General features: G+C 66.2%; 39 protein-coding genes, 1 tRNA gene and 1 rRNA gene. 18 read left to right on the plus strand and 23 right to left on the minus strand.

Features of this window, described 5'->3' with window-relative positions; genetic code table 11:
* Nucleotides 1–956 (minus strand): M48 family metalloprotease (locus BM009_RS21685; RefSeq protein WP_093299664.1); only part of this gene is annotated, 956 nt, incomplete at its 3' end.
* A 249-nt stretch (nt 957–1205) separates the two neighbouring features.
* Here BM009_RS21685 and BM009_RS21690 point away from each other — a divergent pair.
* Nucleotides 1206–1811: a response regulator transcription factor gene (locus BM009_RS21690; protein ID WP_254772408.1), complete on the plus strand. Its 606-nt coding sequence runs from the start codon at nt 1206–1208 to the stop codon at nt 1809–1811.
* 47 nt (nt 1812–1858) lie between these two features.
* Here the strand turns inward: BM009_RS21690 and BM009_RS21695 are convergent, their stop codons facing one another.
* Complete coding sequence (locus BM009_RS21695) at nt 1859–2812, minus strand: AraC family transcriptional regulator (RefSeq protein WP_093299670.1); 954 nt, start codon at nt 2810–2812, stop codon at nt 1859–1861.
* 86 nt (nt 2813–2898) lie between these two features.
* Here BM009_RS21695 and BM009_RS21700 point away from each other — a divergent pair, with 86 nt between their 5' ends.
* From BM009_RS21700 to BM009_RS21720, 5 genes are all read left to right on the plus strand, one after another.
* Nucleotides 2899–3873, plus strand: coding sequence for an oxidoreductase (locus tag BM009_RS21700; RefSeq protein WP_093299673.1), 975 nt, complete (start codon nt 2899–2901; stop codon nt 3871–3873).
* Nucleotides 3874–4019: 146 nt separating this feature from the next.
* A complete protein-coding gene (locus BM009_RS21705) occupies nt 4020–4415 on the plus strand; it encodes a DUF305 domain-containing protein (RefSeq protein ID WP_254772409.1) in 396 nt (131 codons plus the stop codon).
* Nucleotides 4412–5857 carry a YncE family protein gene (locus BM009_RS21710; protein WP_093299679.1) on the plus strand — a complete coding sequence of 482 codons (1446 nt, stop codon included), beginning with the start codon at nt 4412–4414 and terminating at the stop codon, nt 5855–5857. Before BM009_RS21705 ends, BM009_RS21710 begins: the two co-directional genes overlap by 4 nt.
* Nucleotides 5858–5882: 25 nt before the next feature.
* Nucleotides 5883–6524: an ATP-binding cassette domain-containing protein gene (locus BM009_RS21715; RefSeq protein WP_254772410.1), complete on the plus strand. Its 642-nt coding sequence runs from the start codon at nt 5883–5885 to the stop codon at nt 6522–6524.
* Nucleotides 6525–6538: 14 nt separating this feature from the next.
* The gene (locus BM009_RS21720) at nt 6539–7885 is read left to right on the plus strand and encodes a hypothetical protein (protein ID WP_254772411.1); all 1347 of its coding nucleotides are present in this window, start codon (nt 6539–6541) and stop codon (nt 7883–7885) included.
* A gap of 3 nt (nt 7886–7888) precedes the next feature.
* Here BM009_RS21720 and BM009_RS21725 read toward each other — a convergent pair whose 3' ends face one another.
* Nucleotides 7889–8266 (minus strand): response regulator transcription factor, encoded by a 378-nt coding sequence (locus BM009_RS21725; protein ID WP_093299687.1) that lies wholly within the window; start codon nt 8264–8266, stop codon nt 7889–7891.
* A 358-nt stretch (nt 8267–8624) separates the two neighbouring features.
* Here BM009_RS21725 and BM009_RS21730 point away from each other — a divergent pair, with 358 nt between their 5' ends.
* A complete protein-coding gene (locus tag BM009_RS21730; protein WP_093299690.1) occupies nt 8625–9446 on the plus strand; it encodes an alpha/beta fold hydrolase in 822 nt (273 codons plus the stop codon).
* A gap of 75 nt (nt 9447–9521) precedes the next feature.
* Here the strand turns inward: BM009_RS21730 and BM009_RS21735 are convergent, their stop codons facing one another.
* The 3 genes from BM009_RS21735 to BM009_RS22440 are packed head-to-tail and all read right to left on the minus strand — an operon-like array spanning nt 9522 to nt 12241.
* Nucleotides 9522–11078 (minus strand): PAS domain-containing sensor histidine kinase, encoded by a 1557-nt coding sequence (locus BM009_RS21735; protein WP_093299693.1) that lies wholly within the window; start codon nt 11076–11078, stop codon nt 9522–9524.
* A complete protein-coding gene (locus BM009_RS21740) occupies nt 11068–12012 on the minus strand; it encodes an SMP-30/gluconolactonase/LRE family protein (RefSeq protein ID WP_217644254.1) in 945 nt (314 codons plus the stop codon). The genes BM009_RS21735 and BM009_RS21740 overlap by 11 nt, the downstream gene beginning before the upstream one ends.
* A gap of 31 nt (nt 12013–12043) precedes the next feature.
* Nucleotides 12044–12241, minus strand: a complete 198-nt coding sequence (locus tag BM009_RS22440) for a hypothetical protein (protein WP_139216714.1) — start codon at nt 12239–12241, stop codon at nt 12044–12046.
* 117 nt (nt 12242–12358) lie between these two features.
* On the opposite strand from BM009_RS22440, the gene BM009_RS21745 reads away from it, so the two are divergent.
* A complete protein-coding gene (locus tag BM009_RS21745; protein ID WP_093299696.1) occupies nt 12359–12781 on the plus strand; it encodes a GFA family protein in 423 nt (140 codons plus the stop codon).
* A gap of 40 nt (nt 12782–12821) precedes the next feature.
* Here the strand turns inward: BM009_RS21745 and BM009_RS21750 are convergent, their stop codons facing one another.
* The 3 genes from BM009_RS21750 to BM009_RS21760 all read right to left on the minus strand — a co-directional run bounded on the left by BM009_RS21750 (nt 12822) and on the right by BM009_RS21760 (nt 16506).
* The gene (locus BM009_RS21750; protein WP_217644256.1) at nt 12822–13811 is read right to left on the minus strand and encodes an alpha/beta hydrolase; all 990 of its coding nucleotides are present in this window, start codon (nt 13809–13811) and stop codon (nt 12822–12824) included.
* 119 nt (nt 13812–13930) lie between these two features.
* Nucleotides 13931–16048, minus strand: a complete 2118-nt coding sequence (locus BM009_RS21755; protein WP_093299702.1) for a xanthine dehydrogenase family protein molybdopterin-binding subunit — start codon at nt 16046–16048, stop codon at nt 13931–13933.
* Nucleotides 16045–16506, minus strand: a complete 462-nt coding sequence (locus BM009_RS21760) for a (2Fe-2S)-binding protein (RefSeq protein WP_093299704.1) — start codon at nt 16504–16506, stop codon at nt 16045–16047. Before BM009_RS21760 ends, BM009_RS21755 begins: the two co-directional genes overlap by 4 nt.
* Nucleotides 16507–16722: 216 nt before the next feature.
* On the opposite strand from BM009_RS21760, the gene BM009_RS21765 reads away from it, so the two are divergent.
* Both BM009_RS21765 and BM009_RS21770 read left to right on the plus strand, forming a co-directional pair.
* Nucleotides 16723–18057, plus strand: a complete 1335-nt coding sequence (locus tag BM009_RS21765) for a c-type cytochrome (RefSeq protein ID WP_093299707.1) — start codon at nt 16723–16725, stop codon at nt 18055–18057.
* A 67-nt stretch (nt 18058–18124) separates the two neighbouring features.
* Complete coding sequence (locus BM009_RS21770) at nt 18125–19216, plus strand: alkene reductase (RefSeq protein WP_093299709.1); 1092 nt, start codon at nt 18125–18127, stop codon at nt 19214–19216.
* A 25-nt stretch (nt 19217–19241) separates the two neighbouring features.
* Here BM009_RS21770 and BM009_RS21775 read toward each other — a convergent pair whose 3' ends face one another.
* The gene (locus BM009_RS21775) at nt 19242–20129 is read right to left on the minus strand and encodes a helix-turn-helix transcriptional regulator (RefSeq protein ID WP_093299711.1); all 888 of its coding nucleotides are present in this window, start codon (nt 20127–20129) and stop codon (nt 19242–19244) included.
* 92 nt (nt 20130–20221) lie between these two features.
* On the opposite strand from BM009_RS21775, the gene BM009_RS21780 reads away from it, so the two are divergent.
* Nucleotides 20222–21109: an AraC family transcriptional regulator gene (locus BM009_RS21780; protein WP_093299713.1), complete on the plus strand. Its 888-nt coding sequence runs from the start codon at nt 20222–20224 to the stop codon at nt 21107–21109.
* On the opposite strand, the gene BM009_RS21785 is transcribed toward BM009_RS21780, so the two are convergent.
* The 3 genes from BM009_RS21785 to BM009_RS21795 form a co-directional block, all read right to left on the minus strand.
* Entirely contained in the window at nt 21077–22699 is a 1623-nt protein-coding gene (locus BM009_RS21785; protein WP_254772413.1) for an MFS transporter, read from the minus strand. The genes BM009_RS21780 and BM009_RS21785 overlap by 33 nt on opposite strands.
* A gap of 63 nt (nt 22700–22762) precedes the next feature.
* Complete coding sequence (locus tag BM009_RS21790) at nt 22763–23500, minus strand: isochorismatase family protein (RefSeq protein WP_093299718.1); 738 nt, start codon at nt 23498–23500, stop codon at nt 22763–22765.
* A gap of 165 nt (nt 23501–23665) precedes the next feature.
* Entirely contained in the window at nt 23666–24961 is a 1296-nt protein-coding gene (locus BM009_RS21795; RefSeq protein ID WP_093299755.1) for an epoxide hydrolase family protein, read from the minus strand.
* A gap of 179 nt (nt 24962–25140) precedes the next feature.
* Between BM009_RS21795 and BM009_RS21800 the strand changes: the two genes are divergently transcribed.
* The 4 genes from BM009_RS21800 (at nt 25141) to BM009_RS21815 (ending at nt 28679) form a co-directional block, all read left to right on the plus strand.
* Nucleotides 25141–25509, plus strand: a complete 369-nt coding sequence (locus BM009_RS21800; protein WP_093299721.1) for a nuclear transport factor 2 family protein — start codon at nt 25141–25143, stop codon at nt 25507–25509.
* 109 nt (nt 25510–25618) lie between these two features.
* Nucleotides 25619–26263: a hydrolase gene (locus BM009_RS21805; RefSeq protein ID WP_093299723.1), complete on the plus strand. Its 645-nt coding sequence runs from the start codon at nt 25619–25621 to the stop codon at nt 26261–26263.
* Nucleotides 26264–26310: 47 nt separating this feature from the next.
* On the plus strand, nt 26311–27201 hold the full coding sequence (locus tag BM009_RS21810; RefSeq protein ID WP_093299726.1) for a pirin family protein: 891 nt from the start codon (nt 26311–26313) through the stop codon (nt 27199–27201).
* Nucleotides 27202–27257: 56 nt separating this feature from the next.
* A complete protein-coding gene (locus BM009_RS21815; protein ID WP_093299758.1) occupies nt 27258–28679 on the plus strand; it encodes an alginate export family protein in 1422 nt (473 codons plus the stop codon).
* 54 nt (nt 28680–28733) lie between these two features.
* Here BM009_RS21815 and BM009_RS21820 read toward each other — a convergent pair whose 3' ends face one another.
* Nucleotides 28734–29687: a zinc-binding dehydrogenase gene (locus tag BM009_RS21820; RefSeq protein ID WP_093299728.1), complete on the minus strand. Its 954-nt coding sequence runs from the start codon at nt 29685–29687 to the stop codon at nt 28734–28736.
* Nucleotides 29688–29745: 58 nt separating this feature from the next.
* Entirely contained in the window at nt 29746–30495 is a 750-nt protein-coding gene (locus BM009_RS21825) for an SDR family oxidoreductase (protein WP_093299731.1), read from the minus strand.
* Between the two features lie 103 nt (nt 30496–30598).
* On the opposite strand from BM009_RS21825, the gene BM009_RS21830 reads away from it, so the two are divergent.
* Nucleotides 30599–31189: a TetR/AcrR family transcriptional regulator gene (locus BM009_RS21830; protein WP_093299734.1), complete on the plus strand. Its 591-nt coding sequence runs from the start codon at nt 30599–30601 to the stop codon at nt 31187–31189.
* A gap of 73 nt (nt 31190–31262) precedes the next feature.
* Here BM009_RS21830 and BM009_RS21835 read toward each other — a convergent pair whose 3' ends face one another.
* Both BM009_RS21835 and BM009_RS21840 read right to left on the minus strand, forming a co-directional pair.
* On the minus strand, nt 31263–32510 hold the full coding sequence (locus BM009_RS21835) for an epoxide hydrolase family protein (protein ID WP_093299736.1): 1248 nt from the start codon (nt 32508–32510) through the stop codon (nt 31263–31265).
* 142 nt (nt 32511–32652) lie between these two features.
* Nucleotides 32653–33564, minus strand: a complete 912-nt coding sequence (locus tag BM009_RS21840; RefSeq protein WP_175488169.1) for a helix-turn-helix domain-containing protein — start codon at nt 33562–33564, stop codon at nt 32653–32655.
* A gap of 241 nt (nt 33565–33805) precedes the next feature.
* Here BM009_RS21840 and BM009_RS21845 point away from each other — a divergent pair, with 241 nt between their 5' ends.
* Nucleotides 33806–34447, plus strand: coding sequence for an NADPH-dependent F420 reductase (locus tag BM009_RS21845; protein WP_093299739.1), 642 nt, complete (start codon nt 33806–33808; stop codon nt 34445–34447).
* Nucleotides 34448–34636: 189 nt separating this feature from the next.
* Here BM009_RS21845 and BM009_RS21850 read toward each other — a convergent pair whose 3' ends face one another.
* The 3 genes from BM009_RS21850 to BM009_RS21860 all read right to left on the minus strand — a co-directional run bounded on the left by BM009_RS21850 (nt 34637) and on the right by BM009_RS21860 (nt 36488).
* The gene (locus BM009_RS21850) at nt 34637–35008 is read right to left on the minus strand and encodes a response regulator transcription factor (RefSeq protein WP_175488170.1); all 372 of its coding nucleotides are present in this window, start codon (nt 35006–35008) and stop codon (nt 34637–34639) included.
* A 269-nt stretch (nt 35009–35277) separates the two neighbouring features.
* Nucleotides 35278–35793 (minus strand): isoprenylcysteine carboxylmethyltransferase family protein, encoded by a 516-nt coding sequence (locus BM009_RS21855; protein ID WP_093299744.1) that lies wholly within the window; start codon nt 35791–35793, stop codon nt 35278–35280.
* A 44-nt stretch (nt 35794–35837) separates the two neighbouring features.
* The gene (locus BM009_RS21860; protein WP_093299746.1) at nt 35838–36488 is read right to left on the minus strand and encodes a response regulator; all 651 of its coding nucleotides are present in this window, start codon (nt 36486–36488) and stop codon (nt 35838–35840) included.
* Between the two features lie 445 nt (nt 36489–36933).
* Here BM009_RS21860 and BM009_RS21865 point away from each other — a divergent pair, with 445 nt between their 5' ends.
* Nucleotides 36934–37701 carry a sensor histidine kinase gene (locus BM009_RS21865; protein ID WP_175488171.1) on the plus strand — a complete coding sequence of 256 codons (768 nt, stop codon included), beginning with the start codon at nt 36934–36936 and terminating at the stop codon, nt 37699–37701.
* A gap of 12 nt (nt 37702–37713) precedes the next feature.
* On the opposite strand, the gene BM009_RS21870 is transcribed toward BM009_RS21865, so the two are convergent.
* The 3 genes from BM009_RS21870 to rrf all read right to left on the minus strand — a co-directional run bounded on the left by BM009_RS21870 (nt 37714) and on the right by rrf (nt 41470).
* Nucleotides 37714–40848 carry a sensor histidine kinase gene (locus BM009_RS21870; RefSeq protein ID WP_139216715.1) on the minus strand — a complete coding sequence of 1045 codons (3135 nt, stop codon included), beginning with the start codon at nt 40846–40848 and terminating at the stop codon, nt 37714–37716.
* 346 nt (nt 40849–41194) lie between these two features.
* Nucleotides 41195–41271: transfer RNA gene (locus BM009_RS21875), tRNA-Met, on the minus strand.
* An 84-nt stretch (nt 41272–41355) separates the two neighbouring features.
* A 5S ribosomal RNA gene (gene rrf / locus BM009_RS21880) occupies nt 41356–41470 on the minus strand.
* Nucleotides 41471–41550: the final 80 nt, after the last annotated feature.

A 41550-nucleotide genomic window follows, 5' to 3' on the forward strand; every position in this document is an offset into this window, starting at 1 on the left:
ATCGGCGTCGTCAGCAGCGTGAAGGTGATGAACACCAGATGCGCGAGCGGTATCGCGGCGGGATCCTGGACCAGGGGTGACTGACGATCCCGGCTCCGCGGCACGGCCCCCAGCATGCGGTCGACAAGCCACAATCCGGCCCCCGCCAACACCGCGACGACCGCGGCCAGGATCAGCAGGTGATTGTGCTTATAGTGCCCGATCTCGTGCGCGACGACGGCGCGGATCTCGCTTTGGTCCACCTCGCCCGTAAGCATTGTGTCGCTGAGCACGATGGTAGCGAAACCCGGGCCGCCGACGACGCTCGCCGTGTAGTTGTTCGACTGCTTCGAGCCATTGAACACGACGATCTTGCTCGCCGGCATGCCGGCCTCCTGGGCGACACCCTCGATCGCCCTTCGGACCGGACCGGCAGGCGCCGGCCGCGTATCGTTGAACACGCCCAGGAACAGCAAGGGCGCGACCGCGAGGGCGAGGAACGCAAGCACGGCACACACCGCGCTGGACCAGATCCACCAGCGAGGCCCCGTCCGCCGCATCAGCGCATAGATCGCGATGGCGACCAGACCACCGAGGATGGACGTGAAAATGGTCGTCGTGACATTCTGGGTCAACCATCCCGCCATATCCTGGCTCGACAGGCCGTATGAACGCTCCCGCGCCCAATCGGCATAGATCGACCATGGCAGGCGGAGGACCGCCGCACTCAGAATGAAGACCGTCACGCACGCGAACGCCGCCAGATTGGGCCGCGGCTTGTTCCGCTGAATCCGGTCTCGCAATCGGACGAGCAGTCCCGAGCGCAGGATGACGAGATCGATCGCGACCGACAGAAGCCAGCCCCACAGCAGCAGCCAGTGCGAGCCTTGCGTATAGGCGATCGCCCGCGCCTCCCGCACAGGATCGATCATGTGCAGATACTGCGCGGTTGCGGCGAGGGGATCGAACGCGTTCATCGCCGAGGCATGCCTCGTGCGGAAGGCGGCTTTAAGTATACGCGCGTATACGCGAGAAGGACCCTGCAGGATTGGATTAGGACATTGATATTGTTGATAGATTAGCAAACAGACGCCGTCCCGGACGGTCCGTCGATCCGCCGCGTGGGGCCGGTCTCATCCATCGATATAGGGGCCGTTGACGGGCTTGCGGCGGCACGTCACGCTTATCGGGTTATGGCAACAGCGCAGAACCCACCGGCGTCGGACATGCAGACCGTTTTCATCGTCGACGATGACGACGGATTGCGGGTTGGCCTGGACGCGCTGTTTCGATCGGTCGGATACCAGACACATCAGTTCCGATCTGCGGCGGAGTTCATGGAGTCCGGCCTCACGGCCAATGCCGGTTGCCTCGTCCTGGACGTCCGGCTGCCCGGCCTGAGCGGCCTCGATTTTCAGGAGAAGCTGGCGACGGCGGGGATCACCATGCCGGTGATCCTCATGACCGGGCATGGCGACATTCCGATGAGCGTTCGCGGCATGAAGGCCGGCGCCGTCGACTTCCTGGCGAAGCCCTTTCGGGAGCAGGACATGCTCGATGCCGTCGCCGCGGCGCTGGCGCGAGACGCCAGGGAGCGCGAGGGCCGCCGCCAGCAGGAGGATCTCCGACGGCGCGCAGACACGCTCAGCACCCGCGAGAAGGAAGTCACGGTGCGCGTCGCCAAGGGCAAGATGAACAAGCAGATCGCGTTCGATCTCGGTCTCAGCGAAATCACGGTGAAGATCCACCGCGGCAATGCGATGCGCAAGCTCGGTGCCAAGACGCTCGCCGATTTCATCACGATCATCAACGCGCTGAACCTCGACGGGTAGCCCGGCCGCAGCGATGGTGCTGAGCCTGCCGGCGACCCCGCACCCGATCAGGCGGGCGCCGACAGCTGGGCGATAGTGCCTTCGCGCCGCTGCCGCGCTTCGCGCTGGAAGCGGGCCGGCGTCGTACCGAAACGGCGCCGGAACGCGAAGCCGAACGCGCTTTCGGACCCATAACCGCTATCGGCTGCGATCGTCGCGACGGAGGACCTACCGGACGCGAGATGCCCGGCGGCGCGCTGGAGCCGCCAATCGGTGGCATAGGCGATCGGCGTACAGCCGACGAGCCTGGCAAAGCGGTCGGCGAAGCTGGAGCGCGACATCCCGGCCTCGCCCGCGAGCAGTTCGACGGTCCAGCCGCGCGCGGGATCGCGGTGCACGGCACGCAGCGCACGCCCGATGCGATCGTCCGCCAGCCCACGCAGCCAGCCGGGGAATGCGGTTCCGCCGGCGCCATGATAGCCGCGGATCATCAGGATCACGACCATCTGCGCCAGATGCTCCGCCAACAGCGATTGACCCGGCTCGCTCGAACCAAGCTCCTGCGCCAGCGCCTGCAGCGCCCAGCCGAGATTTCCACTATCCGCCGCGCCGGCACGCAGGATCAAGACGCGTGGCAGCTGGTCGAGCAGGAAAGAACCCATCCGCGCATCCAGCTCGATCTGCCCGCCAACCAGGAAAGTCCCTTCGCCATCCCCCGCAGTCGCGATGCCGTCGACCGCCGCATCGAAGATGCGCCGCGCGTCCACCGGCACCAGCGCCGGGTCACTCGAGAGCACATAGGATTGGCCGTCCTGGAGCAGGAAGGCATCGCCTCGATCGAGCCGTACCGGTGCTTCCAGCGCGCTGGTCTCCAGCCAGCAGCTTCCTTCGATCACCGCATTGAACTTCGGGATCTCCGGCGCCGGCAGCCGCACGGCCCAGTCTCCACCCGCGCGCAGCCGCCCCGAGACACGGCCTTTGGCGTTCGCCAGCGCCAGAACAGACGACAAGACATCGATCATGGACGATCTCTACAGTTTCTCGGACGCTTGCCCATTCCACGTCCGCACCGGCTCGCCGATATGCTGCGCAACCCCGGAGAGCAATCATGTTCAGACAAAGTCCCCTTGCATCGCCTTTCAACGCCTTTTCGACCGCCGACGAGGTCCTTCGGGACATCGATCTGACGGGGCGTACCGCCATCGTCACCGGCGGAGCTTCCGGCCTCGGGCTCCAGATGACCCGAGCGCTGGCCGCCGCCGGCGCGCAGGTGATCGTTCCCGCCCGATCGCCGGAAAAGGCGCAGGCGGCGCTTGCGGGTGTGGAGAATATCGAAATCGCCCAGATCGAGCTCATGGATCTAAGCTCGATCGATCGCTTCGCCGATGCATTTCTGGACGCGCGGCGCCCCCTGGACTGCCTGATCCATAGCGCCGGCATCATGGCCGCGCCGATTGGGCGGGACAGCCGCGGCAATGAGAGCCAGCTGGCGATCAACCATCTGGCACCCTTTCATCTGACGGACCGGCTTGGTCCCGCACTCAAAGCCGCAGGCTCCGCCCGGGTGGTTTCGCTTTCCTCGCGCGCGCACCGGCTTGCCGGTGTCGATTTCAACGATCCGAACTTCGTGGAACGCCCCTATGATCCGTGGCTTGCCTATGGCCAGTCCAAGACCGCCGATGCCCTGTTCGCCGTCGAACTGGATCGCCGCGCGCGCGCCGCTGGCGTCCGGGCCTTCTCGGTCCATCCGGGTTCGATCCTGACCGATCTCGCGCGGCATCTTTCCCCAGAGCAGGTCCGCGCGTTCGGCGCGATGGACGAAAAGGGCGAGATCCGCATCGACCCTCTCAACGACCTGAAGACCGTACAGCAGGGGGCAGCGACGGCGCTGTGGTGCGCGACCAGCCCGCTCCTGGCGGATCTCGGCGGTGTCTATTGCGAGGATTGCAACGTGGCGCCGCTGCGCGAGCCCGACGATCCGCGCAAGGACGGCGTGCGCACCTGGGCTGCCGATGCCGATCTCGCCACACGCCTCTGGGCCTTGAGCGAGAGGCTCGTCGGCCAGCCGACGACATCCTGGTGACCCGGGAACGCCCCCGCGCGTAGCATCGACATACGCGCGTATACTCAACCGCGCGGTCGCCGTGCTCTAGGTAAGTCCCCATGATAGCGAAGCAATCTGCCGCGCAGCGCGATACCGGCGCATCCACCCGAAAGCGCCTGCGCGGCGTGCTGCTGGTGGCAGCCTTGCTCTCCGCCAGCGCCGCCGGTGCGGCGGCAAACGAGGCGGCCACCGCGTTCCAGCAGGAGGTGCACGCCGCGATGGACCGCATGATGCGCGGGATGGATGCGGCGCCCACCGGCGATGTCGACAAGGATTTCGTCGCGATGATGGAGCCGCATCATCAAGGTGCAATCGACATGGCGGTTTCCGAACTTCGCTACGGACGCAACCCGCAGCTCCGGCGCATCGCGCAGGAGATTATCATCGAGCAGCAGCAGGAGATCGCCGCCATGCGCATCGCGATCGGCCGACCGCTCCCTCCATCGGCGCCCGCCCCCACCACGATCCCGCCGGACGGCGCCGCCCCCCATCCCCTGCATCACGGAGATCCCTCCCAATGATCCGTTTCCATCGCCGCCTGGCGCTCGCCTCCGCCACGCTGCTCGCGTCCGTGGCGAGCTGGGCGGCACCGGCCTCCGCGCAACAGGCGCCCTGGGCAGCCCCCGATGTGCCCGTCAGCGGCCACGACCGTGTCTACGCCGCCGAGCAATTCTCCAACACCGTCTCGGTCGTCGATCCGTCGACGAACAGGCTGCTGGGCGTGATCAAGCTCGGCGATCCGCAGCCGATGAACATGTCGCCGCTCTACAAGGGGCAGGTGCTGGTGCACGGCATGGGCTTCTCGCCCGACGGCCAGACGCTCGCGATCGTCTCGATCGGCTCCAACGCGGTCAGCTTCATCGACACGGCGACCAACACCGTCAAGCACACTACCTATGTCGGCCGCAGCCCGCACGAAGCGTTCTTCACGCCGGACGGGTCCGAGGTCTGGGTCACCGTCCGCGGCGAGGATTACGTCTCGGTGCTCGACGCCAGGACCTTCGCCGAGAAGGACCGGGTGAAGACGCCGGGCGGCCCGGGCATGACGATCTTCTCGCCCGATGGTCGGCTTGCTTATGTCTGCTCGTCGTTCAATCCCGAGCTCGCCATTTTCGAGACGAAGAGCCGCAAGCGGGTGGGCACCGTCGCCCAGCCGAGCCCCTTCTGCCCCAATATCGCGGCGACGCCCGACGGCAAGCAGGTGTGGTTCACGCTGAAGGATGTCGGCCGCACCGTCGTGATCGACGCCCGGCCGCCTTTCGCTGTCCTGAAGGTGATGGACACGGGCCCCATCACCAACCATGTCAACTTCGCGAAGACCAAGGCCGGCCTGCGCGCCTATGTGACGATCGGCGGCGAGAACAAGGTCCGCGTCTTCACCACCGACAGCTTCGAGGAGAAGGCGGTGATCCCGGTCGGCGCACTGCCCCATGGCGTCTGGCCTTCGGGCGACGGTAGCAGGATCTATGTCGGCCTGGAGAATGCCGACCAGCTGGCAGCGATCGACACCGCTACCAACAAGGTCATCGCCAATATTCCGATCGGGCAGGCGCCCCAGGCGATCGCCTATATCCCCAATGCCGCACGCGGCGGCGCGGACACCGCGACGCTGCAGCCCCTCGGCACGGCGGGCGAGACCACCAGCCTGACCTTGAAGGCGGTTGCCGATGGCAAGCCTGCGACCAGCGTGACGCTGTTCGACCAGGGGCTGACGCAGATCGTGCAGGCGGCGGCTACCGGCCTCCAGCCGAAGCACGCATATGTGCTTGCATTGTCCGACAAGGCGGACGGTTCCGGCCCCCATCAGGCGCTCGCCCGGTTCATGACCAACCCGGCCGGCGGCGCGATCGTCAACGCGACGGGGCCGATCCGGCAGATCCTCCAGGCGCCGGCCACGGCCCCCGTGCGCTATCTGGTGATCCTGGAAGAAGATGGCCGGATCGTGCAGGTTCAAGCCCGATAATGCCGACGACAGGGGGAATACCGCGTTGCCAAGCCTGACTCTGGACGCCGTTTCCAAGCGCTATGGGCGCAAGACCGTCCTCGGGCAGGTCGACTGGACCTTCGCCGCCGGCCTGACCCTGCTGGTCGGGCCGAGCGGTGCGGGCAAATCGACGCTGCTGCGCCTCATCGCCACCGCCGAGCGGCCGACGCGCGGCACCCTCCGCTGGGACGGAAACGCCCTCCCCGCCGCGCGGCGAACGCTGCGCGCCCAGCTCGGCTATGCGCCCCAGGCCGTCGACTTGCCCGAGGAGCTGACCGGGCGAGAGTTCGGCCTGCACATGGCCGCGCTGAAGGGGCTGGATCACGCTGCGAGTAACGGACAGCTAAGCTATCTGGGCGAGCGGCTGGGGCTGGCTTCGGATCTCGATGGCCGGATCTCGACCTATTCGGGCGGCATGCGGCGGCGCCTCGTGCTGGCCCAGGCCCTGCTCGGAGCGCCGCGCCTGCTCGCTCTCGACGAGCCGACGGCGGAACTCGACGCCGCCAGTATCGAGCGCGTGATGGGGCTGATCCACGAGCGTGCCCAGGCCGCCGTCGTGATCATGACGACGCATCTCGCGGAAGGCCTCGACGACGCCGCGATCACCACGCTCCATGTCGAGGGCGGTGAGGTGCGCGCGCTATGAGAGCGGCGCGGGCGGTGTTCGCGGACGAGCTGCGTCGCTACGGGCGGAGCCGCGGGTTGTGGCTCCTCCTGCTCGTCGTGCCGATCGCCGCACGGTATCTGGTGGTAGGCTCGGCCGTCCATATCGCGCTCCGGCAGCATCTTCTGTCGATGACCTGGGGCGCGGTGGGCGTCACCATCGGCGTGGTGGCATCGACCATGTTGCTACCGATCGGATTTCTCTACCTGCGATCGAACGTCACCCGCCGCCGCCCCTGGCAAGTGGAGGACGTGTCACCCACCCCGCGCATCGCCATGGTGCTCGGCCGCTTCGGCGCCGATTGCGTCGTGCTGCTCGGCGCACTGGCGGTCGCGACGCTCGCCGGGGGGATCCTGGCATGGCGCGCCCAGCAGGGGCCGGTCGATCCGGGCCGGCTCACCCTGGCGGTCTGGTTGATCGCGGGGCCGAGCCTGGTCTGCCTGGTCGCGCTCCGCCACGTGCTCAACGCGGTGCCCGCAACGCGCGGCGCGCTCGGCGACGTGCTCGCGTTCTGCTGCTGGTTCGCCATTCTGGCGATGCCCTCGACGATGGGGGCAGCCCCGTCGAGTTTCGCGGTGAACCTGCGCGATCCGGGCGGTTACATCCGCCCGATCATCGGCAGCGGCGCACTGTTCGCGACGGACTTCGCCGTCGGAGGCGGTCCGGTGCTGCCCGGTCGGGTGCCGCTGGATGTCGATGCCGGCCTGCACGCGCCGGGTTATGTCGGTGCCCGCCTCGCATGGCTGGCAATCGGGCTGGTCACCGCACTCTTCGCCGGACTGATCGACCGGCCCGCGCGCATATCGCATCGGCGCCCGCGATCCCGCGCCGCGCCGCGCTGGCTGCGTCGCACGGTAGCGGTGCCCGCCACCACCGTTCCCGCCGGACCCGAACGTTCGGCATCGGTGGCCGTGTTCCTTTCCCAATTCCGCCTGATCGGGCACGGAGTGGCCTTCCCCTTCCTGGCCATCGGTGCCGCCGCGCTCGGACTTGCTTCGGAGTATCGCCATATCGGCAGCCCCGCGGCGTTGCTGCTCCTCGTCTTCGCGCTCAGCGCGCAGGCGGGCCGGGATGAAGCGCCCGGGCTGCAGCGTCTCACCGCGACCATGCCGACCTCTCCCACGTTGCGGCGCGCGGCGTTCGTCGTGGCCGGTGCCGCCTGGGCGTTGCTGATGGCCTTGCCGCATGCAGCAATCTGGGCCTCGACAGCGTCGCTCCTTCTCGCCCTTGCGACCGGCGCGGGCGCCGCGATCATCGCCGGCCTGATCGCCACCGTCGCGCGCTCCGCCTTCGCGCCGCGGATGGTGTTGCTGGTCGCCTGGTACGCCTATTTCGCCAGCTGACGGCTACGCCTGCGAAGAAAGCGCCCGGTCGACACACCGCGCAAGATCGTCGCCGTCGAACGGCTTGCGCAGCGTGCAATAGGCGCCAGCACGATCGGCCTCTTCCCGCGCTTCGGCGGTCGTGAAGGCGGAGATCAGGATCACGGGAACGATGCTGTCGCTGCCGCGAACTTTGGAAAGCAGCTCCAGGCCGCTCATACCGCCCGGCATCTGGATATCGCTCACGACGCATTTGCTGTCCCTGGCCAGTTCCGACTCCAGGAAGCGTTCAGCGCTTTCGAACACGGCAACGCGATAGCCCAGGCTCCGCATCAATCCATCCAGGGAGGAGCGGATGCCCTCGTCGTCATCGACGATGGATATCAGCGGTTGTTGCTTCAAACTCGTCGTCCTCGAATGTCCCGGAGATCGCCGGTTCGCGAGAGATCGATCGCATGGGACCGTGCGGTCCTGGAATCATACGCGAGGCTGATCCGTGCATTACCGGAAGCAGATCAGGCGGTTGTGAAGCTTCGAGCGGGGTGACCGGAAGCAAACGCGATCCTGGACCGGTTCGGCCGGTCGGGCACGGCATGAAGCGCATCAGCCTGCGTCCGTGCCGCACAACTCAGACGCGCGTATGGTCCGCGCACCTCTTCGTCTCTGCGCTTGATACGCGGGTCGAAGCATCACCACACCGCGCAAACGCTAGAAGTTCAGGGTCGGCGGGACGCTCCCCGCCCGTTTTGCGGAGGACAGCATGAGCACGATCACGACCAAGGATGGCACCAACATCTTCTACCGGGATTGGGGCTCCGGCCAGCCGATCACCTTCTCGCACGGCTGGCCGCTGTCGAGCGACGCCTGGGACCGCCAGATGATGTTCTTCGGCAGCCGCGGCTTCCGCGTCATCGCGCATGATCGCCGCGGTCACGGGCGTTCGGACCAGACCTGGGACGGCAACAACATGGACCGATATGCCGATGATCTGGCCGAGCTCATCGAACAGCTCGACCTCAAGGACATCGTGATGATCGGGCATTCGACCGGCGGCGGCGAAGTGGCGCGCTATATCGGCCGGCACGGCACGTCGCGGGTGAAGAAGGCGGTGCTGCTGAGCGCCGTTCCCCCGATCATGCTCAAGAGCGAGTCGAACCCGGAAGGCACGCCGCGCGAGGTGTTCGATTCGATCCGCGAGGGGACGCTGACGGACCGGGCGAGCTTCTTCAAGGAGCTGTCGATGGCGTTCTACGGTTTCAACCGCGAGGGTGCCAAGCAGGCGCCGGGCCTGAAAGACACGTTCGAGCTGCAGGGCGTGATGGCCGGCGTGAAGGCCGCCTATGACTGTATCGAGCAGTTCTCGGAAACCGACTTTTCCGAAGACCTGAAGAAGATGGATGTGCCGACGCTGGTGGCGCATGGCGAGGACGACCAGATCGTGCCGATCGCCGCCGCCGCCTACAAGACGATCAAGCTGGTGCCGAACGGCGTGCTCAAGACCTATCCGGGCGGCAGCCACGGCCTTGCGCAATTGACCCCGGATGCGTTCAACCAAGACGTGCTGGACTTCATCAACAGCTAAGCCCTGGGCCGCCGGCACAGCGCCGGCGGCCTTCGGCAAAAGCCGGCCGCTACGCAGCCGGACGCTTCATGCCGCTCACTCCCGCGGGCAGGTCACCGGCAGTGTGATCTGGAAGTGTGTGCCGCCTTCGGCAGGGGACTCGGCGGCGATCGTGCCGCCATGCGCCCGCACGATCGTTCGCGCGATCGAAAGACCCATGCCCATGCCGTCCGACTTGGTCGAGTAAAAGGCCTCGAACAGCTGCTCGCCCCCGACCGTGCCGAGCCCCGGGCCGGTATCGGACACCTCGATCAGCACGCCGTGGGGCGCCGGCGACGCCTGCACCAGGATGTCGCGCCGATCCACCTCGCCCGAGGCCATCGCCTGCGCCGCATTGACGATCAGGTTGATGAGGACCTGCTGCAGCTGGACGCGGTCGCCCAGGATCTCCGGGAGGTCGGGCGCGAACCGCGTGGCCAGCGTCCCTCCGAGCGAGGACACCTGGCGCTGGGTGATCTGGACCGCATCCTCGATCATCTCGGCGATCGCCAGCGGCGCCCGGGTCTGCTCGCCGCGGATTGCCATCTTGCGGGTGCGGGCAATCACTTCGGATGCGCGCGCGCCTTCGCTGATCATGCGCCCCAGCGCGGCCAGTGCCTCATCGATATCGGGTTCGTCGCGGCGCAGCCAGCGAACCGCCGCGTTGCCATTGGCGAGGATCGCCGCCAGCGGCTGGTTCACCTCGTGCGCGATCGATGCCATCAGTTCGCCGAGCGTCGCGACGCGCGCGGCGTGCGCCAGATGCGCCTGGACGCGGGCAAGTTCCTGCTCCTTGCTGACCCTGCTGCTGATGTCGACGACGCCGACGGTGACGAGAACCTCGGCCTCGCGCTGCTTGGGAAAGGCGCAGCTGAGGAGGACGTCCACCATGGTGCCGTCCTCCCGCCGCATCACCGTCTCGGCCTCGTAGCTGTCCTCGCCGTTCAGATAGGCGATCAGATTCGCGTTCCACGCCGCGATGCCAGCATCCGGCACCCAGTCTCCGAGCGGACGCCCGACCGCCGCCGAACGATCGACCCTGAACATCTGCCCTGCCTTCGCATTGAGGCCGAGGACCGGGGTAAGCGCCAGGCAGCGTCGCACGAGCATGGGGTCCGACGCGGCCAGTGCGGCAACCTGGCTGGGGTCCGGCGAAATCTGCTCGAGCATCGCCCGCATTGCCGTGAGATCGATCTCCCAGAAGCCGACGGCGGTGCCGTCGAACACGCTGTGAAACCGGCTCTGCTCGCGCGAGAGATCGAAGACCAGGGTGTGAAAGCCTTCGAACCCGCCCGGCCCCATGCGCGGGACATAGCGAATCGCCGCCTCGCGCCAGCCGCCGAAACGGTGCGGCACCGGCGCCTGGAACGATACCTGCTCGCCGCGTGCCACGCGGTCGAGGAACGGGAGACGCTCTGTATAGGCGGCGTCGCCCAGAAACTCGCGCATGTGCAGGCCGACCAGGCTCTCTGCGGGGCGTCCATACCACGACAAATGGTGATCGTTCGCGTAGCGGCAGATGTGATCCGCATCGAAGAACGATACCAGCGCGGGGATCGCGTCGGTCGTCGCCTGGCGGATCTCGTCGCCCCAGTGCAGGGTGTCACAGGCCATGCGCACAGCCCTTTTCCGAGGTGGAGATCAGCGGCTGGTGGAGCGCGAGCCCGACATCGTCGGCGGACACGACTTCGACCGCCCCATGCTGCACTTCGGTGATGAACAACGCAGTGCCTTCACGCGCAAACGCGACATTGGTCGGGCGATCGCCATTGGTGCGGATCGACGGCATCGCCTTCCCGCTCGGGTCCAGCACCGCCACCCGTCCCTCGCCATAAACCGCGCAGTAGAGCCGCCCGGCCGCGTCGAACGCCATCCCGTCGGGCCCGGCAAAGCGATCGGGCGCCGCCTGCCGGTCGAGCCGGGCGAAGGGCGTCGCCTCTCGGCCAGGTTCCTGCCGGTAGATCACGCTGGTCAGCGTCTCGTTATAGTAGAGCGCGCCATCGCTCCCAAAGGCGACGCCGTTGGCAAACCGCAAACCGGTCGCCAGCCGGCGCGTCACGCGCCCCGCGCGTGGATCGATCTGGAAGACGCGTCCGTCATAGGGGGCATCGGCGAAGTCGGGTCGGATGACGAGACCCTGGATGAGGTCGCCGGGGATCATGCCGGAATCGGTCATGTAGAGCATGCCGTCGGGACCGAAGGCCAGATCGTTCGGGAAGAGGAACGGCCCATGCTCATCGCCGGCGATGGTTAGGAGCAGCTCGCCGGTGGGCGACAGCCGGACCAGCGAATTGCCGGTCCCGCCGGCCGCCCAGATGCATCCGTCCCCGTCGATCGCCAGCCCCGTCGGACGGCCGCCCGGCCTGGCGAACGGCATGTGCCCGCCATTGCGATCGACCCGGGTGACGCAGGCGCGCGCCTCCCCCATTTCGACCAGAAGGAGGTCGCCATTCGGCAGTATCGCCGGTCCCTCAGGCTGATCCAGACCTTTGGCCAGCACGCGATTGTCCTGAACGTCACCGACCATCGCCATCAGTGGCTCGTACATTGTGGGTTCAGTGGCCGAATAAGCGACAGGTTCACGCGTCAATCTCCGGTGGAACATTACGGAAATTAACGCGTTGCGCGTCGCCAGCCTTGAACGCATTTTCAACAATTGTTCGCATTTGCTCTGCGCGCGGCAGGACGACCCTCAGCGACGCTAAAGGCCGGCAATCGCTCAGAAAATCATCAGTCAGGTCCTGATACTGCACGAACGTGCCAATCACGACACGCATGCACGCACCAGCGGGTCGGCATTCATACGCGTGTATAATAGCTGACACTGCCACCGATCCGCACCTGCTTCTACAGTCTGGCTACGAAATTACGTACCCAGCCAAGGAGATCAGGAAATGCCATCAAAATATACGGGACAATGTGCCTGCGGTTCTGTCCGGTTCGCGTTCGATACGGACCCGACGTTTGTCGCAGACTGTTACTGCCTTGACTGCCAGAAATCTTCCGGCGGTGTGATGGCAACTTATTTCTCGGTACCGGAAGCGGACTTCACGCTGCTCAGCGGTAATCCCAACGGCTTCGGCTATGTCGCGGACACCGGCAACAAGCTGCGGCGGCGATTCTGCCCGGAATGCGGCGCGCGCGTGTACACCGATCAGCTCGAAGGCTTTCCCGGAACCATCTTCGTGATGCTCGGGGCGCTCGATCATCCGGAGCGGATCACGCCCCCGCTCATGGAGATCTTCACCAAGCGCCGGCTGGTCTGGACCAAGGCACTGGACGTGCCCCAGCATCGCGCCCGGCCCGACGCCGACTGAGCCGGTGCGGCCGGCATCCAGCCGGCCGCATCCACCCCTTTTATTTCCCGATGTGCTGGCGAATGCCCTCGCCAATCTGTTGCAGCGCCGCCTCGGTCGACGGCACGTGGCGCAAGCCGTTGAGCAGCACGAAATCGTGGATCGTGCCGTTGTAGCGCACGGCCGTCACGACCACACCGGCTTCCTTGAGCTTGCGGGCATAGGCCTCGCCCTCGTCGCGCAGCGGGTCATTCTCCGCGGTGATGACCAGCGCCGGCGGCAGGCCCTTCATCGCCTCGAGACTGGCGCGCAGCGGCGATACATAGGGGTTGTCGCGGGTCTTGGCGTCGGGCGCATAGAGGTCCCAGCCATATTTCATGAACGCGCGGGCGAGGAAGCGATCATTGGCGAACTGCTTGTAGCTTTCGGTGTCGACGCTGGCATCGGTCGCCGGAATCAGCAGCACCTGATAGGCGATCTTCGGACCCTTGCGGTCCTTGGTCATCAGCGACAGCGCCGCGGCCATGTTGCCGCCGACCGAGTTGCCGGCCACCGCGATCCGGTTGCCATCGGCGCCCAGCTCGCCGGCATGCGCCGCAACCCACTGAAGTGCCGCATAGGATTCGTCGAGCTGGGTCGGGAATTTGGCCTTGGGCAGCGGCGTATATTCGACGAAGACGCCGATCTGCCCGGAATCCACCACCATGTCGCGCAGCAGCCGCTGATGGTTGGCGAAATTGCCGACGATCCACACCCCGCCATGGATGAAGAACAGCACGCCGGGGGTGCCCGCGACATGCTCCGGCTTCATGATGAAGAGCTTTACCGACACGCCGTTCTGGCTGATCGTGCGCTCCGTAATCGTCACGCCGGACATGTCGACCGGCGTCTTGTTCTGCAGGCCGGTGATCGCGTCCTGCGGCTGAGGCTGCGGCAGTTCCCAGAGCGGCGTCGGGCTGGGATTCTTGTTCACCTCGATGAGATAGGCGCGGACGGCCGGATCGAGATGCGGGTCGGTGGCGACGTCCTGCGCGAAGGCGGGCTCGGTCATGATCATGGCTCCAACGAAAAGGGGGATAGCACGCGGTAAAAACTTCATGGGTTTGCTCCTGAATCGCCTGATCGCAGGCGCGGGTAAGTCCGACGGGTGCGCCCGACGCAGCGGGCGGATCATGCGAATTGTTCGAGGATCGGAAGCGTGCGGATGCGCTTTCCGGTGAGACGGAAAATCGCGTTGCACACGGCCGGCGCGACATTGGGCGCGCCGCCTTCCCCAACCCCTTCCATGTCGCCGGATTCCTGCACCTCGGTGTGGAAGATCGGCGCGTCGGCGAGGCGCACCATGCGGTAATCGTGGAAGTTGCTCTCCTGCACGGCGCCGCCGGCGATCGTCACCCGGCCGTACAGCGCAGCCGTCAGCCCCCAAATCGCCGCGCCTTCCAGCTGGGCGACGACGGCATCGCGATTGATCACCTTGCCCGGGTTGGACACCGTCCACAGCTGCTCGACGGCGAGCCGGCCGTCGCGGATGGCGACCTGCGCCACCTGCGCGGTAAGGCAGTCGTCGCGCTTGTGGCTGATCGCCAGGCCCATCGCGGAGCCGCCGCCCGTGCCCGGCCAGCCCGAAATCTCGACCACCCGGTTCAGCGCGGCGAGTTCGCGCGGTGCGTTCCGCAGCAGTCCGCGGCGGATCTCGACCGGGTCCGCGCCGATTTCATGGGCGACCTCGTCGACGAAGCTTTCGATCGCGAACACCGTGTGCGAGGCGCCGACTGATCGCCACATGCCAGTGGGCACATGCGTCTCGCTGCGCACCCAGCGGGTTTCCCGATTGGGGAAGCCATAGGGCGACTGGATCGCATCGGTGACGACCTCGTCATAGGTCTTCATCGCGGCGGGATACATGCGCGGCAGGATCGACGGCGTCGCCTGCTTGTGGACATAGGTTTCGATCGTGCGCCCGCGCACGCCCGCCGACAGTTCGGAGACGCCCGCCGGCCGATAAAAATCGTGGCGCACATCTTCCTCGCGCGTCCAGATCAGCTTGATCGGCCGCCCCGGAAACGCCCTGGCGATCCGTACGGTCTGCTCGACAACGTCGGTCTCCTGCCGCCGTCCGAAACCGCCGCCGGCAATCAGCGGGTGGTAGGTCACCGCCTCCTTGGGCAGGCCGAGCAGGGACGCGATCGTGTCCCGCGCCTTTTGCGGCTGCTGCGATCCCATCCAGAAATCGCATGTTCCGCCCTGCACCTTCGCCACGCAGGCCATCGGCTCCATCGTGGTGTGCGCGAGATAGGGCACGGCATAGCGCTGGGTGAAGACCTTCTCGGCATCGCGGAGCCCGGCCATGCCCTTGCCGCGCACCTCTTCGGCCACGACGCCGGGCGTCGCGAGCGCGCGGTCGAACTGCGCGCGGATCGCCGCATCGTCCGCCTTGTCGTGCGGCGTCGCGGCCCAGACGGGTTCGAGCGTTTCGAGCGCCCGCCGCGCGGTCCACCAACGATCGGCGACCACGGCGAGGCCGCCAGGCAGGTCGACCACGCCCTGGACCCCAGGCATTTTGAGCACTTCGGCGCGGCGATCCGACGCCAGCGCACCGCCGAACACCGGCGCGGTGACCACTGCGGCGCTGAGCATGCCCGGCATCCGCAGATCGATCGCAAATTGCGCGGACCCATCGACCTTTTGCGGCAGATCGAGGCGGATCATCCGCTTGGTCGCATAGCGCGGCCGGGTGTCGGTCCGCTCGATCAGGGCCTTGGGCTCGGGCAGCCGGGCAGCAATTGCCGCCAGTTCGCCATAGCGGAGGCGTTGCTCCGCCTGCGGGCCGATCACGACACCATTGTCGGTGGTCACCGCCGCGGAATCGACGTGCCAGCGCCGCGCGGCGGCCTGGAGCAGCATGGTCCGCGCGGTCGCGCCGGCCTTGGTGAAGGCCTGGTGGAACGACGAGGTGCCCGTGCTGGACCCCGTCAGCTGGGAGAAGAAGCGCGGGTTGTTATATTCCTCGCCCACCGGCGCGAGTTCGATGCGGATGCGGCTCCAGTCGGCATCCAGCGCATCGCCGACCAGCATCGCATAGGCGGTCGACGTGCCCTGCCCGATCTCGGCGACCGGCGAGGTGAGGATGATCTCGTCCGCGGGGGTGATCTGGAGGAAGTGCGTCACCAGCACGTCCGATCCTGCCTTGCCGACGGCAGGCGTGGTGAAGCTGAGCAAATAGGCGCCCGGGATCGCGGCCAGCGCCGCGCCGAGGAAGCCGCGCCGGGAGGGTGCGAGCGCGCTCATGCCGCCTTCGCCCCAGGCCGGCGGGCCTCGTCCAGTGCCGCGCGGACGCGGGGATAGGTGCCGCACCGGCAGATATTGGTCATCGCGGCGAGCATCTCGTCGTCGTTCGGATGCGGGTTGGCGGCGAGCAATGCCGCGGCGGCCATGATCATGCCCGACTGGCAATAGCCGCATTGCGGCACCTGGTGCTCCAGCCACAGCCGCTGCACCGGGTGCAGGCCCTTCGCGCCAAGTCCCTCGATGGTGGTGACATGGCGGCCCTCGACCTCGCCGACGGGGAGCATGCAGCACCGCTTCGCCTCGCCATCGACATGGACCGTGCAGGCGCCGCACTCGGTGATGCCGCAGCCATATTTCGTACCGGTGAGGCCCAGATCCTCGCGCAGCACCCAGAGCAGCGGCGTCTCCGGATCGACGTCGACGGATGCCGGCTGCCCGTTCACTTCGAAATGCACCATCTGATCGTCACCTCCGTCGCCGAGACGCGAGGCTGCGCCACCGTCCCGAAATCACGGTTCTTGTCCGGCCTTTTCGGGGGTGCTCACAATCATACGCGCACGAGCCCCACTAACCCGCGCGTATAATCGAGCGATCGCCCCGACCCGCGTAGCACCCCCGGAGCAGGGCGTTGCGTGGATCGACGCCCCAGGAAATCAGCCAGGGACAACGCCAAGATGACGACGGGCACGCGACGCAATATCTTCGTCTTCCTCGGCGCTGCGGCAGTCGTACTCGCCGTGATTGCTTGGCGAATGCTGGTCCTGCCGGCGCCGCTGGCGTTCGCGGGTGGCACGCAGGTGTCGCTATCTGCCTATCGGGGCGCATCTCCAGTCGGCGTACCGCCCGAACTGGCCGGCGCGGACGACCTGACCAAGGGCCGCTATCTCGCGTCGGCGGCCGATTGCGTAGCGTGCCACACCGCCAAGGGCGGGCAGCCCTATGCCGGCGGTCGCGCGTTCCGCCTGCCCTTCGGCACGCTCTACGCCCCCAACATCACGCCAGACCGGGAAACGGGCATCGGCTCCTGGACCGATGCGCAGTTTCTGCGTGCCATGCACCAGGGCATTTCGCGCGATGGCTCGCGGCTCTATCCGGCCTTCCCCTACGCCTCCTATGCGCTGATGAGCGATGGCGATGTGCGGCTGATCCGACGCTATCTGGCGACGGTACCGGCCGTGAAGCAGGCGAACCTGCCGAACAGCTTCACCTTCCCCTACAACCAGCGCTGGCTGATGGGATTCTGGTCGGCATTCTTCGTTCCCGGCGAGCCGTTCCGGCCGGTGGCGGAGCGCAGCGCCGTATGGAATCGCGGCGCCTATCTGGTCGAGGCTGCCGGCCATTGCGGCGAGTGCCACACCCCCCGCACGCTCGCCCAGGCAATGAACATGCGCGAGAAATTCGCCGGCGGCGTCGCGGAGGGCTGGAACGCGTACAACATCACCTCGGACGTGGCGCACGGGATCGGCGGATGGTCGCCCGAGCAGCTCGCCAGCTATATGAAGCAGGGCTATGCGAAAGGGCACGGCGTCGCGTCCGGGCCGATGGCCGAGGCGGTGGAGCGCAGCACCAGCAAGCTGACCGACAGCGACATCGCGGCGATGGTCACCTATCTGCGCTCGATCCCGGCACGCCCGTCCTCTGCGGCGGTGGCGATCGCCAAGACCGCGAGCGGACCGGCCGTTGCCGACGCGGCCCTCGGCACGCCCGGCGCGCAGATCTTCGCCAGCGCCTGCGGCGGCTGCCACGCCTGGAACGGTACCGGCGCGCTGGTCGGCGAGGCTCAGCTGGCCGGCAACCGCGCGGTCAACGATCGCACCGCCGCCAACGCCGCGCTGATGGTGCTGAACGGCATGGGCCGCCCGGACCAGCCCCGCCGCTACATGCCCAGCTTCCGCGCAAGCTATTCCGACACGGAGATCGCCGCGGTCGTGAACTACGTCACCCACCGGTACGGCGGCACACGCTCGACGCTGACCGCCGCGAAGGTCGGCGAGCTTCGCAAGGAATGACCCGGATCGCCTTTGCCGACGCCGAACCGCGTCGCCGCCAATGTTACCCCCTGTAAGGACGCCCGCCATGCCCTCCCTGTTCGACCCGCTCCAGCTCGGCGCGATCACTGCCCCCAACCGGATCTTCATGGCGCCCATGACCCGCGCGCGCGGAACGCGGGACCACGTCCCCACCGAGATCATGGTCGACTATTACCGTGCACGTGCGGACGCCGGGCTCATCCTCACCGAGGCAGTCGGCATCAGCCGCGAGGGGCTCGGCTGGCCCTATGCGACCGGGCTGTGGACACCGGAACAGATCGCCGGATGGCGCAAGATCACCGATGCCGTGCATGATGCCGGCGGCAGGATCATGGTGCAGCTCTGGCACATGGGCCGCGCGGTGCATTCGAGCTTTCTGGGCGGCCAGCCGCCGGTGTCCGCCTCGGCGACGACCGCCCCCGGCCACGCCCATACCTATGACGGCCGCCAGCCCTATGACGAAGCGGCGCCGCTGCGGCTGGACGAGATCCCGCGGATCCTCGGCGATTTCCATCATAGCGCGCGGAACGCCATCGAAGCAGGCTTTGACGGCGCGCAGATCCACGCCGCCAACGGCTATCTGATCGATCAATTCCTCCGCGACAGCGCCAACCATCGCGACGATGCCTATGGCGGCTCGATCCCGAACCGCCTCCGCCTGCTGCGCGAAGCGACGGTCGCGGTAGCGGACGCAATCGGCGCCGATCGCACCGGCGTTCGCCTCTCGCCCAATGGCGAGACGCAGGGCGTGCGCGACAGCGATCCGCTCCCGCTGTTCACCGCCGCGCTGGAGATGCTGTCAGGACTCGGCATCGGCCATGTCGAGCTGCGCGAGCCGCCGGTCCATGGATCGTTCGGCGTCGGGGAAACCGCTCCCCTCGCCGACCAGCTGCGCCCCCATTTCAACGGCCCGCTGCTGCTCAACTCGGACTTCGATGCGGCGCAGGCGCAGGCCGCACTCGACGCCGGCACCGGTGATGCGGTGACGTTCGGCCGGCCCTTCATCTCGAACCCCGATTTCGTCCATCGGGTGCGCGACGGCACGCCGCTGGCGCCGGGCGACGTGGCGACGTGGTTCACGCAGGGGAGCGAGGGCTACACCGATTATCCCGCAGCGACGGTGCAAGCGGCCGGGTAAGGCCGCCGGCAAGCCCGCGGCAAGCTTAGCGCGCCCGCCTGCGCCAGGCGCCGGGCGCGACCCCGGCCCATTTGGTGAAGGTTCTGGTAAAATGACTCTGGTCGGAAAAGCCGCTGCGTATCGCGATGTCCACCAGCGGCAGGTCCGACGCGCGCAAGAGGATCATCGCCTGCTCGACGCGGTAGCGCAGCAGCCAGGCGCTGGGCGACACGCCCGTCGCGACCTTGAACCCGCGCGAGAAGTGGCTCGGCAGCGTGCCGATCTCGCGCGCGACATCGGCCATCGACGGCGTTGCAGTCAGGTCGGCGGAGAGCAGTTCCTTGGCCCGGGCCAGCTGCCGCGGGTCGAGCCCGCCGCGCGGGTCGGGCGACAGGCGCCGCATGCCGCCATAGGCCGCCGCGACATGGGCCAGCATCGCCTGCAGCAGGTGATCGGAGACCAGCGGCGCCACCGCGTCGGGATGGTGGAGCGCGCGAAGGAAGCTGGTGGTCAGGGCAGCGAACATCGGGTCGCGGGTCTCCCAGGGGTCGGGCACCGCCAGCGTCCGGACGGGCGCTGCGCCGGCCTGCTCCGCAAGCGCCGCCAGCGCCTGGCGCGGGATGCTGACATGCAGATTGTCGAAACCGCTCTCGAAGCGGCTGTTCGCCCCGCCCGCCAGGTCGACGATCTGCAGCGTTCCCTTTGCGGTAGGCGCCACGCGCGAATAGCCGTCGTCGTTCCAGAAATCATGGGCGGGCATGTCGGCCAGTCGGTATACCAGCGCGAAGCCGTCCTCCGGCGCGGCGCCGAAAAGCGCGTCGGGATCATAGTGCTGGGAAGAGACATGGCTGACGGTTACCATCGCACCGGACAGGCTGCTCACCAGCCGCCGGGGGTGCTCCGCAAAGACATCCAGATCGGGTTGCTGCGCCATTATGCCGGTGGCCCCCTATATGTTTCATTGCTCCGCGCCGGCAGCCGTGCGGTGGCGGACCAAAACACGGCGATTAGGAGGTCGAAGGGACGATGAAGCGATCCGCCGCGGTCGATATCTACAAGGATCATGACGAAGCCCGGTCGACGACGATCGGGTCGGCGACGCTGGTCGCCAGCCACACGCGCGGCGCGACCCTGGGTCCCGATGCGGAAATCCATGCGGCGCCGCAGGAAAGCTTCTCCCTCATCTACCTGTTCGATCCGCTCCCGTCGCACGAGTTCTGGTCGGACGAGGGGCATATCAACGTACCCGATCTGCCGCGCGGCTCGATGCACATCATGGACCTGCGGCCCAGCGGCAACGCCCGCTTCCACTCGTCGTTCGACACGATGAACATCGCCATCCCGCGCAGTGCCCTCGACACACTGGCGGAGCAGATCGGCACCGGCGCGCCCAAGGATTTGCGCGTCCCCCAGGCGTGGGACTGGCGCGATCCGATCATGGACGGCATGCAGGCCGCCATCGCCCAGTCGATTGCGGCCGGGGGCGAGGTGGACAATCTGGTCTTCGACCATCTGCTCATGGCGCTGCTGACCCATGTCGCGGTGACATATGGCGAGATGCGGATGCCGTCGCCCGGCATGCGCGGGGCGCTGTCCGGCGCCCAGCTCCGGCACGCGCAGGAAGCGATTCTGGAGAGTCTCGAGAACCCCGTGGCGCTGGCAGAGATCGCCCGCCGATGCGATCTTTCGCCCAGCCATTTCTCGAGGGCATTCAGGCTGGCGACCGGCAAGACGCCCAGCGAATGGCGCATGGACCGCCGGCTCGATCGCGCACAGAAGCTGCTGCGCGGCGACGAGCATTCGATCGCGGAGATCGCCCTGCTTTCCGGCTTTGCCGACCAGAGTCACTTCACCCGGGCCTTTTCCCGACACATCGGCCAGTCACCCGCCAACTGGGCACGTCGACGCCGCTGAGAGCGGCAGGTGCGCCGCCAAGGTGCGGCCCGGCGCGATCAGGTGACGCACGCGCGGTGGATCGGCGTCGCGGTGAAATGCCGTGACTCTCGCCTGGACCGGCACATCGTCCTGGGTGCGCCGCTCGTGCTGGCGCAGATGTTCCAGCCAGCTTGCGACCAGGAAATATTCGACCATGGTGCCGGGCGCACTCGTGTCTTCGAACAAGCCCCATTGATAGGCGCCGTCGCGGCGGCGTGCACGCTCGAGCAGGCGCATCGCGTCCGCGAAGGCGCCGCGCTGCTCAGGATCGATGCGATATTCGACCGTGATCATCACCGGCCCCCGGTCCGCCGGATCGTCGAGCCGCACCACCGGCATCTGCCAGTCCAGCGATGGCTCCAGATCCATGCGGCCGGCCAGCGGGAAGATCCATGCCAGCGGCAGCGACGCAAGCAGGCCCAGCGCGGCGGCAGCGATTGCGAGCGCGGTGCCGGTATAGGATGCCAGGCTGCCCCATAGCAGCGCCCCGGCCGCCAGCGCGCCCTGGAAGAAGACGAGATAGATGGCCAGCGACCGCGCGCGGACCCAGCCCGCCGTCGCGCTCTGGGCGGCGCCGTTCAACGTCGACACGATGATGATCCACGCGGCACCCGCCACCGCCATCGCGCCGAGCGCCGGCAGCAGGCTGCGCGAAAAGGCCAGGCCGAGCATCGCCGCGCCCAGAACCGCCGCAGAGGCGGTCAGGAGCCGATCGGGCGTGATGCCCGCCAGAAGGCGCTTCATGACGAACGCCGCGGCCAGCGCGCCGATCCCCATTGCGCCGAGCAGCAGCCCATATTGGTCCGCGCGCAGCCCGAGCGTCCGCCGACCGATGAGCGGCAGCAGCGCCAGCAAGGCACTGGCGAACAGGAACAACACGAAGGTCCGGACCAGCACGGCCCTGAGCAGCGGTGCGCCGCGCACATAGCGGAGGCCGGCCAGCATGGCGCTTACGAAATGCTCCGGCGGGAGCTTCGAGGGCGTGACACGGCGGTCCCACCGGAAAAGGACCATGGCGACGCTCGCAGTGAGCATCGCGTTCGCCGCGAACACCGCCGCCGGGCCGAAGGCGGCGATCGTCAGGCCGCCCAGCGCAGGCCCGATCGTCCGCGCGATGTTCACGCCGATGCTGTTGAGCGCGATCGCGCGCGGCATGATGTCCCGATCCACCAGTTCGGGCGTGATCGCCTGGAAAGCCGGACCGCTGAGGCCCGCAGCGAAGCCGAGCGTCGCTTCGATGCAGAGCAGCGTCAGCGCGTCGGTGAGCCCGGCCCAGGTCAGCACGGCCAGAGCAGCGGCAGCACCGACGGCGAGGATCTGGGACAGGATCAGCAGCTTCCGCCGATCGACCATATCGGCGAGCGCACCGGCCGGCAGCGCGAAGACGAAGATCGGCAGCGTCGTCGCCGCCTGGATCAAGGCGACGAGAAGCGGGCTGGAGGTGAGCGACGTCATCAGCCAGCCCGAGCCCGCGTCCTGCATCCAGGTGCCGACGTTCGACGCGATGCTGGCGATCCACAACGCCCGGAATAGGGGGTTGGCCAGCGGTCCGGGCCGTTTGTCGTCCACCGTGACTGAAGCCTTTTCCGCCATTATCATACTCCAGCGGGAATTTTCGGCGGCGCGCCCGGCTTATCGCAGGTTGCGCTTCTTGAGCTCGGTCAGATACCAGATGATGATCGGCTTGGCCTTCTCGGCCTCGAGCGATCCCCAGTCGCGGAACAGTTCGGCGCTGAGGCCCAGCACCGAATTCGGGATCGAGCCGGCCTGCGTGATCCGGGCGATCGCCGCCTTGTGCGAAACGGGCGACTGGCCGCCGACCATGTCTTCGACGAACATCGTCTCATAGCCTTCCTTGATCGCGTCCACGACCGGAAACGCCAGACAGACTTCGGTGAACAGCGCGGCGAAGATCAGCCGCTTCTTGCCGGTAGCCTTCACCGCGGCGAGAAAGCCCGGATGCTCCCAGGCGTCCATCGTCCCGCGGTCAATCGCCTTCACGCCGGGCAGCTCGGCGGCGATCGCCGGGGCGGTGGGGGAGTTGACGCCGAGTTCGACGCCGACCGACGTCAGCACGATCGGGATGTTGAGCGCCTTGGCGATGCGGATCATGTAGATCGTGTTCAGCTGGATCATGTCCGCCGGCGTTTCCGATCGGATCGCCGCCAGCATTTCCGGCTGATAGTCGATGATCAGCAACGCGACCTGGTCGTGATTCCATACCGCATTCTGCTTCGATGGCGGCTGCGACCTGTGGGCTTGCGCGCCGGCCGCCGAAGCGCCTGCATGTGCGACAGCCGGTGCCGCGAGCGCAGCGCCTGCGGCCGCCATCGACAACATGGTGCGGCGGTTCATCTCGATCGTTTCCATGGCAGGCTCTCCCCAATGCGGCGCACCGCGCCCCGTTTCCCGTGGTTTTTCAGATCGTTCGGTCCGACGAAATTGCCCGCGGAGATGCCTGCGCCATACGCATGTATAAGGCTGACGGACCTGACGCGGGGACACGGGTCGATGCCACGCGCGTTCAGCGCGACCTCACGCCTTCTCGCGGATGCTCCTGAACGCGCTCCGCAATTCCGCCGTGAACAGCTGCGGTTGCTCGAATGCGGCGAAGTGGCCGCCGCGGTCTACCTCGTTCCAGTAGAACAGGTTCGGCCAGTGTTCCTGCGCCCAGGCCTTGGGCGCGCGATAGATGTCCTTCGGGAAGATCGTCGCGGCCATCGGCAGGGTGATGCGACCGCCATCATAGCTGTGGGTCGCATTCTCCCAATAGATGCGCGCGGACGAGGCCGCCGTATCGGTGAACCAGTAAAGAGAGATGTTATCCAGCATCTCGTCCATCGTCAGCGCATCCTCGGGCGCGCCGCGATTGTCCGTCCAGGCCTGGAATTTCTCGTAGATCCAGGTGGCCTGCCCGACCGGGGAGTCCGCCAGGCCATAGCCGATCGTTTGCGGCCGCGTGGCCTGTTCCTTGTAATATCCCGATTGATCGGCGACGAACCGGGCAGCGGCGGCCATCGCCGCCGCCTCGCTGTCGCTCGGCTTTTCCGGAAACTTGGCGGGGAAGACGAAGGGCCAGTTGACGTGCGCAGCCACCAGCCCTTCCGGGGGATTGCGTCCCAGCGCATGGGTCACGCCCGAGCCCCAGTCACCGCCCTGGGCGACCCATTTGCGATAGCCCAGCCGCCGCATCAGCACGCCCCAGGCAGCAGCGGTGCGATCGACATTCCAGCCGGTCTGCGTCGGCTTGTCTGACCATCCGAAGCCCGGCAGCGAGGGAATGACGACGTGAAACGCGTCTTCCGCGCGCCCGCCATGGTTCGTCGGGTCGGACAACGGCGCGATGACCTTCAGGAATTCGACGATCGAGCCCGGCCAGCCATGCGTCAGGATGATCGGCAACGCATCTTCGTGCTTCGAGCGGGCGTGGAGGAAGTGGATGCCGAGCCCGTCGATCTGCGTGCGATATTGCGGGAAGGCGTTCAGCCGCTGCTCGAAGCGGCGCCAGTCATAGCGTTCGCGCCAATGGCGTACCAGACGGGTTGCCTGCTCCAGCGGGACGCCTTGGCTCCAGCCGGGCACCGTCTCCCGATCGGGGTAGCGGGTCATGCGAAGACGCAGATGCAAATCGTCGATGGCGACCTGCGGCACCGCGACCTTGAAAGGCGTGATGTCCTCGTCCGCGGGCGGCATAGGCGCGGCTGCAAACGCATCCGGACCGTGCAGGACGGCACTCCCGAACGCGGCCGCAGCCACGCTGCCGAACGCGCCACGCAACGCGGCGCGGCGCGACGTGCCGTTCGTCGAACTTTCGATTGCAGGCTTTTCCATCTTTTCCTCCGGCGATTGCCGTTGGTGCGCGCCTTTGCCGATCCTTCCCATTCTACGCCGAGGTAAGCGGCTCATCCTCGTGTATGAGTTGAGCGTCGAAGTCGCACGGATAGGGTAGTGCGCTGCAGTAACTAGCGTCGGCAGTGCCGACGGCCCGTCATCAGAAAAGGCAAGTCACCATGTCCGAGCCGCTCGAGGTCACGCTTCTCAACGCCAGCATCGCCCGCGTCTGGAACGAGCGCGACGACGCTGTACGCCTCGCGGCCATCGCCGACATCTACCATCCGGACGCGACGATCTTCGAGCCTACGCGGCAAGTGACGGGCCACCAGGCGATTTCGGATGTCGTCGCCGGCGTGCTGCGCGACATGCCCGAAGGCTTCCGCTTCGAAGAGACCGTCCCGACGCTGGGGCATCACGGCGTCGCCCTCGCGCGGTGGCAGGGTGGCACGCCGGACAAGGTGATCGTCAGCGGCGCCGATGCCGCGAAGATCGCCGACGGCAAGCTGATCGAGCATTATTTCTTCTTCGACGCCCCGCCCGCCTGAGCGGGCGGCTCATGCCTGGGTATGACGGCAATTACCCGAGGTACAAAGGACGCCAGCCGGTTCCAATGCCAGTAAGCCTCTCATTAGAAACGTGAATGAGGATACTGCCATGGCCCGCAACGGACTTTCTTCACTGCTCCGCCCCGAGGATTCGGTCCTGGTCCTGATCGACCATCAACCGTTCCAGCTGGCGAACGTGAACAGCCACGAGCCGACGATGGTCGTCAACAATGCGGCTGGCCTCGCCAAGGCGGCGAAGGTGTTCGGCGTGCCGACCATCCTGACCAGCGTCGTCGTCGAACGCGGCGGCAAGATCTTCCCGCAGATCACCGACGTCTTTCCCGACCAGCAGGTCATCGATCGTACCCTGATCAATACCTGGGAAGACCGGGGGGTAGTCGATGCGGTGGAAGCCACCGGCCGCAAGCAGCTGATCCTTGCCGGGCTGTGGACAGAAGTGTGCGTCGCGATGCCGACCATCCAGGCGCTGGGCGAGGGCTGGGACGTGACGGTGGTGACCGACGCATCGGGCGGCGTCTCCGTAGAGGCGCACCAGGTGGGCATCCAGCGGATGATCGCGGCAGGCGCGAACGTGATGACCTGGCTCTCGGTCGCCAGCGAGTGGCAGCGTGACTGGGCGCGCACCGAGCATGTCGTCGCCCTCACCGACGTCGTGAAGCAGCACAGCGGCGGCAGCGGCATCGCCTATCTTTGGGAGCAGCAGCTCCTCAACACGCCGGTCCCGACCGCCTGACCGCCTGACCGCCATCGCCGCGCCCCTCCTATCCTGTGAGAAACACCATGCTTGAACCTTCGAACGCTCCCGAGGCCGGCGAACGGCGCGCGGTGGTCCATGTCGCCAAAGGCCGCGGCCACGGCGACATCCTGCGGCTGATGAGCCCGTCGGACCTGGGCGAGCATCTGAAGCCCTTCGTCTTCCTCGACCTCTTCGCCGGCGACATGCGCCTGATGCAGCAAGCGATGCCGATCCATCCCCATTCCGGCATCGCGACGGTGACGGTATTCACCGAGGGCGATGTCCGCTTCGACGATCCGGGCGCGGGCACGGGCACGCTTGCCTTCGGCGCAGTCGAATGGATGCGCGCAGGTGGCGGCGTCTGGCACGGCAAGGAATTGTCGGCGGGTCAGTCGCCGCGGATCCAGGGGTTCCAGCTCTGGGTCGCGCTTCCGCCGGAACTGGAGAACGGGCCGGTCGAGAGCCAGTATATCGAAGCCGCGCAGATGCCGCGCGTGGGGCCGGCGACGCTGATCCTCGGAAGCCATGCAGGTGCCACCAGCCCGGTACGCGCGCCCGAGGGGATGAACTATCTTCTCGTCCGTCTCGTAGCAGGCGAGCCCTGGTCCTACGCGCCGCCCGAGGACCATCAAGTCGGGTGGATCGCCGTGGCGAAGGGCAGCGTCGATGCCGGCCGGCCCATCCTGCCCGGAGAGATCGCGATCTTCGAGGACGGGGCGGCGCCGATCGCAGTGACCGCGGGAGCGGAAGGCGCGACGTTCGTGATCGCCTCGTCAAAGCCGCACGCGCATCCGCTGCACCTCGGCTATTATTCGGTGCACACGACCGCCGAGGCGCTTGCCCGCGGCGAGGCGCGCATCGCCGAACTGGGCGCGAAGCTGCAGCAGGCGGGCGACCGCCGGACCACCGGCGGGAACGTGCCGATCTACCGATGAAGGGATCCGCGCCCGCGTCTGCTCGCCCGATCTCCCCTGTGAATGCGCTCCATGGCATGACCACTTTGGCCGCTCAGTACCGGTGCGCGCAATCGCTCGGCGCTGCCGCGCTCGCGCTTTACGCTGCTGTTCCCGCGGCGGCGCAGACCACCGACGCGTCACGGGCACCAACGCTGACGATCGAGCGCTATGACGAGGATTGGGCCGTGCTCGCCGACCCGGCAAAGCGGACGGGACATTGGACCGAAGGGGCCAAATATATCCCGCTTGGCGACGATGACGGTGCCTATCTTACGACCGGCATCGAAGCCCGGTCGCGCTATGAAGGCTATCGGAACACCAATTGGGGGGCGTCGCCGGACCAGGGCTATGTCTGGCACCGGCTGATGCCCTATGCCGACCTGCATGTCGGCAAGGTCCGGCTTTTCGCCCAGCCGATCCTCTCGACCATCTCGGGCGCCGATGCCCCTAAACGGCCGGTCGACACGACCGGAATCGACGTCACCCAGGCGTTCGGCGAAGTCGAGATCGACGTGGCGAAGGACACGGTATTGAAGGTGGCGGCCGGGCGCCGTCTGCTCAGCCTCGGCGCCGGGCGCTTCATCGATACGCGCTACGGACCGGGCGTTCCCCTGCCCTTCGACGGCGTGCAGGCAACTGCCAACCGGGGGCGATCGCAGGTAACGCTGCTCTATCTGCGCCCGGTTTCGACGATGCCGGGGAATTTCAACGACCGCACCGAATCCGATCGCTCCGCTTGGGGCGCCTATGCGACGCGCTGGTTCGGGAGCGATCGCGCGCAGGGGGTCGACGTCTATTATCTCGGCTATCGCGATCGCCATGCCGTGTTCGACCAGGGGCTCGGGCGCGAGGTTGCGCACACCATTGGCACTCGCCTGTTCGGCGATACCGGCCGCTGGTACTGGAATGTCGAGGGCGTGCTGCAGCGGGGAAGCTTTGCCGGCATGCCGGTGCGGGCCTGGGGTGCAGGGGGAGAAGTCGGCAGGCGCTTCCCTGCCCTGCCGTGGAAGCCGGAAGTCGCGCTGCTGTCGGATGTCATCTCGGGCGACAGGAATCCGAACGACCATGTTCTCGGCACGTTCAACCCGATGTTCCCGCGCGGCAAATATTTCGGCGCGCTGACGCCGGTCGGCCCGCGCAACCTGATCCACCTGCGCCCCTCGACGACCGTGCATCCGGCGGCGAACGTGGCGCTCTCGCTGACCGGGGTCGCCTATTGGCGCGAAAGCAAAGGCGACGGCATCTACAACATCCCGGGCTTCCTGGTGCGCAGCGGCCGCGACGCCTCCGCGCGCTTCATCGGCAAGCAGCTCGAGCTCGCCATCGCCTGGCAGGCGACGCGCGAGCTCAACCTTTCCACGCAGCTCAGCACCTTCGCGCCGGGGGCCTTCATCCGCGAAACCGGCCCGGCCAAGTCGATCCGGATGCTGGGCGCTGCCGCCAACTTCCGGTTCTGACGCGCTGCGGGAGCAGGCCGCTCGACGAGGTGGTCGGTCGAGCGGCCTTCGGCTTCAGACGATCGCGACGGGGATACCCTCCAGTCGTCGCGCGGCCAGATCGGCATGCGCACGGGCGATCTCGTCAAAGGGGTATCGAACGATGGGCAGGTCCGCCAAGATGCCCGATCGGATGACGTCCCAGAGCGCTTCCGTCGCCGTCGTCACGGTCTGGCCGTTGACATATTGCGGCGTGCCGCCCCCTCGGATCACCACCCCGCGCTGCGCCAGGTCCGCCGCGCCGGCTGGCTGGCCCGATGCCTGCCCGATCGCCGCGATGGTGCCGCCGTCGCGAATGGCTGCGGCCGCAAGCCCGAACGTCGCCGCCCCGACAAAGTCGTAGACCACATCCACGCCGTCGGGCGCGATGTCCCGGATCTTGCCGGCGGCGTCCGGGTCCGTTGCGAGCAGCGCGTGCGTGGCGCCGGCGCGGACCTTGTCCAGCTTGCTCGCCGAGCCGGCGACCCCGATGACCTCGGCGCCCAATGCCTTCGCCCAGCGGGATAGGATCGAGCCGACGCTGCCCGACGCGCCGAGAACGAGAACCTTGTCTCCGGACTTGACCGAAGAAAGCGCCCGCAGGCCCATCCATGCCGTCAGTCCCTTGGCGAGAAAGGCGCCCGCCGTCTCGGTGCTGATATCGTCAGGAAGACGGACGAGCGGCGCGATGGAGGTACGCTTCTCCGTCGCATAGCCGCCCTCCGCGAAGAAATAGGCGACGCGGTCGCCGGGCGCGAAGTCCGACACGCCTTCCCCGACGGCGTCGATCACGCCAGCCGCCTCAAAGCCCGGAATGGCGGGCAGCGGCATGGGATAGAGGCCCTGACGCACCAGAGCGTCGACGGCGTTGATCCCCACCGCCTCCTGGCGGAGGCGGACCTCGCCACGGCCGGGCGCTCCCACTTGCTCGGTTTCGACGCGCAGCACCTCTGGTCCACCCGTTTCATGGATGCGGATGACTTTGGCCATGTTAACTTTTCCCTTGCCTGCAAGGATGGGCGTGGCCCACCCTTGTCCTTCGACGGTATCAGGCGATCTGGCCGCCATCGACGTTCAGCGTGGCGCCGGTGATGTAGGCGGCGTCGGGCCCGACGAGGAATGCCACGGCTCCCGCGACCTCCTCAGGTTGCCCATAACGCCCGAGCGACGTGAGCGAGCGCAGCGCATCGGCATGACCGGCATCCTCGGGGTTCATCTCGGTGTTGATGGCGCCGGGCTGCACGACGTTGACGGTGATGTTGCGCGCGCCCAGATCCCGCGACCAGCCGCGGGTATAGGCCTGTACCGCCGCCTTGGTCGCGATATAGTCGCCGACGCCCGGGAACGGGATACGGTCGGCGCCGGTCGTCCCGATCGAGACGATCCGGCCGCCATCGCTGAGCAGCGGCGCTGCCGTCCGAACTGCCGTCACCACACCCTTGACGTTGATGTCGATCTGGCGGTCGAACGCGGCGAGGTCCGCCGCTTCGTCCGCGACATGGCCGGTAATGAAGACGCCGGCCGAATTGACCAGGATGTCGAGCCGCCCGAACGTCGCATGTGCCGTCCGCACGAAGTCCTGCACCTCGACCGCCACCGCCTGGTCGGCCTTCACCGCCAGCGCCTTGCGGCCATGCGCTTCTACCTTGGCGACGATCTGGTCCGCCCGCTCCTTCGAGTTGGAATAGCTGAACGCCACATCGGCGCCGTCTCTCGCCAGTCGCTCGACGATCGCAGCACCGATGCCGCGCGATCCGCCGGTGACGACGGCGACTTTTCCTTCAAGGGGCAGGCTCATGGGAGGTTCCTTCCAGTTGTGTAGTTGTGACTACATATGTTGCGGTGGACATGGGGTGTCAAGCGCATTATGTAGATGCGACTAGATAAATGCAGAGACGCACATGACGATGGGCAGGCCCCGCAGTTTCGACACCGAGCAGGCGGTTGCCGCCGTGCTCCCGATCTTCATGGCCAAGGGCTATGAGGGCGCGACGTTCGGCGAGCTGATCGCGGCGATGGGCATCAAGCCGCCGAGCTTCTACGCCGCCTTCGGCAGCAAGGAGCAGCTGTTCCAGCGCGTGATCGATCTCTATGCGCAACGCGGCAGCGCGATCGTCGCAGAAGCGCTGGCGCGACCGACGGCGTTCGAGGCGATCGAGGCGCTCCTGCGGGATACGGCGGATGCGGACACCGATCCGTCCCGGCCCGGCGGATGCCTGTTCGTCCAGGGCGCATTGACGTGCAGCGACAAGGCGGCGGACGTCCGTGCGGATCTCGCCGGCCGGCGCCTGTCGCTCGAACCCGTTCTCCAGGCGCGGATCGAACAGGCAAAGGCCGCAGGTGACGAGAGCGTTCCCGGGGACCCGGCCAAGGTCGCCAGGTTCGTGTCGACGCTGGTCCAGGGCCTGGCGGTGCAGGCGGCGAGCGGGGCTGCCCGCGCGGCACTGCACGACGTGGTCGACGTCGCCCTGAACGGACTGCGCGCCCGATAGGCGATGGGGTACGTCCTTCTTCAAGACTGCGGTGCGATACACGAGGATGTTCCTGCAGCAGGCCTGATCATGCTCACGCAGGCGCGCGAAACCGGCGAAAGGCCGCGCGTACTTCCTGGCTGAAGATCTGCGACTGCTCGAACGCCGCGAAATGGCCGCCCTTGGCCGCCCGGTTATAGTAAAAGAGCTGGGGAAACGCCTGTTCGCACCAGCTTCTCGGCGCCTGATAGATTTCGGCCGGAAAGATGCTGACGGCGACGGGCAGGTCGATCCCGCCGAACTGGTCATAGCTCAAGCCGGGATTCTCCCAATAGATACGCCCTGACGAGGCAGAATCGTTGGTCAGCCAGTAGAACATGATGTCGTCGAGCATCTCGTCCATGGTGAGGACGCGTTCCGGCACACCGCCGCTGTCGGTCCACGCCAGGAACTTGTCGTAGATCCATGCCGCCTGCCCGATCGGGGAATCGGCGAGGGCATAGCCCAGCGTCTGCGGCCGCGTGAACATCATCGCGGCATAGGCGGAGCCGGTGGCGAAGAACTGCTCGATCTGCTGCAAGGCGATCTGTTCGTCCGGTGCCAGCCTTGCCGGCAATTGCTTCGGCTTGGCAGCCGGCATGTTCACATGGATCGCGAGCAGGCCCGGAGGGGCGATCTGCGCCATGGTCTGCGAGACGATCGATCCCCAGTCGCCGCCTTGCGCGACATAACGCGCATAGCCCAGCCGCTGCATCAGCGTCGCCCAGGCGCGGGCGATACGCCGGCGGCCCCACCCCTTCTCGACCGCCTTCCCCGAAAAGCCGAAGCCGGGCAGGCTCGGCAGCACCAGGTGGAAGGCGTCCGATGCATTGCCGCCATGGGCGGTCGGATCCGTGAGCGGGCCGATGCACTTGAGCAGTTCGACGATCGACCCGGGCCAGCCATGCGTCATGATCAGCGGCATCGCGTCCGCATGTTTCGAGCGGATATGCAGGAAATGGATATCGACTCCGTCGATCGCGGTCCTGAACTGTGAATAGCCGTTGATCTCCCGTTCGACCTTCCGCCAGTCGTAGCGATGCAGCCAATGATCGGTGAGCACGCGCATGCGCGCCAACGGCACGCCCTGGCTGAGGTCGTCCACCGGTTCCTTGTCGGGCCACCGGGCTCGCTGCAGCCGGCTTCGAAGATCGTGAAGCTCGGCTTCGGGTATGCGGATCTTGAACGGTGTGACCGCGCTCGAAGCGGCAGCCGGAAAGGCCGCATTTGCGGTTCCGGCAAGCGCCGTCAGGGCAACACCGGTGCCGATGACATCGCGCCTGGAAAAGCTCGGATCGAACATGGCGGGCTCCCTGGATCGGTGAGGAGCAACGGTACGTCCGGCCCCTTCCGCCGGCCATGAGCCGCGGGGTTTCGCTGCTCATACGTACGTATGAAGGATGCCGACGCAGCGCGCGCTTCTGCAGCGGCAGTCAACGGACCGTCTATCGCCGTTGCCGACGCCAGGCGCCGGGTGCGCTGCCAAAGGCGCGGGTGAAGCAGCGGGTGAAGTGGCTCTGATCCGCGAAACCGCAACGAAGCGCGATGTCGATGAGGCTTTCATCGCTCCTGCAGAGAAGATCCTTCGCTCGTGCCAGACGTTGCTCCATCAGCCACGCGCTCGGCGATTTGCCGGTGGCGCGCTTGAACGCCGTCGAGAAGTAACTCGGCGACAGCTGGCAAAGCTGGGCGATTTCCGACAATGGCATGTGCAGGCTCAGATCGTCCGCCAGCAGCGCCATCGCGTGCCGCAGCCGCGCGCCCGACAAGGCCCCTCGCAGCGCGGCCGGCGCCGCGTGCATGCCGCCATAGCGATGGGCGAGGTGGGAGACCAGGCTGAGCATCAAGTGCTGCGCCGCCAGGGGCTCAACGTCGTTCTTTTGGTCCAGCATGTACAAAAGGCTAGGTTCGAGCGCGGTCACGAACGGATCGAAGGTCTGCCAGGGATCGGGGACACGCAAGTCCTGGACCTGCGCCGCGCCGATCTGGTCGGCAAGCGACCGAAGCACCTCGGCCGGGATGTAGATGTTCAGCGCGTCGAACTCCGCCGCGTCATAGCGAACATTTCCGCCGGCGCGCAGATCGACAATCGTCATCGCCGCTTTCGGCGACTGGGGCAGATTGCGGAATCCGTCCTCGTTCCAGAACTCGTGGGTAAGGACCGGCTTCAACCAATAGGCGAGGCCAAAGGCATCGGCCGGCGGGGTCGACACCGTCACCGTTGCACCCAAGGCAGCGGAGGTCGAGCGGCTCGCCAGGATCGACGCATCCCCGATAGCGGTGCGAAGCCGATCCGTGGGGTCATGAAAAACATCGACCAGGGCTGCGGATGATCGCTCCGCGCACCGTTGCTCCATAGCAGTCGAGCCCCTTTGAGCCCCACATCCCATATCGCCCTCATGGCGGACCTCGCGCGCGCTGTCGGGCCAACGGCACGCGGCCCAGCAGTTATCCTCTCCCGGCCGCGTGGATACGAGCATACGCGCGTATGATCGGGGCGACGCACGGGTGACTGGCCGCGTGCCAAAGGCGGGCGCATGGACCATCGCGTCGCGGAGGCCGAACGCTTCCGGCGCACCGCTTCGAAGGAGAAGACCCATGAAGTACGCCATCATCGGATCCGGTGCGATCGGCACCGCCCTGGCGCGGCAGTTCGCCCGCATCGCGACGCCTGTCGCCATCACCAATTCGCGCGGGCCCGCAGCGGTCGAAGCGCTGGCAGCGGAGCTGGGCGCGAGCATCCTCCCGGCGGCGATCGAGGACGCAGTCAACGCCGACATGGTCATTCTCGCAACGCCGTACGAAGCAGCGTTCGACGTGCTGAAGGCGGGTGGCGACTGGACCGGCCGTATCGTCGTTGATGCTACGAACGCACTCAACTATTCGGACTTCTCGCCGCTCGACCTTGGCGGTCGCCCCTCGATCGAGCTGCTCGCCGAAGCCGCACCGGGCGCGCACTTCGTCAAGGGCTTCAACCATAACTGGGCGAAGGTGCTCGGCCGCGATCCCAGCGACGGCAAGGGCGGCAAACGCGTCCTCTTCGTCTCCGGCAACGAGGGTGCTTCCAAGGCTGCAGTGATCGAGCTGATGACCAGGATGGGCTTCGCGGCGATCGACCTCGGCCGCACCGACGAAGGTGGCCTGCTGTCCCAGTTCGGCGGCCCGCTGACCACCTACAGCCTCGTCTCGCAGGCACAAGGCGGCGCGAGCGCGCCTGAGATGGACCTTCTGGACAGCTGAGCGCGGCGATCCGGCACGCTTGCGCCCGGAAACCGCGGTGCAGTCTGATGGCGCCCCCGGCAACTCGGCGCCACCTGGGCGCCGAGCATCCATTCTACTGGCTCGACACTCCATAAGACACGCGATTGGGTTCGCGGCGAGCTGGCGTCGCGCGTCCCCTTGTAAGGCGGCCGCGACAACCGAAAGTGGTCAGCCGGACACGGCGCGCTCGACGGAATGGACAAGATCGTCGCCGTTGAAAGGCTTTCGCAGCGTGCAATATGCTCCCGCCCGCTGGGCTGCTTCACGCGAATCCGGAGCCGTGAACGACGAGATGAGGATCACCGGAACGGTGCTGCCGCTGCCCCTGACCTGGGACAGCAGCTCCAGCCCGCTCATGCCACCCGGCATCTGGACGTCGCTGACGATGCATTGGCTGTCCTTGGCGGCCCCCGAACCCAGAAAGGCTTCAGCGCTTTCGAACAAGGCTACCCGATAGCCCAGGCTCCGCATCAATCCGTCGAGGGAGGAGCGAATGCCCTCATCGTCATCGACGATCGATATCAGCGGTGAATGGGTCAAACTAACGGTCCTTTTTACCCCGGTGTCGCCAGTCCGACAAAGCCTGATCGCACGAGCCCGTGCTACAGCGGAATTATACGCGAGGCTGACCCGAGCAATCTCATAGGTTTCCATGCGAGACCGCCCAGTCCGACCGAAGGTGTTCGCCTGCGCGATGACGCAATGCGATCGCGGTGGCCAAAAAGTCGACGCGACTGATCCCACTTGCCGAGCTAGGTCACCGCTTTCGCGCCATGTCGAGGTCGCACCCGCCAGGCCTCCGCACGCCTTCAGTACTCGGCAAAATTCCCTCGCATCACCTGCTCCTCCAGTCGAATGCGGAGCGTGAGCGGAACGGCATAGACCACCATGCCGACCAGCAGCGTCCCATAGGCATGCAGCGTGAGCGCGAAGCCGATCAGCTCGGGCAGTATGTTGAGATAGTAATTGGGGTGACGCACCATTCGGAACAGCCGGTTCGTGACGAGGCGATGGTTGCGGGCCACGAGGAGCTTGACCGTCCACAACGGCCCGAGCATGCGCGACACGACCAGCAGCATGACTGCCCCGAACAGGTAGATACAAAGACCGATGGCGGACACCGCGTCGAAGGGATCGTTTCGAACGATACCCTCTGCCGCGGCCGTCAAGTAAAAGGCGACGTGCGCCGCCGCCAGCGCCGTTGAGTTCCGCGCACCACATTCTACAGCGCCGTCGCGCCGAAGCGCCTTCTCGTTGCGGACTGAAACGGCGAGCATCACGAAACGGTACACGAACGCAGCGATGATAAACCCGATAAGCAACATACACCTCGTGTCGTAAAAATACCGAAAACGGTTGGCACTGCGGGTCAGAGCTTGCCGCTACCGGGTGTCAGGTCGATGATACCGCGGCGGGCAGCTACCGTAACTGCCTCTGTCCGGTCAGCGACGTTGAGCTTCGAGAAGATGCTCTTCACATGCGCCTTCACCGTTTCCTCGCTGATGCCCAAATCGCGGGCCACGCCTTTGTTGGGGAGGCCGCGGGCCACTGCCAGCAGCACCTCCAGCTCCCGCTCGCTGAGCATCTCGCGCATTGCGTTCATGCCGATTTCGCTGGCGATGTCGGGCGGCACATGGAAGCGCCCGGCATGTACGGCACGGATCACCTCCAGCAGTTCGCGCCGTAGCGTACTCTTCAGCAAGTAGCCCGAGGCGCCCGCCCTGAGCGCCTTCAGCGCCTGCACGTCGCCCGCATAGGTAGTAAGCACGATCAGGCGCGCGGAAGGGAACTCCTCCCGGATCGCGACGATCGCGTCGAGCCCGGTCATGTTCGGCATCTGCAGGTCGATCAGCGCCAAGTCCGGGCGCAGTCGGCGATACGCCTCCACAGCGGCAATGCCGTCTTCGGCCTCGCCGACGAGTTCCATGTCGGGCTGAAGGTCGATCACGGACGCCACACCCAGACGAATGAGCGCGTGGTCGTCCGCGACGAGGACGCTTATCGGTTTGTCTTCGATCATGTGCTTGGCACTTCTTCCGAGCCGGATGCGTCAGGGAATCGCCACGCGTGCGGTAACATCGGCGCTGCGGTGCACAGGGCTGACGCGGATAAGGGTAGAAGTCGATCCCCCTGTCGAGGGATGCCGGGTGCACCTCTGCTGGGGAATTGCCCGGCTCCGACCAAAGTCTAGACTAGCCTCGTGTTGTGGAAGAAGGCGCCTGTCAGCGACCCGAGGCGGCACGCCAACCCTGCTTGAAGGATGTCGATGATGCGCCGTCCACCCGTGACCAGCGACGTGTGCACGGATGCGGTGGCAGAGTGCCACGTCCAACACGGCGCCAAGTCCATCACCATGGTTGATGCTGAAAGAAGCAGCGTGTGCGGTATCGGAATTGTTCGCGAGCGCGCTCACCATTTGCACGGACTGGCCGCGCCGCTGGCCCACGTCAACGGGACCTATACGCATGGATGATGCTCCGTTTTCCCTTGATGACGGCGAAGATTTTCGCTCGAACAACGACGCCATTCCCGAACATGCGGCGCGCGTGGCAATGCTCGGCGAGCTCATGGCGTCGATCGCGCATGAGGTGAGCCAGCCGCTCGCGGCCGTATTGGCGAACGCGAACGCCTCGTTGCGCTGGCTCGATCGCAGCGAACCGGACCCCGAGGAAGCCAAAGCCGCCATTCAGCGCATCATGCGCGAAGCCACCCGCGCCTCCGAGATCATCAATAGCGCCCGCCAGTTCGCAATGAAGGGCACACCAACGCGCACCGCGTTCGACGTCAACCGCATGATCGACGAGTCCATCGACATCACCCGTCGGCAGGCGGCAACGCTCGGCGTCAGCCTGACGGCCAGGCTCATGCCCGGTCTGCCGCCTCTGGTCGCCGACCGAACCCAGATTCAGCAGGTGATCATCAATCTTGTCGTGAACGCAGCTCAGGCCATGGCCGGCCAGAGCGGCCGTCGAGCCATCGAGCTCAGCACGGGACGGGACGGTGACGACCTCATCATCGAGGTACGCGATACCGGCCCTGGCGTAGGACCGCATCCGGATCGCATTTTCGAAGCCTTCTTCACCACAAAGCCAAACGGGATGGGCATGGGCCTTTCTGTGTCAAGGAGCATCATTCGCGCCCATGGCGGGGAAATCAACGCCCACGCGGGTGCTTTGGGTGGCACGGTCTTCCGAATTGCGGTGCCGGTCACGGAGCCGACCTGCGAAGACTAATGTCAGATATATTCAACCTCGGGAGAGACCAAAGCGACCGATAAGCGTCCGCAACCAGGATCGGGGTCGCGCGGCTTGTGTATAGGCGGTCGATGCCGGAACGGTTGTAACGACAGTGCTTCCTGCACCGATCGTGCTTCGAATCTCCAGGCGTCCGCCAACCCTCTTGGCACGTTCTCGCATGCCCCGGAGTCCGAAGTGACCATCGCGCCCTCCCTTGGCCAGAATGTCGGGTGCGATTCCGCCGCCATCGTCGGTTACGGTCAGCGTCAGCCGCTCGAGCCCATAGTCCAGCACGACGTCGATCCTGCCGGCACCGGCATGCCTGACCGCGTTGAGCAGCGCTTCCGCGGCGATCCTCTCCAGTTCGTCGGCCGCCACGGGTTGGAGCAGCCGATCCTGCCCAGCGACGCTGACGGTGATCGTCTGCGCCTCTGCACGGTCGAGCTTGCCGACAAATTCCTCGATCCGGCGATGCAGCCCGATTATCCTCTCGCGCCTCAGCCCCGCCACATGCTCGCGGCTCTCGATTAGCGCATTCTCGGTGTCATTCATTGTCTCGTTCAACGTTTGGCGCGTCTTCCCATCGAGCTCTGGCCGCAGGGAGAGTCCGTGAAGGCGGATGAGCAGTCCCTGCACACTCTGCAAAAGCGTGTCATGAAGCTCCTGCGCAATGCGTTCGCGCTCGGAAAGCTGGATCTGAATGCGAGTCCGGATCCGACTTGAGATCTGTCGCAGCCTCAGCCTGTGCAGGAGCGCGAGCGCCGCGGCGGCGACGACGCCGCACAGTGCCACGAAGGTCCATGTTTGATAGAACCGTGCCGGAACGGTCAGCGCGACGCGTTGCGCCTCTCGGCTCCATGGCCCGCCATTGTAGGCCGCTTCGACCAGGAAGACATGCGTCCCGGGTCGGGGAGCGGTGTAGACGGCGGTCCGAGCGTTGCCGGCGTCGACCCAATCCTTGTCGACGCCGTCCATGCGATAGCGGAAACGCAGTTTCGCCGGATCTGCGAAGCTGAGGCCGGCGAATTCGATCGCGACACGCACGGCGCCCAACGGAAGTCGGACCTCCGTTGCGGAACCAAGGTCGCGCGAATCCGCAAGGACATGGGTGATCGCCACGGAAGGAGGGCCATACGCCGAGGGAGCACGTTTCGGGTCGTGTGTGACCAGTCCGGCATTGGTCATGACGTAAATACGTCCGGCGCTGTCGCCCGTGATGGTCGGAGGCGCGAAGGCGGCGCTACCGGGCAGCCCATCCCCCATATCGTACACGATCGGGTGAAGATGCGCATTGGGATCGGCGAACGCGCGGTCCACGTCGGCGGTCTTCATGCGGATCACGCCCGAACCGGTCTGCAGCCATGTCTCCCCGGCTCGGGTGTGGACAATTCCCGAGACGAAGGTCAGGAAAGGGAATCGGTCCCGTGAAAGCAGCCTGACCTCACGACCGTCGAAGCGCGCAAGGCCATGGTCACCGCCCATATAGAGGTGGGGCGCTGTCCACGTCATGGCCTCGACAAAGCCCAACGGTATGCGATTGCGCGTCAGCACCTCGGCGCTTTTTCTCCCGTCGGAGCGCCACAGCCCTTTGCGGCCGATGTATAGGAATATGCCTCCCCGGCCATCGTGGGAGATGGTGACGGGTCCTATCTTCGCAGTTTCCGATCCGAATTCGACGACGCGCGGGCCGCTTGTTTCCAGGATCTTCATGAACGCCCAGTCATGCACCCACAGCTGGCCGGACATGTCCTCAAAACACGGCTCAACGGGGTCTTGGCCGAATAACCTCAGGCCGGCCATCGGGCGGGAGGCGGCCCTGCCGCCTCCTACCAGCGAGATATTGCCTTTGCCGTCGGGTACCCACACCCCCTTGTCCGACGCAGTGCAAGGCATGAATTTAGGGGGAACTCGACCATTCCATCTTTTCAGGCCGCCAGCCTTGTCGACCTTGTAGAGCGCGCCGAGCCGACGGATCCACATGTCCCCGCTACCATCTGGCAGTGCGATGGGGTCGCCATATCCGTTGGCCGAAGGCTGGTTCGAAAGGCCTTGGAAGGGGTAGAAGTTGACGCGCCTGTAGCGGTCGAGTCCGGTCGCAGTCCCTACCCAAACGGTGCCCTCCCGGTCGCTGAGCAGCGGTGGCAAGGCGATGGGATCAATGGCGCCGGTACGCAGGGTTATGTCGGCCACCCAACGTTCCACCGCACCGATGTCACTTGACTTTCTGAACCGGACGAGTTTCCCCGTTTGATCCGCCTGCCAAAGCTCGCCATGACCGTCCCACGCCAGCGAACTTACGCTCGTGGACATGCCATGCGCGACTTCAACTGTCCGCGCGCCTGCCGATCGGGTCGGCGGTATGAGCCGCCACAGCTTTCCACCTCCGAGCAGTAACGCGTTCGCGCCGTCGCCCTTGGAGAAGCGAACGAAGCCCGACACGTCGTTCCGCACAAGCGTCATGTGGTTGCCGCCTGGCGCGATCGCAAACAATTTGGTCTCGATCACCAGCCAAAGCGTCCCGTCGCTGGTAAACGCCAGGTCCCAGAAATAATCCCCGCCATCGCCGGGCAGTTGCAGAATCCTGGTGACCTTCGTTCCAACGATGCGCGCCAGGAGCTGTCCCTTGTCACTGGCACTGGCCGCCCAAAAAGCGCCGTCCGGGGCTGCCGCGAAGCCGATGATCGAGTTCAGGCGTCTATCAGACACCGTGGTGTGTTGGCCGGCTCGGATCACCGATACACCGCCCCAGTCATGGCCGGCCCAGACCGCGCCGTCGGGCGCCGCGAAGAGAAAGTTGACGGTGTCCGATGGCATCCGCTTGGTTTGCTCGATGCCAATCCGCTCGAACCGTACCCCGTCGAACCGGAACACGCCGTCTCTGGCGGCAATCCAGATGAACCCGTCGGCACTCTGGACCATCGCGCGGATGGCTGCCGGAACGCCGTTGGTCATACCGATATGCTGACGCCGCCAGTCCGACGCGTCGTTCGTCGACACTGCGCTACGCGGCACTTGCGCGACGCCGATCGAACTCAGCGCGGTGAAACCAGCTGCGATTGCGGCCCGGGCAAAGGTGTATCGTCTTCGACAATTTTGGAACGTTGATCGCGTCGCCATGCGCGCGCTCAGATTCGGAACTTGCACATCGCTCCACCTTCCCGCGATTCGCACGAATGAAATGCTCCCCTTGTCGCGCGACGATGCATCACCCCTTTCTCTTGCGCCAGCGAGTTGATCGGCGCGGGAGCGGCACACGGAGTTCGTGGAAGGGTTCGAAGCGAACGTCGCGAATCTCCGCCTGCTGTCTCAACGACAGCAGACCGGGCTTCCGTGAACGCAGCGTTGGCCCAGTCGCTCGAGCATGCGACAATCTACCCTGCCGGAGAGCGTGGCCCGCAGGCAGAAGTGGTTGCGAAGGTGGCGGATCTGGTGGCGTATGCCACAAACGACAACGCCGCCCGTGAGGGCGGCGTGTGGTGTTCTGTAGCGGTGGTTGCGGGGGCAGGATTTGAACCTGCGGCCTTCAGGTTATGAGCCTGACGAGCTACCGGGCTGCTCCACCCCGCGCCAATGCTGGTGCCCTTGGTAGGGCGAACGGGGGACATGTGAATGGGTTTTCCGTGCTTCGGCAAACGCGACACCGGCTTCAATGCCTGGCGGCGACCTACTCTTCCATTGCTTGAGCAATAGTACCATCGGCGCTGTCTGGTTTCACGGCCGAGTTCGGGATGGGATCGGGTGGGTCACAGACGCTATGGCCACCAAGCAATGAAGCCGGTGTGGCGTTTGGGGAAACAGGGGGTTTTCAAATCGTGCACTGTCAAAGGCTGGGAATTCATCCACCCG

Source organism: Sphingomonas sp. NFR04 (assembly GCF_900114095.1).
Taxonomy (GTDB): Bacteria; Pseudomonadota; Alphaproteobacteria; order Sphingomonadales; family Sphingomonadaceae; genus Sphingomonas.

Excerpts from the sequence above, each read along its gene's own strand:
- BM009_RS21690 (WP_254772408.1), top strand. The coding sequence starts at position 1,206 with ATGCAGACCGTTTTCATCGTCGACGATGACGACGGATTGCGGGTTGGC.
- BM009_RS21695 (WP_093299670.1), bottom strand. The coding sequence starts at position 2,812 with ATGATCGATGTCTTGTCGTCTGTTCTGGCGCTGGCGAACGCCAAAGGC.
- BM009_RS21700 (WP_093299673.1), top strand. The coding sequence starts at position 2,899 with ATGTTCAGACAAAGTCCCCTTGCATCGCCTTTCAACGCCTTTTCGACC.
- BM009_RS21710 (WP_093299679.1), top strand. The coding sequence starts at position 4,412 with ATGATCCGTTTCCATCGCCGCCTGGCGCTCGCCTCCGCCACGCTGCTC.
- BM009_RS21730 (WP_093299690.1), top strand. The coding sequence starts at position 8,625 with ATGAGCACGATCACGACCAAGGATGGCACCAACATCTTCTACCGGGAT.
- BM009_RS21735 (WP_093299693.1), bottom strand. The coding sequence starts at position 11,078 with ATGGCCTGTGACACCCTGCACTGGGGCGACGAGATCCGCCAGGCGACG.
- BM009_RS21740 (WP_217644254.1), bottom strand. The coding sequence starts at position 12,012 with ATGTACGAGCCACTGATGGCGATGGTCGGTGACGTTCAGGACAATCGC.
- BM009_RS22440 (WP_139216714.1), bottom strand. The coding sequence starts at position 12,241 with ATGCGTGTCGTGATTGGCACGTTCGTGCAGTATCAGGACCTGACTGAT.
- BM009_RS21745 (WP_093299696.1), top strand. The coding sequence starts at position 12,359 with ATGCCATCAAAATATACGGGACAATGTGCCTGCGGTTCTGTCCGGTTC.
- BM009_RS21750 (WP_217644256.1), bottom strand. The coding sequence starts at position 13,811 with ATGACCGAGCCCGCCTTCGCGCAGGACGTCGCCACCGACCCGCATCTC.
- BM009_RS21755 (WP_093299702.1), bottom strand. The coding sequence starts at position 16,048 with ATGAGCGCGCTCGCACCCTCCCGGCGCGGCTTCCTCGGCGCGGCGCTG.
- BM009_RS21760 (WP_093299704.1), bottom strand. The coding sequence starts at position 16,506 with ATGGTGCATTTCGAAGTGAACGGGCAGCCGGCATCCGTCGACGTCGAT.
- BM009_RS21765 (WP_093299707.1), top strand. The coding sequence starts at position 16,723 with ATGACGACGGGCACGCGACGCAATATCTTCGTCTTCCTCGGCGCTGCG.
- BM009_RS21770 (WP_093299709.1), top strand. The coding sequence starts at position 18,125 with ATGCCCTCCCTGTTCGACCCGCTCCAGCTCGGCGCGATCACTGCCCCC.
- BM009_RS21775 (WP_093299711.1), bottom strand. The coding sequence starts at position 20,129 with ATGGCGCAGCAACCCGATCTGGATGTCTTTGCGGAGCACCCCCGGCGG.
- BM009_RS21780 (WP_093299713.1), top strand. The coding sequence starts at position 20,222 with ATGAAGCGATCCGCCGCGGTCGATATCTACAAGGATCATGACGAAGCC.
- BM009_RS21790 (WP_093299718.1), bottom strand. The coding sequence starts at position 23,500 with ATGGAAACGATCGAGATGAACCGCCGCACCATGTTGTCGATGGCGGCC.
- BM009_RS21795 (WP_093299755.1), bottom strand. The coding sequence starts at position 24,961 with ATGGAAAAGCCTGCAATCGAAAGTTCGACGAACGGCACGTCGCGCCGC.
- BM009_RS21800 (WP_093299721.1), top strand. The coding sequence starts at position 25,141 with ATGTCCGAGCCGCTCGAGGTCACGCTTCTCAACGCCAGCATCGCCCGC.
- BM009_RS21805 (WP_093299723.1), top strand. The coding sequence starts at position 25,619 with ATGGCCCGCAACGGACTTTCTTCACTGCTCCGCCCCGAGGATTCGGTC.
- BM009_RS21810 (WP_093299726.1), top strand. The coding sequence starts at position 26,311 with ATGCTTGAACCTTCGAACGCTCCCGAGGCCGGCGAACGGCGCGCGGTG.
- BM009_RS21815 (WP_093299758.1), top strand. The coding sequence starts at position 27,258 with ATGACCACTTTGGCCGCTCAGTACCGGTGCGCGCAATCGCTCGGCGCT.
- BM009_RS21820 (WP_093299728.1), bottom strand. The coding sequence starts at position 29,687 with ATGGCCAAAGTCATCCGCATCCATGAAACGGGTGGACCAGAGGTGCTG.
- BM009_RS21825 (WP_093299731.1), bottom strand. The coding sequence starts at position 30,495 with ATGAGCCTGCCCCTTGAAGGAAAAGTCGCCGTCGTCACCGGCGGATCG.
- BM009_RS21830 (WP_093299734.1), top strand. The coding sequence starts at position 30,599 with ATGACGATGGGCAGGCCCCGCAGTTTCGACACCGAGCAGGCGGTTGCC.
- BM009_RS21835 (WP_093299736.1), bottom strand. The coding sequence starts at position 32,510 with ATGTTCGATCCGAGCTTTTCCAGGCGCGATGTCATCGGCACCGGTGTT.
- BM009_RS21840 (WP_175488169.1), bottom strand. The coding sequence starts at position 33,564 with ATGGAGCAACGGTGCGCGGAGCGATCATCCGCAGCCCTGGTCGATGTT.
- BM009_RS21845 (WP_093299739.1), top strand. The coding sequence starts at position 33,806 with ATGAAGTACGCCATCATCGGATCCGGTGCGATCGGCACCGCCCTGGCG.
- BM009_RS21855 (WP_093299744.1), bottom strand. The coding sequence starts at position 35,793 with ATGTTGCTTATCGGGTTTATCATCGCTGCGTTCGTGTACCGTTTCGTG.
- BM009_RS21860 (WP_093299746.1), bottom strand. The coding sequence starts at position 36,488 with ATGATCGAAGACAAACCGATAAGCGTCCTCGTCGCGGACGACCACGCG.
- BM009_RS21865 (WP_175488171.1), top strand. The coding sequence starts at position 36,934 with ATGGATGATGCTCCGTTTTCCCTTGATGACGGCGAAGATTTTCGCTCG.